The organism is Steroidobacter sp., from assembly GCF_016790065.1.
Lineage (GTDB): Bacteria > Pseudomonadota > Gammaproteobacteria > Steroidobacterales > Steroidobacteraceae > Steroidobacter.
In genome coordinates this window covers 1-40,665 of record NZ_JAEUPY010000386.1, presented here as the reverse complement: position 1 = coordinate 40,665, position 40,665 = coordinate 1, and the positions used below count along the sequence as shown (strand labels likewise).

The following is a 40,665-nucleotide window of genomic DNA, read 5'->3' as shown; positions in this document are numbered from 1 at the left end:
CGAGTTATGGGCCATGGCAATCACGCTCAGCATCGTGCTGGTCGAGAACCTGCGTCGCGCCGCCGAACGCATCGTCAACAGCCGAGCCGAGCGCGAGCAGGCCGATCGAATTGCTGATCGACTGCTCGGCGTGAATGGAGTCACGATCGAGCAGCAGGCGCTGTTCCAACACTTCCAGAAGCACGGCACGCTTTCCGCATCGTTCGTGGTGCAAGTGGTGAAGCGCTTGCGCGATCAGGACCCACGCGTAACGCCGGCACTGCAGTGGCTCGAAGAGCAGCTAATCGCACAGGGCACCACCTCCGATCAGATGGTCTACGACGAGCACCAGCGCCAGGGCGCGACCAACGTCACCGTGCGTAACATCATCACCAGCATGCGTCTGATCTCCGACGTGAACTGGGCGGAATTCTTCGAAGCCGTGAGCCTGGTCGAGGCGGCGCTGCGTAAGGATACCAATCTGGCGCAAATGGATTTTGCCACCCGTAACTCGTATCGCAGCGCCATCGAGAACTTGGCGCGCCGCTCCGCGCACAGCGAATTGGAAGTAACGCATATCCTGATCGCCGCTACGCAATCGGTGTCCGCCACCGATCCCGATGAGTCGCGCCAGCGGGACCCCGGCTATCATCTGTTGGGACGTGGACGACATGCTTTCCAGAAAGCCGTTGGCTACCGTGCACCGCTAAATCATTGGCCGCGATCCCTGAGCGACGCAGCCGGGCCCATTGGCTACATTCTTTCGGTGCTGCTGCTCGCTTTGCTCATCATCGCAGTGCCGTTGGCGGTACTGGCGGCCCAGGGCATCGCGCTGGCGCATTTGCTGGTGTGTGCATTGTTGGGAATGATTCCCGCCGTCGACCTCTCGGTGGCGTTAGTGAACCGTGCGGTTACACGCAGCTTCGGCGCAACGATGTTGCCTGCGCTGTCGCTCCGTACGGGGATACCTGCAAGCCTGCGAACCATGATCGTGGTGCCGGCGCTGCTGAACACTCGCGAAGCTATCGAAACCCTTCTCGAACGACTCGAGGTTCACTACCTCGCCTCCTCTCACGGCGAGCTGCATCTAGCGTTGCTGCTGGACTGGACCGACGCAGCGACCGAGCACACTGCTGATGACGCGGCGCTGTTGCAGATTGCGACTGACGGCATCGCTCATCTCAACCGTATCCATGAGGCTCCGTCGCAGGGTGCACGTTTCTATGCTCTGCATCGTCGCCGCATCTGGAGCGAGAGCGAGCAACAATGGATGGGCTGGGAACGCAAACGAGGCAAACTGCACGAGTTGAATCAACTACTGCGTGGCGCCGTCGACACGACGTTCATCACTGCCGATACCACGGTACCGCCGGTGCCACTCGATGTTCGCTACGTCATCACACTCGACGCAGACACGCGCTTGCCGCGGGAGGCCGTGCGGCGCTTGGTCGGCAAGCTGGCGCATCCCCTCAATCGCGCTCGATTCGATACTACGGCCGGCCGAGTCGTCGAAGGCTATGGGGTACTCCAGCCACGGGTGACGCCGTCGCTGCCCATCGGTCGCGAGGGTTCGCTGTTCCAACGCACCTTCTCCAGCATGACCGGCATCGATCCGTATGGCGCGGCCGTCTCCGACGTCTATCAGGATCTGTTCGGCGAAGGCTCGTACGCCGGCAAAGGCATCTACGATGTCGATGCGTTCGAAGCGGCGCTGGCCGACCGGGTACCGACCGGCTCGATGCTCAGCCATGATCTGTTCGAAGGCACCTTCGCACGCGCCGGGCTAGCTTCGGACATCGAGGTCATCGAAGAATTTCCGGCGCGATACGACGTCGCGGCGGAACGTAATCATCGTTGGGTGCGGGGTGACTGGCAGTTACTGCCGTGGCTGCTCGGTCGACCCGACGCGTCTCGACGCGGCACTGGCACGTTACCGCTGCTCGGCCAATGGAAGATGCTCGACAATCTGCGCCGCAGTCTGTCGGCTCCGACCGCCCTGCTCGCGCTGCTGGCAGGCTGGTTACTGCCGTTGCACGCGGCCTGGATATGGACTGCGTTCATACTGACGGCGATTGCACTCCCAGCACTGCTGCCAGCGTTAGCAGCGATCGTGCCTCGACGCGACGTCGTTACGCGCAGTCATCTAACTGCCTGGAGTCAGGACCTGGCGCTCGCCGGCACGCAGATCGGGCTACTCATCGCATTTCTCCCGCATCAAGCCTGGCTCATGGTCGATGCCATCTGTCGCACGCTGTACCGGTTGGCCATCAGCCGACGCAACTTGCTCGAGTGGATCACAGCGGCGCAATCGCAGCTCAGCTCGCAACCGGGCCTGGCTGGTTTCTACCGGCGCATGAGTGCCAGCGTGCTCGTCGCGCTGAGCGCCGTAGCACTAGTTGCCTCGGTAAGGTTTGCAACCATCTGGGTGGCGCTGCCGTTCGTGATGCTATGGATCGCAGCACCGGCGATCGCACGACGGATCAGCGAATCGCCGCCGGTCGCCGGTCGCTTGCCGGCCTCCGCCGCCGATCGCCGAGATTTGCGCCTGGTCGCGCGTCGCACCTGGCGATATTTCGAAACGTTCGTCAACGACCGCGATCACCAGCTGCCGCCGGATAATTTTCAAGAGGATCCGCAGCCGGTGGTGGCGCATCGGACGTCGCCGACCAACATGGGGTTGTATCTGCTGTGTGCCGTCAGCGCGCGCGACTTCGGCTGGACCGGAACGCTGGAGAGCATCGAGCGCCTCGAAGCGACGCTGGCGACCATGCAGCGCTTGCAACGATTTCGCGGCCACTTCTATAACTGGTACGACACGCGCGACCTGCGACCGCTCGAGCCGCAGTATGTATCTTCGGTCGATAGCGGCAATCTGGCGGCGCATCTGCTGACACTCGCAAATGCGTGCCAGGAGTGGCTCCGTGTCCCGATCGATGTCGCAGCTCACTTCGACGGCGTTGCCGATGCCATTCATCTGGCCCGCGATGCCCTGCTGAACCTTCCCGACGATCATCGCACTGAGGCGCTCACGCGCCAGCAGCTCACGGAGTCCTGGTCGGAACTATCCAAAGCTGTCGACCGCGAAACGCCGCCAGCGGATATCACGCTCGCGCTCATCCAGGCCGACACACCCGCGACCATCTTGAGCGTCGGCGCTCGCGCCCTGGCCAGCGAGCACGATGCATGGGCCTATCAGGAACTGCTGTTCTGGGCGGAGGCAACACAACGCTCGATCAGAAGCTGGCAACGCGATCTGCAGGCAGTGGCCGATGCAGACCAGAACATATCGGAACGGCTGCAGGCACTTGCAGCCACTGCCCGCGCGCTAGCTTTGGCGACGGAGTTCGGTTTTCTCCTCGACCCCGAACGCAAGCTGCTGGCCATCGGCTATCGCGTCCCAGAGGGCGCACTCGATGAAAGTTGCTACGACTTGCTGGCCTCCGAGGCGCGGCTCGCCAGCTTCTTTGCAATCGCGAAAAACGATGTGCCGGCAAGCCACTGGTTCCGACTCGGTCGCGCAGTGACGCCGGTGGGACGGGGCGCGGCCCTCATTTCATGGTCAGGCTCGATGTTCGAGTACCTCATGCCATCGCTGGTGATGCGCGCACCGGCAGGCAGCCTGCTCGAGCAGACCAGCCGCCTCATCGTGCGCCGGCAGATCGGCTACGGTGCATCGCTGGACATTCCGTTGGGAGTTTCCGAGTCGGCTTATGGTGCGCGCGATCTGGAACTCACTTATCAATATTCCAACTTCGGCGTGCCGGGCCTCGGGCTCAAACGGGGCCTGAGCGAGAATCTGGTCATCGCGCCGTACGCAACCGGCCTGGCAGCCATGGTCGACCCGAAGGCGGCGATGCAGAACTACGCACACCTTGCCGGCGTAGGCGCATTGGGCAAGTACGGATTCTATGAAGCGCTGGACTACACGCGCACTCGATTGCCGGAAGGAACCGATGTCGTGATCGTCAAGGCGTTCATGGCACACCATCAAGGAATGACCATCACGGCTGCCGCCAATGTTTTATTCGACGGCAGGCTGCGTGCGCGATTCCACTCCGACGCCATGGTGCAAGCCGCCGAACTGCTATTGCACGAACGGACGCCGCGAGATGTGTCCGTCGCTCATCCCCGAGCCGAAGAAATGAAAGCCGCGGCGCGCAGCGACGACCAACAGCTGCCAACGTTGCGACGGCTGCACACTGCGCATTCCGCCGCTCCGCAGACACATATCCTCTCGAACGAGCGCTATGCGGTGATGTTGAGCGCCGCCGGATCCGGGTACAGCAAGTGGGGTGACATAGGCATCACTCGCCCGCAAGAAGACGCCACACGCGACGATTCAGGTAGCTACGTGTTCGTGCGGAACACGGACAGCGGCGCGGTATGGTCGGCCGGCTTTCAGCCTTGCGGCGTGCAACCCGACAGTTATGAAGTCACATTCAGCGAGGATCGGGCGGAGTTCGTCCGCGTCGACGATACCGTCATCACCACTCTCGAGGTGGTCGTTTCCCCGGAAGACAATGCCGAGGTGCGACGCGTATCGATTGCGAATACGGGCAGTAGTGCCATCGAACTCGATGTCACCTCTTACAGTGAGCTTGCACTGGCCCCACCGGCGGCCGACGCAGCCCATCCCGCATTCTCAAAGCTGTTCGTGCAAACCGAGTTCGTGACCAACCTCGGCGTGCTGCTGGCAACCAGGCGACGGCGCGCCAACACCGAGTCGGAAATCTGGGCGGCCCATCATCTGGCGGTCGAAGGCACGCTCGTCGGGGCAGTGGAATACGAAACCGACCGCGCCCGCTTTCTGGGGCGAGGCCGCGAAGTGCATGAACCGATCGCCATCATGGATGGCCGGCCCTTGTCGAACACCGTCGGTACCGTTCTCGACCCGGTCTTCGCACTGAGACAGCGCGTGCGCATCCTGCCGGGTGCGATGGCGCGGCTCTCGTTCTGGACTTGCGTTTCAGCTACTCGCGCGAGCGTGCTGGATCTGTTCGACAAACATCGGGACACCAATGCCTTTAGCCGTGCCGCGACCCTGGCTTGGACGCAAGCGCAGGTCCAGCTGCATCACCTCGGCATCAGCGCCGAAGAAGCACACTTGTTTCAATGTATCGCCGGCCACGTGCTGTTCGCCGATGCGTCCTTGAGGCCATCGTCGGCGGCCATTCAGCGTGGCGGTTGTGCGCGACCTGCACTCTGGGCGCACGGCATCTCCGGCGATGTGCCCATCGTGCTGTTGCGGATCGAGCATATCGAAGACATGGCCATTGCCCGGCAGCTACTGCAGGCACATGAGTACTGGCGCTTGAAGCAACTCGCCGTCGATCTGGTGATCCTGAACGAGCGCGCCGCCTCCTATGTACAGGACCTGCAAATTGCTCTCGAGGGAATGGTCCGCACGCGCCAATCGCAACCGCAGCTGCATATCGACAGCACCAAGGGGTCGGTCTTCGTGTTACGCACCGACCTGGTATCCGCTGAGACACGCGCCACGTTGTCGTCGGTTGCGCGAGCCGTATTCGTCGGCGCGCGAGGCACACTCGCTGATCAACTCCAACGTCGCGCAGGTCCTGCCGATGTTCCAGCAGGAGTGCGGCAGCCGAGAGTGAGTAACGGCACTCGCAGCGGTGGAACGCCTCCGCTCCGACTGGAATTCTTCAACGGCATGGGCGGCTTCGCCGATGATGGGCGCGAGTACGCGATCACTCTGGATGCCGGACAGACCACGCCCGCCCCCTGGATCAATGTGATTGCCAATCCCCACTTCGGCTTTCAGATCTCAGCCGATGGCGGCGGCTATACCTGGTCGGTCAACAGCCGCGACCATCAGCTCACGCAGTGGTGCAACGATCCCGTGACCGACCGGCCGAGCGAAGTTCTATACGTGCGCGATGAAGACACCGGAGCGCTGTGGAGCCCGACTCTTGCACCGGCATCCGAGAGTGACGCGCCGTATCACGTTCGTCACGGCCGGGGCTATAGCCGCTTCGAACATCGCGCCCATGAGATCGCCCTCGATCTGTTGTTGTATGTGCCACTGACGGATGCCGTCAAAATAGCTCGCCTGAGAATCCGCAATACGTCGACGCGAAGTCGGCGCCTCACCGTGACTGCCTACGTCGAATGGGTTCTGGGCACGTCACGCGCCGCCTCTGCACCCTTCGTGGTGACAGAAATCGATGGGCAGAGCGGCGCGATGTTCGCTCGCAATCCCTGGAATTCTCAGTTCGCCTCGCGCATCGCCTTTGCAGATCTCGGCGGCCGACAAACCCAGTGGACTGGCGATCGTCGCGAGTTCCTCGGCCGGCATGGCACACTCGAAAACCCGGCTGCGCTAAGCGGCCTCGCGCCGCTCTCTGGGCGCGTGGGTGCCGGACTCGATCCCTGCAGCGCGCTGCAGGCACCGCTCACGATCGAACCGGACGAATGTATCGAGATCGTTTTCTTGCTGGGTGAAGCCACGAGCCGGGAAGCGGCCAGCTTGCTGGTGAAACAGTATCGCAACGCCGATCTAGATGCCGTGCTGACCCGCGTCAAGGACTTCTGGGACGAAACGCTCGGCGCGATTCGAGTCACAACACCGGATCGTTCCCTGGACCTGATGCTGAACGGCTGGCTGCTGTATCAAACATTGGTTTGCCGCATCTGGGCTCGTTCGGCGTTTTATCAAGCGAGCGGCGCCTACGGATTCCGCGACCAATTGCAGGACGGGATGGCGATCGTGACCTCGCAGCCGGCACTCACTCGTGAACATTTGCTGCGCGCCGCCGGCCGTCAGTTTCTACAAGGCGATGTGCAGCACTGGTGGCTGCCGCCGGCGGGACAAGGCGTTCGTACTCGCATCAGCGACGATCGCGTGTGGTTGGCGTATGCCGCCGCACACTACCTCACCAGAACCGGCGACACCGCGATCCTGGACGAAAGCGCTTCGTATCTCGAAGGTCCCGCGCTGGAACCAGGCCAACACGACGCGTACTTCCAGCCCAATATTTCCGATACCGCCGCGAGCTTGTTCGAACATTGCGCTTGCGCTTTGGATGCTAGCCTCACGCTCGGCACGCACGGTTTGCCATTGATAGGTACCGGCGACTGGAACGATGGCATGAATCGCGTCGGCGAGCAGGGCCGCGGCGAAAGTGTCTGGCTTGGATGGTTTCTATACACGACGCTGTGCGCCTTCGCACCTTTCGCCATGGCCCGCAACGAGATTGCGCGTGCCGAGCGCTGGTTGGCACACGCCGCGACATTACGAGAGTCGCTCGAACGCGAAGGCTGGGACGGCGACTGGTATCGGCGCGGATACTATGACGACGGCACGTTGTTGGGCTCGGCCGTGAGCGACGAGTGTCGCATCGACTCCATTGCGCAGTCCTGGAGCGTCATCTCAGGCGCCGCCGATGCGAGTCGCGCAACTCGCGCCATGGCAGCTGTCGACCAACACCTCATCCGGCCCGACGACGGTCTGGCGCTGCTGTTCACACCGCCGTTCGATCGCACGTTGCTCGATCCTGGCTACGTCAAAGGTTATCCACCCGGCATACGGGAGAATGGCGGACAGTACACTCACGCCGCCGCGTGGTCAGTCATCGCCTTCGCGCAACTGGGCCAAGGAAACCAGGCAGCTGCGCTGTTTTCGCTATTGAATCCAATCAATCGCACCAGCACGCGAACAGCCGTGCGTCGCTACAAGGTGGAACCCTATGTCGTCGCCGCCGATGTTTATTCAGTGGCACCTCACGTCGGCCGCGGTGGTTGGACGTGGTACACAGGGTCAGCAGGATGGCTATACCGTGCCGGCATCGAAGCCATGCTCGGCCTGCACGTTCAGGGCACGCAACTGTTGCTGAAGCCTTGCATTCCGAAAGAATGGCCGCGTTTCGATGTGATGTTCAGATATCGATCGGCGCGCTACGAAATCGCCGTCATGAATCCCAACGGCGTGAGTCGCGGCGTGGCGATGCTCACTGTAGATGGATTGCCGATACATTCCAGCGAGCCCTGTATAAAGTTGCTGGACGACGGCGCGCTCCATCACGTCGAGTTGACGCTCGGTTCAGTCGAGGCTGCGCACGTCCAGTAAATCCTGGACTCGCAGCACGCCGCGAACGTGCTCCGTAACGTGCAGAGCTTCGATGCGCACGACATCTGTCCCGACGAAGCCGCTGAGCTCGACGATTCCGGCCAGCGTCGTCACATGAATGTCATAGCTGGCGGTCATCGAGTCCTCATCCAGCGCCGCCCTCACTTTCGCCGTGATGACACCGTCCGTGATCGCCTCTCGTGTCCGTTGTGTACTCATGGCGATCTCCGCTTGTCGCTTACTACCGGCTCACCGTTATGCGCCTTCCACGACCAGAACGCGAGGGAAACTGCTGTATGTGCGCCACCGCACCGAGGACAGCGTCCGGGCGGCTCATCCTCGCAATCACGTTCGTCGTAGCATCGTGAGGACAAGTGCATGAATACCGAATTCAAAGCCGTCCTCGAAGCGCATCAGAACGCCTCGACCAAGCGCGCACTATGGCAGCTCGCAAACACCTTGGTGCCGTACCTGCTCCTGTGGATTGCGATGTACTGGACACTGCAGGTGTCGCTATGGCTCACCGGACTGCTGGCAATCCTCTCCGGCACCTTGCTGGTGCGCATTTTCATCATCTTCCATGACTGCACGCACGGCTCCTACTTTCGTTCTCGGCGTGCCAACGATATCGTCGGGCGAATCGCTGGCGCGCTGACCTTCAGTCCGTACCAACATTGGCGGTGGGAGCACGCGATACATCACGGCAGTGCCGGGAATCTCGACCGCCGCGGAACCGGCGACATTTGGACCATGACGGTCCAGGAGTATTTGAGCGCGCCGCGCCCGCGTCGTCTTCAATATCGGATGACGCGCAATCCACTGGTACTGTTCGTGCTGGCGCCGCTATTCGTCTTCGTCATCAAGCAACGCTTTGCGTCGGCGAACGCGCCGCGGCGACAACGCCATTCGGTTTGGTGGCTGAACCTGACGCTACTGATCAGCACGACGCTACTGAGCTCGATCTTCGGCCTGCTGCCTTACCTGCTCATTCAAGCCATCGTCATCACGGTCGCTGGCTCGGCCGGCCTGTGGTTTTTCTATGTTCAGCATCAGTTCCAAGGCGTGTACTGGGAACGCGACGACCAGTGGGACTACACGGCAGCCGCGCTGCGTGGCAGTTCATACTACAAGCTGCCGAAGGTGCTGCAATGGATCTCAGGAAACATCGGCTTTCATCACATCCACCACCTCAGCCCGCGGATTCCCAACTACAACTTGCAGCGCTGCCATGACAGCGACCCGCGCTTCGCCGAGGTCACGTCGTTGTCGCTGTGGTCGAGTTTGAAATCGCTACAGTTCCGCTTTTGGGACGAGCAGACCAAAGCGCTGGTCGGTTATGCGCACCTTCGCAGCCTGGCTGCAGGCGCGAGCACGGCCAACAAGTTGGGCTCGGTACGTCCGGCGACTGGAATCAATACGGAGTAAGGGCCGGCAGCAGCCGATCGAATTCCTTCTTGACCACGGCGTAGCATTCGCAAGTGCGTGCCTCCAAGCCGACACGGTCGAGCACTTTGATGCGGCCCCGGCTGTATTTGATGAGTCCGGCGTTCTGCAGATTGCCGGCCGCCTCGGTCACGCCTTCACGACGCACCCCCAGCATGTTGGCGATCAATTCCTGGGTCATCACCAACTCGTTGCCGACCAAACGATCCAGGCTCAATAACAGCCAGCGGCACAGTTGCTGATCGAGCGAATGATGCCGGTTGCACACCGCCGTCTGCGCCATTTGTGTCAGCAGTGCCTGCGTGTACCTCAGCAGCAGATGCTGCATGGGCCCGCCCAGCGTGAATTCTTGTTTCAGAAATTTGCCGGACCATCGATAAGCGTAGCCGGCACTCTGCACCACTGCCCGGCTCGGAGTAGTTTCGCCGCCCATGAACAACGACACACCGATGATCCCCTCGCTGCCGACCACGGCAATTTCCACTGAGGAACCGTTCGCCAACGTGTAAAGGAGTGAAACGATCGCGGTGGTCGGAAAGTACACGGCTCGCTGCCGACTACCGGATTCATACAAGGCTTCGCCCAGCGACAGCTCCACCAATTTCAGACTCTTGCTCACGCGCTCCAGATCTTCCGCCGGCAACGCGGCCAGCAGATAGTTCTGACGAGGATCGTGAGATGCCTTCATCGAGAGGGCCTGAGCATAGTTGAGTCCGAACCAGCCGTTTCTGTGCGGTATCGTACACAACTTCACGTCGACCCGGCATCCAATCGGAAAACACCGCGTAAGACGAAGCGTTACACCGGGCGTGACATCGCTGAGTTCGCTACCGCACCGACGCCAGCGCGCTTCCAGCGCACAGTTGCCAGCGACGCGCCGTGACTATCGTCATGGCCCCACCACCCACTTCAAGGAGTAAGCATGCGTCGCACTACACTCGGAAGCCGCTGGAACGTACCGCGCCGGCACTACGCAGGCGGCTGGCGGCAAAATCCATGGATCAACGCCATGTATCTCGCCGTGCATGCTCGGAACGAAAACGCTGACTCCGCTGGCTCGAACGCACAACCGGACCAGCAGCAAACAGCGTCCGTGAAGACTTGGGAAAATGAAGGCGGTAGCCTCAGCAAGTAAGCTTATGCACCGTCCCCCGTCCTGATGCTGGGTCGGTACGTCGCAGGGCTGGCCCTGACAAAGAGCCCAATGCGAGTTCATACATCTCGTTGGCGCCTCGATAACAGGCACACGATGCCGATTCGAGTGCAGGCCCGTCCAGAATAGTCACGGTGCCACGCCGGTAATCGATCAAACCTTCGGCTCGCAACGAGTTGGCGGCATTGGTGACTCCCACCCGCCGCACGCCCAGCATCTGTGCCAGAAACTCCTGGGTGACATGAAACTGATTGCCACGCGCTCGATCGCGATTCATCAGCAGCCGCTGCGCCAGACGCGCTCGCACCTGGTGATAGTGCGAGCAAACTGTCGTCTGGGCCAGTTGTCCCATCAGCACACTCACATAACAGTTCAGCAGCCGGCGCAAAGCGCTGCTGTTCCGTAAATGCCGCTGAAACATGGCAGCACCGAGCCGCCGCGCCGTCCCTGACCGCTGGACTATCGCATGCTGTGCGGAGGTGCCGACGCCCAGGATGAGCGAGGAGCCCAGCATACCCTCGTGACCGACGCTACCAACCTCCAGACGCGAGCCGTCACGCAGCTGCGTGATCAAGGAGACGATGCCATCGCTCGGGAAGTACACATGACTGATCCGCTCGCCGGTTCTGTAGATAACTTCGGCAGAACGCAGCTCGACGCGCTCGAAGTCCGCAAACAAGCGTTGTCGGTCCGGCCCGGCCAAGGTGGCCAGCAAACGGTTCTCGCCGGCACTTTGTTTGAAAGAAACCAATGCGTTCTCGCAGCATGGCAGGAAGATTTTCTAGCCTGGCGCCGAGAGTACTCGTACCGGAGTCAGTGCGATGTACGTTGGCGCACACTGCAAGCAACGTCGTTATTGAAGGCTGGCACGTCAGCCAGCATCACTCGACGACGATCAATCCCTGATTGTCCAGCACCGAGAACAGGCCGTTGCCGAAGTACTGCAGTCGAACAGATTGATACTGTGTGCCGGAGATGAAGCCGGCGGTGCCGGTCGTCGAGCGCGGCTTCGGGTTGTAAAGCGACCCGTTACTCGAGCCGGCGACGAAGCGGCTGCCATCGGCCGATAGGCTCAGCGCATTCCAGATCTGATTGCCTGAGCCAAGGTCCGTCCAGCTGTAGCCGCCGTCGGAGGAAAGAGAGACCACGCCGTTGATAGCGCCGACCATCAAGGTGCTGCCATCGCCGGAGACCGCAACCCCGCTCGGCGACGCCGTGCCGCTCTGGGGTTGCCAGGTGGCACCATAGTCGAACGATACAAAGAGTCTGTTGTTGCCCGTCGTCACCGCAAGCGTGGCACCGTCAGCCGATGCGGCGAGTTTCGCTATGATCGTCGTCGTCGGGACCACGCCCGTCCACGTGGCACCACCGTCCGAGGAGACTTCCACATAGACAGAAGTGAAGGACGCTGCGGCGAGGTGCATGCCGTCGGCGGACGACGTGACGGCGCTCCAGATACTGGAACTCAATCTCTGCTTCCAGGTGGCTCCGGCGTCCGTCGAGGTATAGACGAAGCCGTTGCTATCGGCCGCGATCAGACGCATACCGTCAGCCGACGATGCGACGCTGCTCCACGATCCGAAGGGAGTATTGCTCTGAGCCCAAGTCACACCTGCGTCCGATGACGTATAGATGTAACTGCCAGCGGCAGCAGCGGCGAGACGATTGCCGTCGGCCGATGAAGCCACTCCGCGCCACTGCCGCGTGCCCGAGCCAGGCTGCGCTGTCCAGGTGCTACCGTAATCTGTCGAGGTGTAAATGAGTTGATTGTTTGCGACTGCGGCCACGCGCGAGCCATCGGCGGACGATGCGATGGACGTCCATTCCGCAGAGGGCGAGCGTCGCACCCATGCCGTACCGGCCAAACCCACTCGGATGGATTGCCCTGTATTCTGCGCAACCTTCCAACCGCCGGCACCGACGCCGGAGACTTCGACGATGTCTCCAAGTGCCGCTACAGCAGGCAATGTGATGGTGACTTGAGCGGCATTGTCCGCGAGGTAACCCGTGTTGGTTGCCGCTTGCGCACTGCTGCCGGTGACCTGCACCCAAGTGATGCCCGGACCGGCACTGCCGGCGGCACCAGTCGCACCAGTCGCACCAGTCGCACCGGTCGCACCGGTCGCTCCCACCGCGCCGTCATCACCGCCGCAGCCAGCCAATGCAAGGACTGCCACGCTCGCAACCAGCGTCGCCCCAACTCGCGTCACATTTTTTGACATCACAACACCCGCTACTCCATTCGTTGTTGCGTCCTCGTATCGACATGTAGTGAAAAATCTTTAGGGGATAAACTCAGCCACTCTCAAGGGGACCGAGTCAGCTCCACCCAATGCGGCAATGAGTAGACCCAGAAGCCTTCGAACACCGAGTTGGCGCTGGCAGCGCCGTTCAGCACGTCGCCCCGCAGTTTCAGCCTGAGTTCGGTGACATGCGCATGGCGCTTGGTATCCGCAGTCTCGATCTGCGCCAGCGTGTTACCGGTGAGCGTGCCGTTCACGAACTTCACATCGTTGAGCAGGGCCTCCTGGCGGACGCTGCTACGATTGCCGAAGCGAGGTTCGCCACCGATCCTGACATGCACATCGCCCGACGGCTGCACGCTCAGTTTGATTGGCAACTGTCCTTGGTAGGTATGCACCGTCCCCTGCCAGTTACCGACCAACTCCGCAGCAGGCTTGAATGGCTGGACTGCAGGCGCGCTTGCAGGAGCAGGGTCCTGCCAATCCTTCAGCACGCTCTTCAGCAGTACGTCAGTGAGCTTGCCCGCTCCGCCGTCTGCATTCGCCAGCACGGCGACGCCAACGCGACGCGACGGCACCAGACGAAAATTCGTCGATACGCCCGAGTGACTCCCTGCGTGACCGATGACCCGATAACTGCCTCTGGTAGAGACACCCCAACCCTGCGCGTAGCCTGTTCCATTCGGGGCTGCCACACGCACTGGGCTGGAGGCTTCATCGGCGGGTTGCTCGGACAAGCGATCGATAGACGCATCATTCAGAATGGCGCGCTGATCGGGCAGCGGCGTCTTCAGCATGAACAGTCCCATGCGTGCCAGATCGTGCACGCTTGCATAGACCGATCCCGCGCCTTGATCGGTGCCGCCATAGGCGGGAATACGCTTGCGGTCGTAGTCGTAACGAGCCACCTCATATTTCTCGAGACCCGGCGCGACTTCCACCGAAGAATGCGTCATGCCCAGCGGTAAGAACACATCCTGACGCATGTAGTCGGCGAAGCTCTTGCCGGACACCTGCGCGATCAAATGTCCCAGCACGCCGTAGCCGATGTTCGAATACAAATATCGCTCACCCGCCGGCGCAACCACGATGCCGTAACGACGAATCGCTTCGCTCTCGGACGGCATGTTGCGCATGTCTTCGCCGAAGAAAGTCTGATCGCCGCCCGGCAGGCCCGAGGTGTGATTCAGTAACCGGCGCACCGTGACCTGCTGCGGATCGCCGATCCAGGAGCGCAGGCGATCTTCGCCGAGATAATCGTTCGACGGTCCGTCGAGATTGACTTTGCCTTTCTCAACCAGCGTCATCACGCCCACCGCGGTCAAACTCTTGGACACCGAAGCGAGGTTGAACACTGAGTGTGCATTGACGGGAATGCGATTCTCCATATCGGCCCAACCGAAGCCCTCCTCCCAAACGATCTTGCCGTCCTGCCAGACCGCCACGGCGATGCCGGGCACACCGTTCGCCTGCATATGCTTGCGAATTGCCTCGCGCTCGGCCTGAAACGGCTGAGCCAACACGCCAGCCGGCAAGGCCAGACAGATCGCCGGCAAAACAAACATTCGCTTCAAGATCATGGCTGCCCCTGATGGCTGACGAAGTCGACGTCCGGCCAGGACCGGGCGCCGGATAAAAACGGAGTATTGGCGCTGTCCCGCAGATACTTATCGAAGAACTCCAGCACGTATCGATTGGTAATCTCATGTGCCAGACGCGGATACATCAACGCAGGATCGACCGCTTCGAACAACGTACGATCCGAGAAATGCCGATGAGCGGTGCCGCGCACAGTAAGGTCATACCAGTCAGCTGCCGTTCTGGAGTACATGCGCCAGAACAAACTATCGCCCGCCAGCATGGTCTCCATCCCCGCGGCGCCGGGATCAGCCGGCCGCTCTTTGTTTGCATGCATCTGGAGAATGGGCCGACGTGTGCCAGTCTCCACTGCCTTGATGTAGAGGCGCCCATCCAGATTGACTGCCGCCTTGATACGCGGCTCATCGTGACTAGCCTGCAACGAGGCCACCCCACCCAAGGACCAGCCCAGCGCTCCCACTCGGGACAGATCCAGTCGGCGATAAAACAAACTGTCGCGCCGTTCGTTCAAGGACTGTAAGCGATCCAGCGCGAAGGAGATGTCCGCAACGTGCACGGGAATTTGCAGTTCGGAGATCTGCCGTATCCACTGCTGCAGCATCTCGGTTGCGGATAGCGTCTGGCGCTGTTCGGCACTTACCGCCGGCATGTTGCGATCTCTTTTATAGACATAGCCATCGGGGAAGCGCTCGATGCGACTCACGTCCGTGTGACCAATGCTGATCACCACGTAACCCTGACTGGCCAGGAACTCCGTTTGAAAGGTCCCGCTGAAATGGGGATAGCCCGAGCCGGGGCTGTAGACGAGCACCGGGAATGGAGCAGCCTGGCAGACGATCGGCGCATTCAACACTGAGTTCGTCCGTACTGCTGCTGCCGCATCGAGCCAGGTCGTGCTCGCATCGCGCGGGTACAGTTCGCGGCTTAGAGCATAAGGCGCGCGCGTCGGCTCTCCCTTAAAAGACGCGGGATACCAGATCTGCACCATGAGATGTCGCTTATCGGTGGGGTCCGACGTGCTCAACTCATCGCGTGCCGTGTCTATCCACAACTCCTCGACGGTGCCCGTTTGAAACGGGCCGCGTGCTTCTCCGGCGAATGCATGGACGGGGACTCGAACATCGTCGGCCGCAAGCGCCAGCATCGCAGCCAAGGAGAGGCAGAGCCCCGCAATCAGCGGCACCCTAAAGTGAAGTTGCGCGACCACGGCTACTGCTTGCTCAGCTCGACCCAATGCGTCAGAGCACCGCTGCGCTCGTCCTCCGACATCACTGCCAGGCCGCCATTCAACAGCGAGCCGCGCAGCTTCAAGTTCAAATACAGAATGTCAGGCGCACGCAGCGCCGCTTCTTCGGTATCCAGTTCGCTGGCGAAATTGCCGCTGAATATGCCGTTCTCGAACAGCGCCTCTGACACCAGACTGGTCCGCTGCCCGTTCAACTGAGCGTGCACGTCGCCAGAAGGAAAGAACTCAACAGTCAGCGGCACATCGGCTTTGTAAGTGCGCACCGCACCCGACCACTTCCCCGCCAACTGCGTCGGTGTGGTAAATGCCCCAGGCGGTTGCCAGTCCGGCTTCTTGTCCGTCCGCCATTTCGGCAACACTGTTTGCAGCACCTTGTCGGCAATGGCGCGATGGCGTCCTTGTCTTTGGTTCGTCAGCACCACGACCGCGACGTCCTCAGCGGGAATCAACAGCAGCACCACGCCTACGCCCGGCATACCGCCGCCATGCTCAACCACTCGATAGCCATCGGTACGGTTCACGATCTTCCAGCTGACGCCGTGGCCCTCGTTGCCCTCGGCTGGAAATGTTCGTCGCTGCATCTCGTCCAGCGACGCATCGGACAGAATCCGTTTCTGATCCGCCAGCCGGTCCTTCATATGAAACATCGCGAACCGCAACAGATCGTGAGCACTGCCATACACAGCGGAGGCACCGGCATGATCCGAGTCATAGAAAGGAATGGGTACACCGGCATCCGAATAACGCACTGCTTGATCACGCTCCAGGCCAGGCGGCACGCCGACCGAGGTGCGAGTCAGTCCGAGGGGAATGAAGACCTGCTCCGATAGGAAGGCAGCGTAGCTCTTGCCGGACACCCGACTGATCACATGATCCAGCACTCCGTAGCCCAGATTGGAATACTCCAGCTTCTCCCCGGGCGCGGTGATCAGATTACCGAAGCGCAAAATGGTCTCATCCCGCGACGGCACGCGATACGACTCATCGCTGTAGATGAGGTGGTAGTGCAGCGGCAAACCGGACGAATGATTGGCCACCCGGCGCACCGTTGCATCACGCGCGTCACCGACACGAGCTACCAGCTTGGCGGAGCCCAGGTAGTCGTTCACCGGTTTGTCCAGATCGATCTGCCCGGACTGCACCAGTGTCATGAGCGCGGTCGCCGTGAACGGCTTGGTGATCGACGCCAGCGAGTACAGGGTGTGCTCGGTGGCGGGGACGCGATTCTCGCGATCCGCCCAGCCGAACCCCTCCTCCCACACGATCTTGCCCCGCTGACTCAAGGCGACCGCGACCGAAGGGACATGCCCTTCGACCATCTGCTCGCGGATATATGCACGAACGCTGTCGAAACGATCCGCCGCGTGAACGTCGGATTGCGCGACGAGCAGGCACGCGCATAGAGCAACACTAACTCTCATGAGCTTCGTCCCTGAATCAGTAACGGAACGAAACGGTGCCCATGACCGTCCGGAACGGATCGCGGGTGACACGCACGGCACCGAAGCCGGAGTACATGGTCGACTCCAGCAGATTCCTGATATTCATGCCCACCTGCACCCGATCGGTCACCGGATAGGTCGCCCCCAGGTCGACTCGCGTGTAGGACGGCCACTTGTACAAATTATCGTCGGAGGCGAACCGTTCGCCCACGTGCTGCATCGATGTGGTCAGCGCCAAACCGCGCGCCAGGCCGTCTTGAATTTCATAACTCACGTAGGCTGACAGCGTCTGTTTCGGAACGTGGTAGAAACTGTTGCCGACATTGGCATCGGCTTTAGTGATTTCGGTGGAGTTGTAGCCGTAACCCACATACATCGACAGTCCCGGGCTCGGGCTACCTTCCAGCGAGATCTCGAACCCCTTGGAACTCACGCCACCCAGCGGCAGGCGAAAACCCGGGTGGGCTTCGTCAAACACCAGCAGATTGTCCTTGTCGATGTCGAAGAACACCACATTGCCGGAGAAGCCACTGTCGCTGAACGTCAGCTTCGCGCCGACTTCGTACTGCAGGCCGAGTTCGGGCTGCACCACTGAACCGCGGCCGAAAATGTTGGCCAGACGCGGCACGAACGACTCGTTGCGACTGGCGAACAACGTTATCCAATCGGCCGCGTCATACAGCAAACCAAACTGCGTCGACCAGATCTGGTCCTGCATATCGGTGGAGCGCAGCGCGCCCTGAAAGACCTGATATCGGTCTTGGCTTTCGTAGTCCGAATAACGTGCGCCACCCAGCACATGGAACCGCCCGAGACTCAGACGGTCCTGCACGAACGCTTCGGACACTTTGGTGCTGGCATTGTCCTCATCGAACGGGATGACGTTCGGCAGCACGATGGTGCCGTACACCGGCGTGAAAATATCGATGGGCGTGATGCCGATGAAGGCGTAGGAATAATCCGAATCCGTCTTGGTGTGATCGACACCGACGGCCACGTCGTGAGTAACTGCCCCCGTGCTGAAGCTCCACTTGAGATCCAAGTGCGCAACCTCGGTCTTATAGTCGCCGCCTCGCTCCAAGGTGTAAGAGCGACCCAGCGTGCGATTGTTCGCCGCCAACAAGCCCGTCTGTATCTGCTCCCGATCGCCGCGCGCGCGATGATGTGAGAGTGCGACGTTCAGTGACACGCTATCGCTGAACTCGTGAGAAAAACGCGCGTTTGCATCGAGGTCGCTGTAGAAGATGCTCACCTCTCCGTAACCTTCCGGAGCGGTAATGTTGGTGTCGTACTGCAAGTTGGTGCTCAACGGCAACCGGCCCACAGGATTCGGCACCAGCCCACCGATCACCGGCACACGGCCATCGCTATAGCCGTCCGCCCACTCGACCTTGTCGTAGTAGCCATCGAGGGTCAGCACCGTACGATCGCTGAAACGAAACTCGACCACGGGTGCGACGAATATGTCTTCGAGCCCGGAGTTGTCGAATGCCGTGTCTGTTTTGAAGTACGCAGTGTTCAGCCGAGCACCGATCTTCTCCGTCAGCGGCCCGCCGATGTCCATGCTGTAGTTCTGTTCGTTGTCGCTGCCGAACTGCAGACTGCCGCTGGCACCGAATTGCGACTGCGGACGTTTGGTCACCAGATTCACGACCGCGCCCGGCTCCATCGGTCCGTACAGCACCGAGGCCGGTCCCTTGAGCACTTCGACCCGCTCGACGTTGGCCATCTTCAGCGTGCCGTTGGTGAAACGGCGTGCCATGCCGTTCCAAGTAAATGACGAGGGAAAGCCGCGCGAGCGCACGTCGTCGTAAAGCACATTCGAGGAACCGCTCGGCACCAGGTTTGGCGTGAAGCGCACCACGTCGGTGATTTTCTTGGCCTGCACGTTCTCGATGAACTCGGCATCGAACACGTTGACGGTCTGCGGCACATCGTTGACCGTACTGCGGACGCCCCGGCCGAACACCGTCACCTCTTCCAACTGCGGTCGATTCGTTTTGACCGTGGACTCGTTCGGTGTGCTGCTGGTTGCAGCTTGAGCGAGCACCACTCGCCCCGTGTCAGTGCCGCCGCGGGTGCTCGATGCGGGCACCAAACCGTTGTGGGTCGGACTCGCGTTGCTCGATTGTTCCATCGACGCCGGCGTAATCACCATGGCGCCGCCGGGAGCCAGGTAGACGCGAAATGCAGTTGCCTTCAACAGGATCGCTACGGCTTCCTGCGCGGTGTACTCACCCTTCACACCGTTGGTATGAATTCGTCGCAGTTGCTCGGGTTCATAGACCAGATCGACGTCGGACTGTTGTGCCAACGCCTTCAATGCAGAAACCAGTTCGCCCGCGGGCAGATTTAGATGTGAGCGCGTGTCCGCCGCGGCGTGCGCCGAAATGGCCAATGCACACATCGTCACAATGCTGCCGCACTTCGGCATACGTTTTTTCAACATGCCAGACTCCCACGCGGCTGTAATGAAGTTTGGGCGCCGCTGGGTAATACCACGGACGGGATGCGCAAATCCCGCCACCCCGCGCGATCAATCTTTGGCGCGGACGTCGCCCTCTACCGTTTCTCGCACCTGGACGCCGAAGCCGTTGCGAAGCACGTGAATGAAATCGTCGGCATTGGTCGCACGAAACTTGCCGCTGATACGCAGTGACGCGAGCTTGGGTCCCTCGACCTGAATCTTGCGCGATGTATAGCGATTGAACTCAGTCACGGCATCGACCAACAAGGTTTCATCGAAGATGAGATAGCCTCGCCGCCAGCTCAATGCGTCTTCAGCCTCACGCACTGACCTTCTCTGCACCAGCACGGCGGCGTTGGCAGTGTGCGCCACTTCACCAGCGGTCAGCAGTTCCGAGATCGCGCTGCCGTCCTTCTGCTCGAGCCGCACCTTGCCCTCAGTGACCACGACTTGCAGATCCTCGCCGTAGCGGCGAACGGAGAACTGCGTGCCGACTGCGACCACGCGCTTGCCACCGATGTCGACCACGAAAGGTCGCGAGGCATCCTTGGCCACCTCGAAGAATGCTTCGCCGGCATCGAGCGCGATGTAACGCTGCGTTTGGGTCAACGCCACCCGAACCTTACTGGCCGTGTTCAGCGTCATGGTCGAGCCGTCGCTCAATGGAATGGACGACACGCCGCCGATCACTGTGGTGTAACGACCGTCAGAGTTCGACGAGTTGAAGTAAACGCCCGCTGCCACTGCCAGCAGCACACTGGCCGCCAGCGCGACCAGCCTTGGCCGCGACACGCGAACCAGCGGGCGCGCCGCTGCGTCAGAGCGCTTTCTGAAGAAAGGCGATGTCCCCCAGCGTCCGCGGCGGGGAGGAATGCCAGGCTTCGCCCCCGCGGCGAGGGCTTTCAGACGGGCGATGCGTTCCCACCCAGCCTCCAGGCGCAGGAAAGCGACGCGGTTGGCCGTGTCCGCCTCCAGCCAGTCGGCCAGTTCCCGCTGCTCCTGTTCGCTCAGCAGCCCGGTATCGCGCTTGGCCAGCCAGGCGCTCGCGCTGGCTTCAATCTGCTTGCTGCTTTCCATGCTCGTTGCGCTCCTCAGGGGCCGGCTTGGTGACGATGGCGATCGCCTTCCCGAACACCGCGTCCGTCAGCTGCCTCATGGCTTTCATGATGTGTTTCTCCACGGTCTTCTCGCTCAGCCCCAGGCGGGCCGCCACCTCTCGCTGTGAAATCTCATCGACTCGACGCATCCAGACCACTTGCCGGCGTGTTTCCGGCAGCTCGTCGAAGGCCTCCGCCAGCTGTCGCAATTCCTGATGCGCGAGCGTGCGCTGCTCGGGCGACAAATCGTCCACCAACACGTTCAGCGCTTCGAGATCCCCGACCGAATCGATGGCCACGATCCGCTGCTTACGGATGCGGTCAGCCATCAGGTTGCGTGCAATCGAGAAAATGAAAGGCCGGGCCGAGGTCGGAATATGCTTGCGCGCCGACTCGTAGGCCCGAATGTAGGTTTCCTGCCGCAGGTCGTGAATGTCTTCGGGATTGGGCCAGCAACGACTCAGGTAGCGGGTCAACGCGTCTTCGTGCACGACGACCTCGCTTTTGAACCAGACGTCCAGCGGCTCACTCATCGGTACAAGATAAACCCGCCAGCGGTGCGAAACACACCGCTGCAAATATTTTCCTGGAGCCGTAGGGAAATGCGCCCGCCGTCCGTGGTACTTCAAATGGGCGGCATCAGTTCCTTCGCAACTCCACCCAATGCGTCAGCGCGCCGGCGCGCCAGTCCTCCGATGTGGTGGCAGCCCCGCCGGTGAGCCGATCGCCGCGTAGGCGTAGCGACAAGTCGAGCATGCCAGGATCGTTCCAACGCGCATCCGGCGTATCGAGCTGGCCAGCCATCAAGCCTTCGAACAACCCGTCGTTGTACCGGACCTGCCGCACGATGCTCACATGTTGACCGCGAAGGCCGGCACGCACTTCGCCCGAGGCCAGAAATTCGACGGTGATGGGGATCTCCGATTTGTAAGTGTGCAGGCTGCCCGACCACTTGCCTTGCAGTTGGGGTCCGGGCACGAACGGAGGATTGTCGCCACGTTCTTGCTTCGGCTGCGGCCGCCACTTGGGTAGCAGTGTCTGCAGCACCTTGTCCGCAATGGCGCGATGGCGACCCTGCCGATGATTGGTCAGCACCGCGACCGCGATGTCTTCAGAGGGAATCATCAACAACACCACGCCGACGCCCGGCATGCCGCCGCCATGCTCGACGGTGCGGTAGCCGTTGTCGCGATCCACGATGTTCCAGCTGACGCCGTAGCCCGACCGCTCCGATTCGTTGACGGTGCGACGCTGCATCTCATCGAGTGACGCATCGGACAGGATGGCTCGCTGGTCGGGGCGATGATCTTTCAAATGAAACATCGCGAACCGTACCAAGTCGTGAGCACTGCCATAGACCGCCGAGGCACCTTGGTGATCCGAATCGTAGAATGCGATTCGCGATCCATCGGGGTTGTAACGCACGGCTGCCAGAGATTCGGTCGCGGGACTGAGGCCCACCGACATGCGCGTGAGCCCGAGCGGAGCGAACACTTCGGCGGCCATGAAATCCGCATAGCTCATGCCCGAAACCCGGCGGATGATGTAGTCGAGCACCCCGTAGCCGAGATTCGAATACTCGACACGTTCGCCGGGCAACGTGATCAAGTTGCCGTAGTGAGCGAGGGTCTCCTCGGTGGACGCCTTGCGATAAGGCTCATCGCTGTAGATCAAGTGATAGTGCAACGGCAGCCCTGAGGAGTGATTGGCCACTCGTCGCACCGTCGCATCGCGTGCATCTCCCACTCGTGCTTTGAGCTGCGCGGCACCGAGGTAGTCGTTCACCGGCTTGTCCAGATCCACCTTGCCGGCTTGAACCAATGTCATCAGCCCAGTGGCAGTGATCGGCTTGGAGATGGACGCGAGCGAGAACATCGTGTGCTCAGTGGCGGGAATACGATTCTCGCGATCCGCCCAGCCGAAGCCCTGCTCCCAAACGATGCGCCCTCGCTGACTGACAGCCACGGAGATACCCGCGATATCGCCCTCGACTCGCTGCGCCTCGATGAAGGAGCGAACCGAATCGAATCGATCGGCGGCGCCTGCCTGCGCGATGCCAGCCAACGACAGCAGCAGGACTGCAAGATTTCTCATGGCGAATTCCTCTGCAGCTCGGTCCAATGCGGCAGTCCATAGACCCAATTCACTTTGGGATCGTTGATGTTGTTCGCGGCCACGCTGCCGTTGAGAACGGCGCCTCGCAGCGTGAGATCCAGCGCCACTTCATGCGGATAGCGCTTGGTGTCCCCAGTCGGGATCTGACTGAGCGCATAGCCCTTCAAACGGCCTTTTTCGAATGTCACATTGTTCAACAGCGTGGTCCGCTGCGAGCCAATCTGCACATGAACGTCGCCACTCGCCAGCACTCGCAACCGAATCGGCAGTTCGCCTTCGTATGTATGGACTTTGCCGCTCCACTCTCCCTGCAACTCGGCCGTCGGCTGAAACGCCGGCGGCGGTGTCGGTGCTGCGTTCTGCGACGGCAGCGAGTTCCAGTCGGGCAGCACTGACTGAATCACGGCATCGCGCATGCGATACAGCTTCGAGCCCACGGACGCATTCACCAGCATGACGACGCACAAGTTCTGCGACGGGATCATGGACAGATCGGTGGTCACACCCGCCATCGAGCCGGCATGGCCATACGCCACATAGTTGCCGTACTTGCGGGCCTGCCAGCCCACCGTACCGATCATGCCGCCATCGTCGGAGGGCGAGGCACTGGTCATCTGATCGACGGCGGCGTCGTTCAAGATCGGACGCTGATCGCGCAGACGGTTCTTCAAGAAGAACATGCCCAAGCGCACCAAATCGTGAGCACTGGAATAGGCCGCCGCTGAGCCCGGCTCGCCGAATCCATACATCGGCACCGGCTGACGAGTGCGGTCATAGCGCACCGCCTGAAACCGTTTCAGCTCCGGACCGACATCGACGGCTGAATGCGTCATACCGAGAGGCATGAACACTGCGCTTCGCAGGTATTCGGAGTAGCTCTGGCCCGACACACGTTCGATCACATAACCGAGCGCGCCGTAGCCCAAGTTGGTGTATTCCCAACGTTCTCCCGGGACCGCAACCACGTCGCCATAACGCAAAAGGGTTTGTTCCATCGACGGCGTGAGCGCGCGCTCGTCGCCATAGAAGAACTGACTGCCGCCGGGTAACCCAGAGCTATGATCGATCACTCGACGAACCGTGACAGCCTGCGGATCGCCAACGCGCACTCGCAACTTCGCGTCGCCCAGATAGTCATTGATGGGACGATCCAGCTCGAGCTTGCCCGCCTGCACCAGCGTCATCAGGCCGGTGACCGTGATCGGCTTGGTCAACGACGCCAGCGAGTACATCGTGTGCTCAGTGGCGGGAATTTGTTGTTCCTTGTCCGCCCAGCCGAAGCCCTGCTCCCACACGATCTTACCGCGATACGCAACGGCGACGGCCACCGAGGGAATGCTCGCCTCGACCATTTGCTCGCGAATCGTTGCACGCGCGGCATCGAAACGATCTGCTGCATGCGACGGCAGCGCTGCCACCATCAGCAGCGCAAGACTGATTGATTTCATCTCAGAAACGATCCTCGTAGAAATTATTGTGTCCGGCTGCTGATCACCGGCGCGTCGGCCAGGCGCTTCTGCCCCGACAGCAATGGAGTATCGACTCGCCCACGCAAATAGCGATCGAAGAACTCCAACGTGAAAGCATTGGCGATGTCGTGCGCGAGGCGCGGGTGCATCTCTTCGGCATCAGCCGGTTTCAGCAGCGTGAGATCGGAATAGTGTTGGTGAGTCGTGCGACTGACGGTGACCTCGTACCAGTCAGCATCGGTGTGGGAAAACATGCGCCACACCAGACTGTCACCCACCAGCTGTACCTCGCGATCGGCCGCCGTGGGCATAGGCCTGATTCGCCGGTCAGCATGCATCATCAACAACGGCCGATGCGAGCCGGTATCGATGGCGTCGGTGTACAAGCGCCCGTCGAAATTGATAGCTGCCTTGATGCGCTCATCGTCGCGGCTCGCCTGAAACGAAGCAGCGCCGCCGAGTGACCAACCCAAGGAACCCACGCGAGTCAGATCCAAGCGCTGATAGAAGAAATCGCCGCGCTGTGCTGCCCTCGCCTGCAGGCGATCCAGTACGAAGCTGATATCTCGAACATGCAACGTCACCTCGTTGGCCGAGATCTGTCGAATCCAAGACCAGAGTTCTTCTACCGCAGTCAGCGTCTTGCGTTGCTCATCGGTCACGGCCGGGCGATTGCGGTCGGCGCGATACGTGCTGCCATCCGGGAAACGCTGGATCCGCGTGACATCGGAATGCCCGACCGACACTACGATGTAGCCGTGACTGGCCAGAAACTCCGTTTGAAACGTTGCGCTGAAGGGTGTGTAGCCCGCGCCCGGGTTGTAGATCAGCACCGGGAATTGCCGCGGCTCGGCGGCCAACGGCGCATTCAACACTGACGTGGTACGCACAGCGCGAGCGCGATGCATCCAGCTCTGCTTCTCATCGTTCGGATACAGCTGCGGGCTCAGCGCATAAGGGGCTCGCGGCGGATCGCCCTTGAACACCGCTGGATACCAAACCTGGATCAGCAGCTTGCGTCGATCGTTCGGATCGGTGGTAGCGTCATCGCCGCGCTGTGAGTCAGTCCAGAGTTCTTCGAACGTGCCGGTCTGGTACGGGCCGCGCTGGTCGCCGGAAAATAATCCGTCGGGAACGCGAAAGTCAGCAGCGAACGACGGCGCCGACCACGCCAGGAAAAACGCGACCCAGAAGTAATGTGCCGGGCGAATCATTCGTCTCCTCCTGCCAAAGAATCGCGCACCGGGCTTTCGAACCCGGTGCGCGGCGTTCTCATCCGAGGAGCGCTACCAACGTGCCATCATCTTCAAGACATAGCTACGCGGCATGCCATAGACGTTCTCTCGATCCGTCGTGCCGAGCACCTGGTAGTAAGTCTTGTCGGTCAGGTTTTCGCCGTACAGCGCGACCGTCCAATGATCGTCGATCCGAAACTGCACCGACGCGTTCCACAAGGCATACGAGCCTTGCGCGAACTTGTACGGCACCAACGTCGTGCTGGTGGCCGACTCGAGCGCCGTGCCGGTGATGTAACTTTCCGTCTGCGCCACCACACCGCCGTTGACCGTCCAGCGTGCCAGATCGCCCGGCAGCTGCCAGGTGGTCCACATCTTGAACATGTGCTTGGGCGTCAGATTCAGAAAGTACTTGCCGCTCGAATAGCCATCGGTCGGATCGTCTTCGGAACGATTGCTATTGAACGTGTAGCCGGCGAACAGCTGCCAACCCGGCAGCAGCGTGCCGCTGATTTCGGCATCGACGCCCTGGCTGATGACGTTGGCCTGCTTGATGTAACAGCAGTACGAACCGTCGGCACCGGGAGAAAGCAAAGCGTAGGCAGGATCTTGCAAGCCCTGGCCATTGCGCTCGACTCGATACAGTGCGGCCGCCAGGTTGATGCGTCCGTTCAATTCACCCTTGACGCCAACCTCGAAGCCCGTGCCCGTGATCGGATCCAGCGGCGTGCCCGGCAACGGACCTTGCAGCAGATTGGCCTGCACTTCGAAGGTTTCCGAGTAGCTGGCATATGCGGACCAGTCGTTGGCGAAGTCATAAGTCACCGCAACGCTGGGAATGAACGCCGTGTCATCGTAGCGAGTGCGCGACGGCGTACCGACCACACCGGCCGCGGACACCGAACGGAACTCCTGGCGATAACGAAACTCGCTGTAGCGTCCACCGAGCGTCAGTCGCAAGGGCTCGGCGAGTTGCAGACCGACGGTCGCATAGAAGCCGTTCTGATCGCGTTCGTTCACCGGATACAGTCCGCTCAGTAGCGGCGTGGGTTCCGCATAGAGCGACTGGTTGAAATTGAACACGTCCAGCGGCTGTGCCGTCGCAAAGGTGTAGCCGGGCATGGTGTAGTTACGCTGGCCGCCGCCGTCGATCTTGGCGTAGTCGGTGCCGACGGTGTAACGATGACTGCGCCCGAACAACTCGAACGTGCCGCTGGCGGACAGGTCCACCAAGTTCTGTTCCGACGTGAAATCGCCACCGGTGGCTCTGGCCGTTGCGCCAGTTCGCGTCACTGGATTGATCGACACGCGAGTGAACATCGAACGCGACTCGCTGTCCTGTTCGATGTGCGTCAGATTGAGCTTCACCACGCCGTCGCGGCCGTACTGCTGCTCGAGGCGAGCAAATACCTCTTTGGTTTCGAAAAACCAGTGGCTCCAGTCGGCGGACAGGTTGGTGCTGCGAGGGAGATTCAGATCGCGACCATCGGTGTAACGCGGTAAGCCGTTGTTGCTGTACGCGCTCTCGTCACGGTCTTCGTAGCTCGCACCGACGGCGAGCAAGGTCGAATCCGTGATGTCGACTTCGAGCGTGCCATAACCGACGATTTTCTCGGTTTTAGCGCGATCGACGAAGTAGCCTTTATCTTCGTACGCACCCACGAGCCGGCCTCGCACGCGACCGCTGTCGGTGAGCGCGCCAGTCACGTCAACTTCGCTGCGATAGTTATCCCAGCGCCCGGCGGACAGATTCACCTTCAGACCGAACGCGTCCGAGGCTTTCTTGCGAACCAGGTTGATGACGCCGCCAGGACCGCCAGCGCCTGTGTACATGCCGTCCACACCGCGAAGCATTTCGATGTGATCGTACGAAGCCATGTCCGGCACCAGAAACATGCCGAAACCGCCAGTGAATGCCGGTGCACCACCATCGATCTGCAGCGTGTTCACTCGATAGCCGCGGGAAAAGAAAAAGCTGTCGGTGCCGCCGTTGCTATAGCTCTGCACGGTGACGCCGGTGGTCTGATTCAAGGTCTCCATCAGTGAGCTCAGGTTCTGAGCTTCGATGCGCTCGCGCGTCACTACTGTGACCGACTTCGGCGTCTCGCGCAGCGACTGACCGGATTTTGAGCCGATGCTGAGCTGATCGGCGAGCGAGCCGAACACGTTCACCGACTCGATGATTTCATCGCCGAGTGAAGTGCGTTCGGCGCCCGACGCGCCTTGACCGCCGCTAGTGCTGTGCTCCGAGCCGACGACCACGGTCAAGGTCCGCTCGCCGATTTGTTTGTAAGAAAGATCCGTTCCCTGCAGCAACCGTTGCAAGGCTTCCTTGATGGTCATCTGTCCGGCGAGTCGCGGCGCGTTGCGCTCCGGAATCGCACCCATCGGCAGCACCATCTGAAAGTCCGCTTGCTGAGACAGCTCCAGCAACGCCTTGTCGAGCGGTTGTGCGGCCACCTCGAACTTGATGCTGCGATCCAAGTCGCCCGCCAGCGCCGGCGTCAGCCACGCCGATGTGAGTAACGCGCTGTAAATCAAACGCCGTAACAAAGTACTGTTCCGCTTCTGCACGCTCATCTCCCCAGTTTTTGTATCTACGCAAGCTAAGACGTCGAGCCTGCGCAAAACTGACAGGAGCTATTGTTGAAGGGTGCTCGCGGTGGTTCGCGAGCGAATGGTCAAGTGATCGCCCTGCCGCTCGACCGCGACCGCGGCAACTTCGGGCAACGCCACGATCCACTCGGCGATTCGATCTTTATAGATGGCACCGCTGAACTGCATCGCCGCTGCGTCACTGCTGACTTCAATCTTCAGATCGGTGTAGCGACCGACGTCCGCGAGCACATAACGAAGCGGCTCGTTGTGATACATCAACCAGCCTTCGCGCCAGCGCACCGAAGCCGCCGGATCGACTTGCTTCAACTCTTCTTCGGCGATGGGCGCGAGCAACGGCACCGCTCGATAGGTCAGCTCCTGTCCACGCGTCACGTTCTTCGAGTGCGCACTCGCTGTCACCATGCCTTCGGTAGCAGCACTGCCCGCGTCGTTGCCGACCACGCGCACAGTGCCTTCCGTCACCGTGACAGTGACTCGATTCTCGATGGCCTGCACATTGAATGCGGTACCGACCGCGCTGATCACACCCTGCATGGCATGCACATTGAAGGTGCGCGTGGGATCCTTGGCCACGGAGAAGAACGCTTCGCCTGCGTCCAGACGGATGTCGCGAGCGGTCGATGAGAAATTGACCGTCAAGCGAGACGCTCCGCCGAGCGTGATGTGCGAACCATCGGCGAGCTGCAGCTCTCTGTGCTCGCCGGTCCGCGTAGCGAACGTTCCTTCGGAATAGGATCCCGGGAAGAAGCGAGCCCACAACGTCAGCAGCGCCAACACCGAGAGCAGGACTGCAGCGGCAGCCGCGAAATAGTGGCGGCGGTGTGTCGAGACAACCGGCCGCTGCTTGCGCGCCTTCCACTCGGACACCGACATGGAGTCGTCGTAGTCCTCTTCGCCCTCGTCCGCGGGCTGAGCCACCACCGAAGCATTGGTTCCGTGCCAGATGCGAGCAATCTGCTCGAAAGCTTGCTTGTTGTCCGGCGAGGCCTCCAGCCAACGCAACCAATCCTGGAGCCGTTCGGGCGGCAAATCCTGGTTGGACTGGATGGTGACGAACCATTCCGACGCTTCGCGCGCGGCCGCAGCCATACCCATATCTTTCCGACTCTGTGATTCCTTCACGGCACGCGCTCCTGATCTCCCGAATCCGACTCGACCCGTTCGCGCAAATACTCCAGCGCGCGTGCCACATGCCGCCACACCGACCGAGGCTGAATCTGCAAGCGTTCCGCCACCTCTTCGCAACTCAAACCTTCGAGCCTCATCAATAAGAAGGCCTCACGACAGGTCTTGGGTAGCTCGCTCAAGCCTAGACGCAGGCGTCGCATGGCCTGCACCCCGCCTAGATGACGCTCCGGCGAGATCTCGAAGATGGCGAAATCGACGCTGGCGGAGGACACCAGAAAGTTGCGCCGGGTCCGCTGCCGTAAGCGATCCACCGCCAGATTGGCGGCGGTCTTGAATAGGAATGCCCGCAGATGGCTGACAGCCTGCCGCTCATCCAGGCTCAACAGCCGGACGTAGGCTTCCTGGGCAATCTCGCCCGCCTCCTGGCTGGAGCCCACCTTGGCCGCAATGAACCGCAGCAAGGCATCGTTGTGCTCCTTGAACAGGCGGTCCAGCTCGGCACTCGCCGTGTCAGGCTCCTCGGCCGCCGGGGTCGGCGGGTCGATGGGGACGGGCGGTGAGTCCAGTCGGGAGGGCATGACAGTAAGACGAACAAGGTCGGCAAAACTGACCCAGCCTGACGGCTGATCAGCAAAAAAGCGCCGAATCGGTGGGAAGACACCATCATTGGCCAGAACCGGCCAATGATGGCTTTATCGCCGATGGTGTCACTGCCGGGCAACAGGGGGAAGCCCGCCGCCCCCGCTCAGCGATTCGCTGGCGAGTCGTCGACTCGACGCATCGGCAGATCCTTGAGGCCGCCGTAGCAATCGATACGAATCGAACTCACTCGCCCCTGCGAGTCGCGATCCAACAGCACAGCGTGCAACACCGCGCTGTCGGTTTCGAAACGCTCCGGCGTCACTGCATACAGTTCAGTGGGCTGGTCCATCCATATCGTGCTCGCCAACAGCCGCCGGCCATCGAACGTGATCTCGACGGTGCTGTCGACCTCGTCGCTGAAATAGCGCCCGGCGATCTGCGTCATTTCCTCAGCCGACCACTGCGTCGTAACGACGCGCTCGAAGTACTTCATCGGCCGGTCATCGATGTAGGCCTCCAGGCCGACGATCTTGCCGGCGCGCTCACGCAACCGGTAGGAACGCCATTGCGGGTAGGAACCATCGAAGCGCCCATTCTTTCGGAAACGGACCGGCACCGGCTCGCCGCCCCGCTCCTGCAGAAACAACTGCCCGTTCCGATACACCAGCGACAACATCATGTCGTTTGGATTCATGTAGTCACCCGCAGCCGCGCGCAGGAAGGAGTCCTTCACTCGCGCTTCCGCAAATCCAGCGGCCTGCTCGCGGGCGGCACGCCGGCTGCCGTCAGGATCGAAATATGCAGCGACGACGCGATCCATATAACTGTATTTGCCATCGTCCGTGTTCATCAGCAACGCCACCGAGAAATCTCGCTCGGGAAAGTGTGCGAACAACAAGCCGAACCGAGCGATGGTGCCGCTGTGATGTACCGAACGTTCGCCGGCGAACTCCCACGGCGTCAGTCCCATGCCGTAGTTGAATTGGGTGCCGTCCTTCAACAGACCCCAGGTGGTCATTTGTTGAAAGATCTCAGCGTCGCCAGCGCGCGGACGCGCCATGTTCACTGCCCACTTGAGCAGATCCCCGATGGTGGTCTGCACGCCGGTCGGCCCGAGATAGCTGTAGCTATCGAGGAAGCGGCGCCAGGGTCCGTTCTCGCCCGCTCTTTCATAAGAGTAAGCGCGATGCGCAATCAGCTCGCCAGTATCGTCATAGAACAGCGAGTGAGTCATGCCGAGCGGCTCGAAGATGCGCTCTTGTGCAAACTGCCGCAGCGATTTTCCTGAAGCCGCACGCACGATTTCGGCCAACAGAATGTAGCCAGTGTTGCAATACTCGAACTGCGTCCCCGGCTCGAAGTTGAGCGCACGCTGACGCTTCACCAGGTTCAGCACCTGTTGTTGGCTGGTCGGGCTGCGTTCGTCGTGACCGGCCAGCTCCAACAATCGGAACTGCTCACGCAGGCCGCTGGTGTGCTGTAACAGATGGCGCGTAGTGATCTTCCAGCCGTAGTCGGGCATGTACGGCAGATACTCGCGAATGTCCGCTTCCAGATTCACCTTGCCATCGCGCGCCAACAGCAACACGGCATAGGCCGTGAACTGCTTCGACACGCTCGCAATGTCGAACATGGTCTGCTGCGTGATTGGAGTTTCATTCTCCAGATCCGCTGATCCATAGGTGCGGACGTATTCGACTGCGCCATTGCGGACGATGCCGAGGGCCGCGCCGGGACTGCCTGGACGGTCAAACTTCTCGAAGATGGCATCGACGGCGCGATGGCGAGCGTCAGCGGCCTCTGATTCCGCCGACGCCAGCGACACGCCGGCATGCAGGGCCAGCTGCAAAACCAACAGACAACGCATCAATTTCATGGGTTGTCCTCAGAAAGTCAGCTTGACGCCGCCGACCACACGGCGCGGCTCGCCAGGTTGCACACGCGTTCCAAAGCCTGCCGAGTCGAAGTAATAAACCTCATCGAGCAGGTTCTGGGCGGCCAGATACAACTCCCAGGGCTTGCCCTGCGGCTGATAGAACAACCGCAGATCGACAGTGGTGTACTGATCCACCTTATCGAGCGAGGTCTGCGGGAAATCGCCGAAGCCGAGCGCTTTGATGCCGGCCTTGTGCGTCACTCCCAGGCCTGCGCCGAAGTCACGCAGCGCGCCTTCTTGCACTTGGTAAGTTGAGAACAGCGAGACTGCACGGCGTGCAGTGTTCGGTGCCTGCAGCCCCACATAATCGCCCTCGGTGAACTCCGCATCGAGCGCCGTGGCCGACAGGTTCACGCTCCAGCCCGGAAGGATCTCGCCGGAGACCTCCACTTCCACACCGCGGCTGCGTTGCTCGCCCAGGGGGATATAGAAACCGGCGTTGGCCGGGTCGCCGGTGCTGAGCCCACCCCGGGTCATGTCGAAATAGACCAGCGAGTACGCCACGCGCGAATTCAACCACGTACCTTTCAGGCCACCCTCGATCTGTTCGCCGGTCTCGGGACCGATGTTCGCGCCGTTGGCCAGCATTTCCGCCTGCGGCAGGAAGGTCTCGCCATAGTTCACATAGACATTCAGATCGTTGGTGATTGCGTAGACCAGTCCGACCTGCGGCACCACTTGCGAACTGCCCATGCCGGTATCGACGGTATCGATCCCGAACATTTCGGAGCGAAAGCCGTTGCGCAACTTGCTGTCATCCCAGCGCAGGCCGAGCAGCACCGACAATGGATCGGTGATCTGCAAGCGCATCTGCGCAGTGACACCGAGATTACGCTGCCACTCCGAGATCGTGCCGATGAAACTATCCGCATTGACCGGCGCGAACGGGTTCAGCGGCTCCGGCATCACGAGCTGATAGTTGGGCGCGTAGATGTTGAAAGGCGCGCCGCTGGTGAGCGGAAAATTACTGCGAAAGTCGAAGGTGTAGTCACGCGTGTAGCGATCCACGCTAATGAAGAACGAATGCTGGCGCGAGAACGCCTCGAAGTTGCCGGACAGTGTGGCCTCGATGGAATTCAAGCCGAGACGTTCATCGGACGCGCCGCTGGAAAGATCGGTGCTACCGTCGGGCTGCACCGGGAAATATCCGGCGGTCGCCTCGACGCTGCGGTTACGCGAACGGTTGTATTGAGTGTTCACGCCGGCCTTCCAGCCGTTGGGCAACGTATGAGTGAGCGTCGCGCCGGCCCAGTGAAACTCACGTTCGAAATGATTCCAATCCTGGCCGAAGAAGAACGAGCGCGGCACGTTGGGCAGTTGACCCTCGGACGTCATCGGCTGGCCGCGATAGGACACGAGGTTCTCCGCCAGCAGCGACGACTGCACCAGCACTGTCGTATCCGGCGAGAAATCGTAAGCGAGCGAAGGCGAAATCACCCGCTTGTCGGAGCTGACCACATCGATGAACGAACCGCTGTCCTCCAACGCGCCGGTCACGCGATAACGCAGCCGGGCGTCTTCGGTCAGCGGACCGGTGGAGTCGAACTCGCCGCGATAATAATCCCAGTCGCCGCCCTCGAGTTTGATTCCCTGCCGGGCTTCCGCCAGCGGCTTCTTCGCCACCAGATTGACGGTACCGGCGAGACTCGCCTGCCCATACATCGAGGACACCGGCCCTTTGACGATTTCCATGCGTTCGATGTTCGAGAAATCGGGCATGCCCCGCGACAACAGCCGGAAACCATCCATCAGCACACCGGCGGTGAAATCCACTTCGAAACCGCGGAACACCAGGTCCAAGGTGCGGGCATGGCGGCTGCGGCCGCCTGAAGTCACCGACGCATCCAGGCGCGAAATATCTTCCAGCTCGCGCAGGCCGGCGAGTTCGATCAGATCGGCGGAGATCACGCGCACACTCTGCGGCGTATCTTTCAACGGAATATCGAAGCCAGTCGCCGAGGAAGCGAGATCGATACCGCGCAGGTCCTTGCCTTGCACGACGATCTCTTCGAGTTCCTCCGCTGTCGGTTGAGTCTGCGCTGCCTGCGCCAACCCGACGCTCGCGGCTAACGGCAGCACCAGCAATTGCCAGCGCTGCTTCTTATATGGACGGCATGGGCGTTTCATCGTCGGCCTCCCGATCACGGGATCGTCGAATGCGATCCTCTTGATACTTAGGATGCCGCTGCCGAGGGTTTCCTCATTTTCTGTTTGGTAGCGAACTCACGCCGGCTTCACCATCAAGGCGCGAGGAAAGTCCGCCAATATCTCCGGCATGGCGTCGGTGATCCGCACGGTCTCGCTCACTTCGAAACCCCAGCGATCCATCCACATGCCCAAGATGATGTGGAATGTCATGTTCGGCTGCATCACCGTGGCGTCGCCCGACTGCAGGCTGGCGGCTCGATCGATCCAGGACGCGAGCGGATAGCCGATGCCGATGGAATAGCCGATGCGAGATTCCTTCTGCAGGCCGGCGCGCTTCAAGATTTCATTCCAATGATCGGCAACCTCGCCGCAGGTCGTGCCGGCACGCATGCGTTCGAGCACCCCGCTCATGCCGGCTAGCGTCACGTCGGCGCAATAGCTCAGCTCCGACGGCGGCGAGCCGAGAAAGAAGCTTCGTGACAGCCCGGCGTGATAGGCGTAACGACAACCGCCCAACTCGATGCTGGTCAGTTGCTGCGAGCGAAACGGCGCTTCGGTCCAAGCCAGATGCGGCGCGGAGGTACGCTCACCGCTCGGCATGGAGAATGCGCCCTGCATGGTCAGATGACCGGCGTATTCTTCGGTGCCTCCGATCAAGGCCGCCATGATTCGGGCGGCCGCGTCACACTCGCGCACGCCAGGTTCGATGATGTCGAACGCAACTTGCATGGCCCGCTGCGATATGCGCGCCGCCTGTCTCATATAGACGATTTCAGCGTCGGACTTGATCAAGCGAACATGATTCACGAGAAGCTCGGCATCGACAAAGCGAGCACGCGGCAAGAGGTGTCGCAATCGATCCAGCGCGCGCGGCGTCAGCGGAGCGGTATCCATCTCGACGCCGATGCGCAGCTCCGCCCAGCCACGTTCACGAAACAGCTCCGCCACGAATTCCATCGCGTGCTTGTCGTGTACACCGATGTAACTTTCCGGATAGCCGATCAGATTCTGTTCCTGCATGAACGCCGTATAGCGAGCACAAGCCACATCCATCTTGCGCCCCACCCATAACGGCTCCTCGCCGTGCAGATCCAGGATCGCCATCTGCGGGATGTAGTAGGAAGCCGCGTCATAGCCGGTCAGATAGTTGATATTCGACGGGTCGCAGACCAGCAGGACGTCGATGCCGGCGTGCGCCATGCGCTCTCTGACCAATGCGATGCGCCGCTGGAACTCGGTGTTGGAGAATGCGACGGGTGGGCGAGTATTCATGACTTCAGGCTGCTCGTTCGATCAATGCTGAGGAAGGAAGGTCTTGCTCGGGTGTCGCATGCATCAACCGCCGCAGCCGCGGCGTTACCAGCCACGCCACGCAGCCGAGAATCGATACGCACACACCGAGAGTAAGAAGAAATCTGCGGAAGCCGCAGACCTGCGCCCACGCACCGATATAACCGGTGAGCGAAGTGCCGATGCCGATGGTGATGTACCACCCGCCCACCAAGAGCGCGGACAGAGACGCCGGCGCGAGCTTGCTGGCGAGTGAAATTTGATTGGGCCATACCAACATGTCCGCCGCACCGAACAGCACGAACGCCGCGAGCATCCACCACCACGAAATGCGCGCTGTATCGTCAGCAGCAGGAGCAACTAGTCCCATCAGCAGATACGCAGCGCCGATGACCAGCAGTCCCCAGGCGAGCTTGACGGTGGCATCCGGGTCGCGACCCCGTCGTGCCAACGCACCCCACAACCGCACACCAAGCGGAGTGATCGCAATGAACGCTACGGTGGGCAGCACTGACATCCAGCTGACCGGAATCTGCCAAGCTCCGATGCCGCGATCCACCGACTGCTGGCTGAACAACAATAACGAACCGCCGACTTGATAGAACGTCGCGGCGTACATCACAGTGAACGCACCTTGGCACAGCAACACCTTCATCCGGTCGCGCTCGCATCGATTCAAGCCGCGCAACGCCTGCCAGACGGCCGTGCGCTCCGGCTGAAGGCCCAGCGTTCCGAGCAGTTCGTGCTGCTTGCAGCGGTAGATCGCAAGTCCGCCCGCCATGCCGATGCCTGCCGAGCCGAAACCCCAATGCCACGACACGCGCTCGCCAAGAAAGCCCGCGATCAGAACGCCGGCCGTGCAGCCCAAATAGATGGCGACGAAGAACATGGCGAACGCATCGTCGCGGCGCCGGTCGCCGGGCGAATAGAAACGCCCAACGATGGATGAAATCGTCGGCTTCAGCAGCGCGGTACCGGCGATGATCAGCAGCAGGCCCACGGCAAACGACCAGGCGATGCCGAGATACACCCAGTTCACGGTCGATGCGCTCGCATGCATGGACTCGGCGGCGCCCCGTAGCGCTCGCAGTTCATCGGCACTTGGTAGCAACGAGCCGAGCGGCACGCCCGCGCTGACCCACAACGACTGATAGTCGACACCCGTGAAGTGCTGCCCCAGCCAGGGAATGCAGCCGGTGCCGGCGAGACAAGCGTGACCCGCGACGATCAACGCACCGCCGACCGAGATACAGCGACGCTCGCCCCAGAAACTCGCCGCGATCCAACCGCCCAGCACCGGACCCGCGAACGCCAAACCACCATACAAACCGTACAGCTTGATGGCTGCACCGACTTCCCAGCCGAAACCGCCCGCGGCCAGCGGCGAACTCAGATACAGCGTGAGCAGCGCCAGCAGCCCCCAGTAGCTGAAACGTTCCCAGAACTCGACCAGCGCGACCAGGAACACCCCGCGAGGATAATCACGCAGCATACGAAACTGACAAGGTTGACTCTCCCATCGACAAGGCTTCGAGGACGGCGGCAAAGCCGAACGTTAGAAGTTGAATTTCACGCCGCCGTAGATGCGCCGTGGCTCGGCGGGTTGTATCCGGGTCCCCAATCCCCCGGAATCGAAGTAATACACCTCGTCCAGCAGATTCTGAGCGCTCGCGTACACCTCCCAGCGCTCGCTCTCGGCTTGATAAAACAAGCGCAAATCCACCACGGTGTACTCGCTGACTTGGTCGAGCCGGGTTTGCGGAAAGGCGCCGAAGCCGAGCGCGGCGATGCCCGACTTGTGAGTGACGCCGACGCCAATGCCGACGTTGCGCCACCAACCGTCCTGCACTTGATACGTCGAGAACAACGAGAGCGCTCGGCGCGGCGTGTTCGCAGCCTGCAGTCCCTCGTACACACCCTGCACGAACTTCGCATCGAGCCAGGCTGCCGAGGCATACACGTCCCAGCCCGGCAGCAGTCGCCCCGACAAGTCGAACTCGATGCCGGTACTGCGTTGTTCGCCGAGCCGAACGCTATAGCCGGGATGCTCCGGGTCTTCGGCTGCCAAGCCGTCGCGAGTCATGTCGAAGTACGCCAGTGAGTAGCCGATCCGCGAAGCCAGCCACTGACCTTTGATGCCCGCTTCGAATTGCTCGCCGCGCTCCGGTCCGACGTTGTCGCCGTCGAATTGACGGCCCGGCTGCGGCAGAAATGTTTCGCCGTAGTTCACATACGCGTTCACGCCGGGAGTGAGCTCATACACGACACCGACTTGCGGAACGAACTGCCGGCTGCCCAAGCCCGTGTCGATACCATCGGTGCGTAGCCTGCTATCGTCGACTCGCATGCCCATCAGCAGCGACAGTCGAGCAGCAGCCTGCAGTTTTGTTTGTACCGTGACGCCGGTGTTCTGCTGACGATTCGACAAGCCATAGAGATAACTGTCGGCGTTCACCGGCACCCTCGGATCGCTCGGCTCCGGGGGCAGCAATTCATAGTCAGGCGAGAAAATATTGAACTGCTCGCCATTGGGTGCGGGAAAGTTGCTGCGCGCTCGGAAACCGTAGTTCCAGGAGTAACGATCCACCCCGATGAAAACACTATGCTCGCGCGACCAAGCGTGGAACGTTCCCGAGAGCGTGGCCTGCATGGAGCGCATGGCGAAATCTTCGAGATAGGCGCCGCTCGACAGCGTGGTGGTGCCGTCCGGGAGCGTCGGAAAGTATCCAGCATGCGCGGCGACGCCCTGATTACGCGCCCGGTTGTATTGAGCGTTCAAACCGAGCTGCCAGCCGTTGGCCAACTGATGCGTGAGCACGCCATTCAACCAGTGCATGCGACGCTCGAAACGATTCCAATCCTGGCCGAAAAAAAACCCGCGAGGCACGTCCACCAGGCGACCGTCGCTGGTCACTGGCTGCCCGCGATACGACGTGAGCGACTCCTCCAGTAACGAGGACTGCACCAGCAATGTGGTGCGCTCGGTGAAGTCATAAGCAAATGCCGGCGCAATCACCTGCTTGTCGGATTCCACCCGATCGATAAACGAACCGCGGTTCTCCACTGCGCCGGTGGCGCGATAACGCAAGCGCTCGCTGCCGAACGCCGGTCCGGTGCTGTCGAAATCCACGCGACCATAGTCCCAATCGCCGCCTTCCAGCTTCACCGAGTGCCGGGCCTGCGCCAGCGGTTTCTTCGAGATCAGATTCACGGTGCCGGCGAGACTCGCCTGGCCATACATCGAGGACACCGGCCCCTTCACGACTTCCATGCGCTCGACATTGGAAAAATCCGGCATGCCGCGCGATAGCAGCCGGAAACCGTCCATCAAGATGCCGTTGGTGAAGTCGACCTCGAAGCCACGGATCACCAGCTCGAGCGTTCGATCGCGACGGCTCTGGCCACCGGAGGTGACCGACGCGTCCAGCCGCGAGATATCTTCGACTTCGTTCAAACCGACCAGCTCGATCAGGTCCGCCGAGATGACCTTCACGCTCTGTGGCGTGTCGCGCAGCGAGACTGTCAGCCCGGTGGCGGAGGACGCGACATCAACGCCTCGCAGATCCTTGCCGCGAACGATCACCTCTTCGAGCTGCTCCGGTTCCGGCTCGTCGCTCGACGATACGCGCGCCGGCGCTGGAGCTTGCGAAATCGTTCGCGCGCCACCGACGACGAACGTTCGCTGATTGACCTGACGTACGCGCAAGCCAGAGGCGCCGATCATCTGTTTCAGGGCATTGCTGGGATCGAAGTCACCTTTGACGGCCACCGATTGCTTGCCGCGTACCTGTTCCATGTCGAACAGAACTTCTTTGTCGGCCTGCGCTGCGAAGGCCTCCAGCGCCAGCCCCAGATCTTGCGCCGGCACGTCCAGACGCACCGACTGCGCCTGCGCAGCGCTCATCGCCACCAGCGATGTCAGTAACAGTACTGCCAGGAGTTGCGCGCGCACGGCTGGCAGTAACTTTCTCAAGGCGAGCGCGAACGCAGTTCTTGAAGATGCGGCCCGCGCTGCTCGACTTGCAGGTTGTAGAAGCCGACCACGGCGGCTACGAAATTCTCCGGATGCGCCGTTGCAAAGACACCGCTGACCGGCAAGCGCGCGATGGCTGGGTCGGCCACGGTGATTTGCTGATCGCTGTAGCGATTGAATTCCGCGACCGCCTCTTCCAGCGCATCGCCTCGAAACACCAGTCGACCCTGCCGCCAACTCGTAGCCCTTTCAACGTCCGCCACGCTGACAGTGACGTCCTGTCGCCAACCCGCAAGCAATTGCTCGCCGCTTTCCAGATCGTGTCGCGCCAACATCGGCACGAGTCGAGCCAGCCCCTGCCGCGTCAACGGTTCGACCTTCACCCGTCCTTGCAATAGCACCACTCGCGCCCCTTCGGGCTGCAGTCGGATATCGAACTGCGTACCAAGCGCTGTTACGTTGACCGGCCCCACCGCCACGACGAACGGACGCTGGGGGTCATGCGCCACGTCGAACAACGCCTGGCCGCTGAGCAGCCGCAAGCTGCGTCGCTCGGCGGTCAAGCTGACCTCGACGCGACTGGCCGTGTTCAGCGTCACGAGCGAACCGTCGGTCAACTTGATGGCTCGCGTTTGTCCCTTTTGGGTTTCGTAAATCTCGTTGCGCACCGGCGACTGCGTGGTCGCCGTCACCTCCGTTGCCGGAGCAACGGAGTGCGAAGCTGACATCTCGCCGCCCGGCGCACGCCACATGAAAGCGACGACGAGCACCGCTGCCAGGACCAGCGCGGCAATGCCGGCGGGCAAGTTTCCAAGCAGCAATGGTCCACGCGGGCGTTGTGACAAAGCCTCCTCCCGCATTCTCATGATGCCGGGAGTCGTGGCCGCGCCTTTGACTTCCTCGAGCGTCGCCTCGATCTCGCCGATCCACGCTTCGTTGTCCGGCTGCTCGCGCCAGCGTTGCAAGGCCGCCGCTTCCTCGCTTCGCAAAAGTCCCAACTCGCGACGCGCCAGCCACCGTGCCGCCTTCGCTTGCGCCGATTCGTTAGCATCGGCTGCCGTCTCCGCACAGCGTTTGCGCCAGAACATCATTGCTGTCGTTCCTTGAGGTAGAGCATCGCCCGCATCATGTCCTTCTCGACGGTGCTCACCGAAACTCCCAGGCGGCGGGCGATCTCGACACCCGTCATGTCTTCGAATCGATTGAGAATGAAGACCGCGCGCACGCGCGCCGGCAGTTCCTGCAAGGCCTGTTCAATCCGAGCCCAGGTCTCGCGGGCTGTGTAGATGCGCTCGGCGGAAAAGTCCTCATCGCCTTCCAGCAGTCCCGCACTCAGATACGCGGCGCCGGCCACACTATGCCGCGTTGATCGGCGCCCGCGCTCGCGGAGCAAATTGGCGGCAGTCTGAAACACA

25 protein-coding genes are annotated in these 40,665 nt (G+C 61.2%); 2 read left to right on the top strand and 23 right to left on the bottom strand.

Annotated features, from left to right (window positions below; genetic code table 11):
- Window positions 1-13 precede the first annotated feature (13 nt).
- Window positions 14-8,065: a GH36-type glycosyl hydrolase domain-containing protein gene (locus tag JNL55_RS16015; protein ID WP_293855455.1), complete on the top strand. Its 8,052-nt coding sequence runs from the start codon at window positions 14-16 to the stop codon at window positions 8,063-8,065.
- Here the strand turns inward: JNL55_RS16015 and JNL55_RS16010 are convergent.
- Window positions 8,039-8,284, bottom strand: coding sequence for a BON domain-containing protein (locus tag JNL55_RS16010; RefSeq protein ID WP_293855452.1), 246 nt, complete (start codon window positions 8,282-8,284; stop codon window positions 8,039-8,041). The two genes, JNL55_RS16015 and JNL55_RS16010, sit on opposite strands and share 27 nt — an antisense overlap.
- Before the next feature lie 159 nt (window positions 8,285-8,443).
- Here JNL55_RS16010 and JNL55_RS16005 point away from each other — a divergent pair, with 159 nt between their 5' ends.
- Entirely contained in the window at window positions 8,444-9,490 is a 1,047-nt protein-coding gene (locus JNL55_RS16005; RefSeq protein ID WP_293855449.1) for a fatty acid desaturase, read from the top strand.
- Here the strand turns inward: JNL55_RS16005 and JNL55_RS16000 are convergent.
- The 22 genes from JNL55_RS16000 to JNL55_RS15895 form a co-directional block, all read right to left on the bottom strand.
- Window positions 9,477-10,196 (bottom strand): Crp/Fnr family transcriptional regulator, encoded by a 720-nt coding sequence (locus JNL55_RS16000; protein WP_293855446.1) that lies wholly within the window; start codon window positions 10,194-10,196, stop codon window positions 9,477-9,479. The two genes, JNL55_RS16005 and JNL55_RS16000, sit on opposite strands and share 14 nt — an antisense overlap.
- Window positions 10,197-10,632: 436 nt before the next feature.
- Window positions 10,633-11,412 (bottom strand): Crp/Fnr family transcriptional regulator, encoded by a 780-nt coding sequence (locus JNL55_RS15995; protein ID WP_293855443.1) that lies wholly within the window; start codon window positions 11,410-11,412, stop codon window positions 10,633-10,635.
- A gap of 130 nt (window positions 11,413-11,542) precedes the next feature.
- Window positions 11,543-12,838 carry a WD40/YVTN/BNR-like repeat-containing protein gene (locus JNL55_RS15990; protein ID WP_293855440.1) on the bottom strand — a complete coding sequence of 432 codons (1,296 nt, stop codon included), beginning with the start codon at window positions 12,836-12,838 and terminating at the stop codon, window positions 11,543-11,545.
- A gap of 128 nt (window positions 12,839-12,966) precedes the next feature.
- The gene (locus JNL55_RS15985; protein ID WP_293855438.1) at window positions 12,967-14,484 is read right to left on the bottom strand and encodes a serine hydrolase domain-containing protein; all 1,518 of its coding nucleotides are present in this window, start codon (window positions 14,482-14,484) and stop codon (window positions 12,967-12,969) included.
- Complete coding sequence (locus JNL55_RS15980; RefSeq protein WP_293855458.1) at window positions 14,481-15,647, bottom strand: alpha/beta hydrolase family protein; 1,167 nt, start codon at window positions 15,645-15,647, stop codon at window positions 14,481-14,483. Before JNL55_RS15980 ends, JNL55_RS15985 begins: the two co-directional genes overlap by 4 nt.
- A gap of 65 nt (window positions 15,648-15,712) precedes the next feature.
- Window positions 15,713-17,170: a serine hydrolase domain-containing protein gene (locus tag JNL55_RS15975; RefSeq protein ID WP_293855435.1), complete on the bottom strand. Its 1,458-nt coding sequence runs from the start codon at window positions 17,168-17,170 to the stop codon at window positions 15,713-15,715.
- 16 nt (window positions 17,171-17,186) lie between these two features.
- Window positions 17,187-19,640: a TonB-dependent siderophore receptor gene (locus JNL55_RS15970; protein ID WP_293855432.1), complete on the bottom strand. Its 2,454-nt coding sequence runs from the start codon at window positions 19,638-19,640 to the stop codon at window positions 17,187-17,189.
- A gap of 87 nt (window positions 19,641-19,727) precedes the next feature.
- Window positions 19,728-20,735, bottom strand: a complete 1,008-nt coding sequence (locus JNL55_RS15965) for a FecR family protein (protein ID WP_293855429.1) — start codon at window positions 20,733-20,735, stop codon at window positions 19,728-19,730.
- A complete protein-coding gene (locus JNL55_RS15960; RefSeq protein WP_293855426.1) occupies window positions 20,713-21,288 on the bottom strand; it encodes an RNA polymerase sigma factor in 576 nt (191 codons plus the stop codon). The genes JNL55_RS15965 and JNL55_RS15960 overlap by 23 nt, the downstream gene beginning before the upstream one ends.
- A 106-nt stretch (window positions 21,289-21,394) precedes the next feature.
- On the bottom strand, window positions 21,395-22,849 hold the full coding sequence (locus tag JNL55_RS15955) for a serine hydrolase domain-containing protein (protein ID WP_293855423.1): 1,455 nt from the start codon (window positions 22,847-22,849) through the stop codon (window positions 21,395-21,397).
- A complete protein-coding gene (locus JNL55_RS15950; RefSeq protein ID WP_293855420.1) occupies window positions 22,846-24,318 on the bottom strand; it encodes a serine hydrolase domain-containing protein in 1,473 nt (490 codons plus the stop codon). The genes JNL55_RS15955 and JNL55_RS15950 overlap by 4 nt, the downstream gene beginning before the upstream one ends.
- 23 nt (window positions 24,319-24,341) lie before the next feature.
- Window positions 24,342-25,553, bottom strand: a complete 1,212-nt coding sequence (locus JNL55_RS15945; RefSeq protein WP_293855417.1) for an alpha/beta hydrolase family protein — start codon at window positions 25,551-25,553, stop codon at window positions 24,342-24,344.
- 72 nt (window positions 25,554-25,625) lie between these two features.
- Window positions 25,626-28,148 carry a TonB-dependent siderophore receptor gene (locus tag JNL55_RS15940; RefSeq protein WP_293855414.1) on the bottom strand — a complete coding sequence of 841 codons (2,523 nt, stop codon included), beginning with the start codon at window positions 28,146-28,148 and terminating at the stop codon, window positions 25,626-25,628.
- Window positions 28,149-28,214: 66 nt separating this feature from the next.
- Window positions 28,215-29,282, bottom strand: coding sequence for a FecR family protein (locus JNL55_RS15935; RefSeq protein ID WP_293855410.1), 1,068 nt, complete (start codon window positions 29,280-29,282; stop codon window positions 28,215-28,217).
- A gap of 29 nt (window positions 29,283-29,311) precedes the next feature.
- Complete coding sequence (locus JNL55_RS15930; protein ID WP_293855405.1) at window positions 29,312-29,899, bottom strand: RNA polymerase sigma factor; 588 nt, start codon at window positions 29,897-29,899, stop codon at window positions 29,312-29,314.
- Between the two features lie 167 nt (window positions 29,900-30,066).
- Window positions 30,067-31,779 carry a serine hydrolase domain-containing protein gene (locus JNL55_RS15925; RefSeq protein ID WP_293855402.1) on the bottom strand — a complete coding sequence of 571 codons (1,713 nt, stop codon included), beginning with the start codon at window positions 31,777-31,779 and terminating at the stop codon, window positions 30,067-30,069.
- A 9-nt stretch (window positions 31,780-31,788) separates the two neighbouring features.
- Window positions 31,789-33,966: a TonB-dependent siderophore receptor gene (locus tag JNL55_RS15920; RefSeq protein WP_293855399.1), complete on the bottom strand. Its 2,178-nt coding sequence runs from the start codon at window positions 33,964-33,966 to the stop codon at window positions 31,789-31,791.
- A gap of 96 nt (window positions 33,967-34,062) precedes the next feature.
- A complete protein-coding gene (locus JNL55_RS15915) occupies window positions 34,063-35,259 on the bottom strand; it encodes a M24 family metallopeptidase (RefSeq protein WP_293855395.1) in 1,197 nt (398 codons plus the stop codon).
- A gap of 4 nt (window positions 35,260-35,263) precedes the next feature.
- Complete coding sequence (locus JNL55_RS15910) at window positions 35,264-36,769, bottom strand: peptide MFS transporter (protein ID WP_293855392.1); 1,506 nt, start codon at window positions 36,767-36,769, stop codon at window positions 35,264-35,266.
- A 63-nt stretch (window positions 36,770-36,832) separates the two neighbouring features.
- Window positions 36,833-39,229: a TonB-dependent siderophore receptor gene (locus JNL55_RS15905; RefSeq protein ID WP_293855389.1), complete on the bottom strand. Its 2,397-nt coding sequence runs from the start codon at window positions 39,227-39,229 to the stop codon at window positions 36,833-36,835.
- Between the two features lie 17 nt (window positions 39,230-39,246).
- Window positions 39,247-40,341, bottom strand: coding sequence for a FecR family protein (locus tag JNL55_RS15900; protein ID WP_293855386.1), 1,095 nt, complete (start codon window positions 40,339-40,341; stop codon window positions 39,247-39,249).
- Window positions 40,338-40,665, bottom strand: a 328-nt coding sequence (locus tag JNL55_RS15895) for a sigma-70 family RNA polymerase sigma factor (RefSeq protein ID WP_293855383.1), incomplete at its 5' end; no start/stop codon positions are given. The genes JNL55_RS15900 and JNL55_RS15895, both read right to left, overlap by 4 nt.

Coding starts and splice junctions, on each gene's coding strand:
- JNL55_RS15935 (WP_293855410.1), bottom strand. CDS start 29,282: ATGGCTGCGGCCGCGCGCGAAGCGTCGGAATGGTTCGTCACCATCCAG.
- JNL55_RS16005 (WP_293855449.1), top strand. CDS start 8,444: ATGAATACCGAATTCAAAGCCGTCCTCGAAGCGCATCAGAACGCCTCG.
- JNL55_RS15900 (WP_293855386.1), bottom strand. CDS start 40,341: ATGATGTTCTGGCGCAAACGCTGTGCGGAGACGGCAGCCGATGCTAAC.
- JNL55_RS15910 (WP_293855392.1), bottom strand. CDS start 36,769: ATGCTGCGTGATTATCCTCGCGGGGTGTTCCTGGTCGCGCTGGTCGAG.
- JNL55_RS15945 (WP_293855417.1), bottom strand. CDS start 25,553: ATGATTCGCCCGGCACATTACTTCTGGGTCGCGTTTTTCCTGGCGTGG.
- JNL55_RS15975 (WP_293855435.1), bottom strand. CDS start 17,170: ATGAGAGTTAGTGTTGCTCTATGCGCGTGCCTGCTCGTCGCGCAATCC.
- JNL55_RS15980 (WP_293855458.1), bottom strand. CDS start 15,647: ATGCTGGCGCTTGCGGCCGACGATGTTCGAGTCCCCGTCCATGCATTC.
- JNL55_RS15930 (WP_293855405.1), bottom strand. CDS start 29,899: ATGCCCTCCCGACTGGACTCACCGCCCGTCCCCATCGACCCGCCGACC.
- JNL55_RS15955 (WP_293855423.1), bottom strand. CDS start 22,849: ATGAGAAATCTTGCAGTCCTGCTGCTGTCGTTGGCTGGCATCGCGCAG.
- JNL55_RS15965 (WP_293855429.1), bottom strand. CDS start 20,735: ATGGAAAGCAGCAAGCAGATTGAAGCCAGCGCGAGCGCCTGGCTGGCC.
- JNL55_RS15960 (WP_293855426.1), bottom strand. CDS start 21,288: ATGAGTGAGCCGCTGGACGTCTGGTTCAAAAGCGAGGTCGTCGTGCAC.
- JNL55_RS15920 (WP_293855399.1), bottom strand. CDS start 33,966: ATGAAACGCCCATGCCGTCCATATAAGAAGCAGCGCTGGCAATTGCTG.
- JNL55_RS15985 (WP_293855438.1), bottom strand. CDS start 14,484: ATGATCTTGAAGCGAATGTTTGTTTTGCCGGCGATCTGTCTGGCCTTG.
- JNL55_RS16015 (WP_293855455.1), top strand. CDS start 14: ATGGCAATCACGCTCAGCATCGTGCTGGTCGAGAACCTGCGTCGCGCC.
- JNL55_RS15925 (WP_293855402.1), bottom strand. CDS start 31,779: ATGAAATTGATGCGTTGTCTGTTGGTTTTGCAGCTGGCCCTGCATGCC.
- JNL55_RS16010 (WP_293855452.1), bottom strand. CDS start 8,284: ATGAGTACACAACGGACACGAGAGGCGATCACGGACGGTGTCATCACG.
- JNL55_RS16000 (WP_293855446.1), bottom strand. CDS start 10,196: ATGAAGGCATCTCACGATCCTCGTCAGAACTATCTGCTGGCCGCGTTG.
- JNL55_RS15970 (WP_293855432.1), bottom strand. CDS start 19,640: ATGTTGAAAAAACGTATGCCGAAGTGCGGCAGCATTGTGACGATGTGT.
- JNL55_RS15950 (WP_293855420.1), bottom strand. CDS start 24,318: ATGAAATCAATCAGTCTTGCGCTGCTGATGGTGGCAGCGCTGCCGTCG.
- JNL55_RS15915 (WP_293855395.1), bottom strand. CDS start 35,259: ATGAATACTCGCCCACCCGTCGCATTCTCCAACACCGAGTTCCAGCGG.